A 57,671-nucleotide genomic window follows, 5' to 3' on the forward strand; every position below is an offset into this window, starting at 1 on the left:
GCCAGAATAGATTACTCATGTTATACCCCTGAAACTCAGGGGTTTGAATCACGCAGCCGAGATGACGGCAACCAAATTAATGGGTCCAGAATCTAATCACTTCGTCCGGGGAATGTTGCGAGGAAAATCTGGTGAACCCAGCAATATCCATCACGAGCGCCGTACCAAATGATTTCTGAGGTTTCAGCGGAGCGTTGTCGTCAATGAGCTTCTTTGCGATTTCTTCTGGCAGGTATTTGCCAAGAAGGTCCGAAACGTGTTGTCTCTTTGCGCGTTCCCGACCGCGCTCCAGATCAGCTTCAACTTGCGCAAAGAAGACCGCTCGGCTTCTGAATACAGCAATTGCTAAAATGCACGTCGCAAACAGCAGCATTCCGGTTTCTTCGATGCGATTGCCGCGACCAATAAAGTCAATGGAAAGAAAGAAAGCCTCATAGGTTTGGCGGGTGGCCATCGCAGACATATCTGCCCATGACAGCGTCCGCTCCATTGGTAACGTGACCCAAAAGAATGCCGCCCACCATCCAAGCACGCAAAGGCCCCCAGTCCAGAGCACGAGACGCCAGGAAAGGCTGAGGCAAGCCAATGCGACAATCGGAAAGAGGTAGTATATTCCATAAGCGCGGAACGCGATGATCTGTGGCACGTCGTCGGCCCTGCTGATGGGGACGAGCGCAAAAAGTGAACAGATCGCCAGTGAATCCAGTGCGTAAACGGCATATTTGATCCACGGCCTGTCATAGCTGGTACCAATCAACACGAGATGGGTGACACCAATGGCAGTGAACGCGAACAACGCGAAAGTCGTGACTTGGCGCGTACTGAATTCAGGAAACAACAGTGTTGAACCCAAGTACCAGAAAAATGCTGCAGCGGTGATAGAGGTGCGACAGGCAATCGCCAAGCGTAGTCCGCGCTGCTCGGCCTTTGTGAGTCTTCTTTCGGACTCCAGTGTGAATTTTTGCGCGTCGATTTCGGTCAAATCTGGCTCCGCCGAATAGGAGTTAAGTCAAATACATTCGTCGCAGGTTACAGAGGTTTCTGTTTCCAATGTGAATAATACCAAAGTGTATCGTGACTGACATTCATGCCTTTCTGACCAACGCACGAGAAAACGCAGATGAAGCGCACCCGTTTTGACCCAAACTCCTCTGAGGACCAAAACAACCTAGCAAAAAAGGCCTGACTTGAGACCGCGTTGAGAAACAATAGCCTCTGTGTGGTTGTAACCGGGCTAACCAAGGCAGAACAGCGACGTAACTTTTATGCGGAGAAAAACACTCAGTTTTGCAGGTATTCCCAAGCTTGAGATATGACAACTGACCCTTCACCCACCGCAGAGGCAACGCGCTTGACCGACCCGGCGCGTACATCGCCCACGGCAAAAATGCCGGGACAAGACGTCGCGAAAGTTGATCCGGCATTGGCCTCGTTGCCCGTGACCACAAAGCCGCGTGCGTCCAACTGGCAGCTCTGTGACAGCCATTCGGTATTGGGTGCAGCCCCAACCATCACAAATGCGGCGCTGCAATCGAGTGGCCAGTCTGATCCGTCATGCTCAATGATGACCCTGGACATGGATTTGTCCCCAAGAAGTGTCTTTAGCTGGGACTTGTAGTGGATGGTGATCGCCGGATCCGCCTCTAACCTTGACAGCAGGTAATCGGACATCGATGCAGCCAAGCTGTCTCCTCGCACCAGCACATGGACATGTTTTGCTGATCGCGACAGGTACATCGCTGCTTGCCCCGCAGAGTTTCCGCCCCCAACCACGACGACATCGGTGCCCTTGCAATAGCGCGCTTCCATCTCGGTTGCAGCATAGTAGATGCCCAAACCCTCAAAGTCCTTCAGTCTTTCCAACGGCAGACGCCGGTACTGGACCCCCGTGGCGACTACGACCGAGCGTGCCCTTAGCTTTTGCCCATCATCCAGCGTTACACAAAACACGCCATCGGATTGACGTTGCAATTGTTTGGCCCGTTTTGGGCGAACAAATCGGGTGCCAAACTTCATGGCTTGGACTTCCCCTCGCCATACAAGGTCTGCACCCGAAATGCCTGTTGGAAAGCCCATGTAGTTCTCGATCCGACTGGATGTCCCAGCCTGCCCCCCAACCGCGAGGTCCTCCACAACAATCGCAGACAGCCCTTCCGCACCAGCATAGACCGCAGCCGCGACCCCGGCCGGACCACCTCCAACAATCAAAACATCTATGACCTCTCGACAATCGTAAGACTGTTCGAGCCCGAGCAATCGGGCGACCTTGGCTGGGGTCGGGTTGTCAACCACCAGGCTGTCACCAAAGATAACCGCGGGCTGATGGCCTGTCAGGTGACAGGACTGCGCGACCTCACATGCGGTCTCAGAACCCAAATCCATCGTTTGGAATGGGATCTTGTTTCGGATAGCAAACTCTTCGATTTGACGGATATTGCGATTCAGGTCAGCGCCAATCAGTTTCAGAGAGCTGTCGTTGTCTTCGATTTGACGTCGGCGACGTGCGGAAAAAACAGTGATGATGATATCTGACATTTCCGGAATGCGCGACATAGCGTCCAGCATCTTCTCGCGCGGCACAGAGATAGCGTGCGTGTCCTCTCGCGCCCGCATCGGCAGCGAGTAAACCCCGCCGCTGAGAAACGCGATCTCTCCCAGAAACTGCGTCGGCCCAAGAGACGTCGGTAGATAAGCCTCTCGCGTTTGAGGATCAATTACCTCAACCCGACCGTCGACAATGTAGATAAACTGGTCCATTGGATCACCGACCTCGGCGATCATCTGGCCTGCTTCAAAACTCACTTCGGTGCCCAACGCTTTCAAGGTTTCGACATGGCTCTGGTGCAAAGGCGTTCGCGTCATTTCGCGAAGGTCGGCAGCTAGGCTTTCCATGTGCAGTTCTCCTGATGATCGGCGCTGTTACAAGACCTAGCGGCTATTTCAAGATTTTCACCCATTCATTCGACACTGACGCTTCCGCCACAGACCTGCGGACGTTTTGTATCCTGCTTCCCGCGCACTGAACGTTTCAAGTGCGTCTGTCACTGCACCATTGGCTTACGTCGTGGCTTGTCGCATCGGGAATAGCGTGCGCATGGCAACGTAGAAAACAGGTGTAAAGAACAGCCCGAGCAAAGTTACGCCGGACATGCCAAAAAACACCGCCGTTCCAAGCGCCTGTCGCATCTCAGAACCGGGGCCGACTGCGATCATCAAGGGCACAACGCCGAGAATGAACGCGAATGCAGTCATCAGTATTGGCCGCAAGCGCAGTTGGCTGGCTTCGACGGCGGCATCAATAGCTGACAACCCACGTTCTTCCTGCGCTTGCTTGGCGAACTCCACGATAAGAATGGCATTCTTTGCAGCAAGCCCCACAAGAACAATCAATCCAACCTGCGTCAGGATATTGTTGTCCATACCTCTGAACATAACCCCCAGCATTGCGCCCAGCACTGCGAGAGGAACAATCAAAATAATAACCATCGGAAGCGTCCAGCTTTCGTAGAGCGCCGCGAGAAACAGAAAGGCAAACAGCACCGAAAAGGCGAAAATGTAAGCTGCCGTGTTGCCCTGATTGCGTTCCTGCAGGGCGAGTTCGGTCCACTCGTATTCCAGACCGGGTGGCATGACTGCCTCTGCAAGGGCTTCCATTTCAAGCAATGCCTGCCCCGTCGACACACCGGGCGCTGGCGACCCCTGAACCGGCACAGACACCTGTTGATTGTAGCGCTGAACCAAGGCGGGGCCGGCGGTTTCACGGACGGTAACTAGGGTGCCCAACGGAACCAAGGCTCCTGTTGCGGAACGAACTCGCAGACTTCGAATATCACTTTGGTTCAGACGGAATGGCTCGTCCGCCTGCGCACGCACCTGAAAAAGACGACCGAAAGCATTAAAATCGTTCACATAGGCAGACCCGAGGTTGATTGAGAGAGCTTCGAATATTTCGCCAATCGGGACGTTGAGCATTTGTGCCCGAACGCGATTGATCTCAAGATACAGCTGTGGTGATCCGGACGAAAAGGTCGTGAAAACGCCCTGAACTTTATCCGACTGGCTGGCACTGCCCATCACAGCATAGGCAGATTGCAACACGCGGGACATGTCTGCGCTTTCAAGTTCCTGAAGCTGAAGCTTGAAACCGCCACCAGTGCCAACCCCACGGACCGCCGGAGGTGCAATGGCGATGATAAAGGCTTCGCGCAGGGCCTGCATCCGGCCAAAAAGCTGGCCCACAATGGCACCTGCTGTCAGCCCGTTTTCCTGTCGGCTTTCAAAGCTCTCGAAGGTGGTGAAAATCACACCTTGACTGCTTGCATTGGTAAACGTCGCCCCGGAGAAGCCCGCAAATGCCACGGCGTTTGTGACCCCGGGCGTTTCCAATGCTATCTCAGTCGCTTGCTTGATGATATCGTCGGTCCGGTCCAGTGCTGCACCATCTGGCAGTTGCACCACAACGATGGCGTACCCCTGGTCCATTTCCGGTATGAACCCGGTCGGCACTTTTGTCGTGATCCAGTATGTTCCGCCCATCAATCCGGCAAAGACCAGCAGAACAATGCTGCGGATCCCGGTTGAACCAGACAGTGCGCGCACGGTCCGACCATAAGCGGACGCCATTGCATCAAACCCTCTGTTGAACCCATTGCTGAGCGGGTCTGTGACGAAGGCCAAAGGGTTTCGTGTTGGTGCACTGGAGTTTGGCCTAAGGATCACGGCGGCCATCGCCGGCGAAAGGCTGAGTGAGTTGATAGTCGAAATAATTGTTGCGACGGAAATCGTGACAGCAAATTGCCTGTAGAACTGGCCGGTAATACCGGGCACCAGAGCGGCTGGCACAAAGACAGCAATCAGAACCAGTGTCGTTCCGATGATTGCATTTTGGACTTCATCCATGGTTCGGGCGGACGCATCTTTCGGAGACATGCCGTTTCTGATGTTTCGTTCAACGTTTTCGACCACAACGATGGCATCATCCACGACGATACCAATAGCCAGAATGAGCCCGAAAAGCGTCAGCAAATTCAAAGAGTATCCAAGCGCCAGCATCACAGCAAATGTCCCGATGAGCGATACGGGAATAGCGATCAACGGTATGATGGCCGTTCGCCAGCTCTGAAGAAAAACAACGATCACGACAACAACCAGCAATACCGCTTCGAACAAAGTTCGATAGACCGCGTTCACCGAGGCTTCGATGAATTCTGTAGGGTTGTAGACTACCTGATACTCAAGCCCGGATGGGAAATCCTGTGACAGCTCTTCGACAACGGCTAAGATCTCATCCGCCGACGCCAATGCGTTCGATCCCGGTCGCTGAAAAATACCTAGGGCCACAGCCGGTTTGTTGTTCAGGTACGAGTTGGTCACGTAGGAGCGCGCTCCGATCTCAACCCGCGCCACATCCCTAACTCGTACGACGCGCCCCTCGTCAGTCGACTTAACGATAACGCGACCGAATTGGCGTGGATCTTCCAATCGACCTTGCGTTGTGAGCGTTACCTGAAAGGCGCTGTCGGTGGCATTGGGCGGTGATCCCAAGGAGCCACCCGAAACCTGAACGTTTTGTTCGCGCAGCGCCGCAACGACATCTCCTGACGTCAGCCCAAGTGAGCCAAGCCGGTCCGGGTCCAACCACACGCGCGCCGAAAACTCCCGTTCACCGAAAATAATCAGATCGCCAACACCATCAAGACGCACAAGGCGGTCTCTGACACGCGAACGGGCGTAGTTGGATACATAAAGCTGGTCAAAGGTCTCATCGGGCGAGAGCATATGGATGACCATCATGAGATCGGGTGAAGACTTGTTGGTCGTGACGCCGAGCGCCCTGACCTCCTGCGGAAGGCGCGGTTCAGCGATAGCAACGCGGTTTTGGACAAGAACCTGGGCAGCATCGAGATTGGTGCCCAGTTCAAACGTTATCGTCAGCGACATAGACCCGTCAGCCGTCGAATATGACGACATGTAGAGCATGCCCTCAACACCGTTGATCTCTTGCTCCAACGGGGTCGCGACCGTGGCGGCAATTGTCTCAGCGTCTGCTCCGGGGTAGCTCGCCCTGACCACAATCGATGGCGGCGCGATTTCCGGGTACTGCTCGACGGGCAGTTCGAAATACGCGAGCAACCCAACGATGGTTGTAACAACCGCGACAACGATCGCAAAGATGGGGCGAGTGACAAAGAAACGTCCCATATCAGTTTTCTGCGGCCAGCGGCAGTTCGACCAATTCCGCAGCAACGACGCTGCCCGGACGGGCCCGAACAAGACCTTCTATGACCAGAGTCTCCGAACCGTCCAAACCTTCACGCACGACCCTGTAGCCGTCTATTCTGGGTCCCGGTCGGATTTCCTTTGGTATGACATTGCCTTCAGCATCCACTGTCATCACAAGTCTTCGGTTCTGATCGGAAGCAATCGCCTCATCCGGGATCAGGATGCCTTCATAGGGAAGCGACCCCGGAACGTTGACGCGTCCGAATAGACCGGGTGTCAAAAGCTCATCTGGGTTGCGCAGAACTGCGCGTACGCGCATCGTACCAGTTTCATCATCAATGCGATTTTCTGAGAAATCTAATATTCCGTTCTGAGGCGGTATGCTTCGGTCAGCGACTGTTACTTGAACTTGAAGATTGTCCGCGCCTTCTTGCAGAACAGACCCCCGGGCACGCGCGTCCCGCGCGTATGCCAGAAAATAGCGTTCATCTATGTCGAAATAGAAATAAATCGGGTCGGTCGAGACGATCGATGTCAACAGGGTGTCTTGGGCTATGATCAGGTTTCCTGGATCAATCCGGGCCTGGTCGATACGTCCTGACATTGGCGCTCGGATTTCCGAGTACTCCAGATCAAGCTCGGCCAATTCCAGTGCAGCGCGCGCTTGTTCCAACGCACCCTGCGCCGCAAGAAAAGCTTCGCGACGTTGGTCCACCACGCTCTCCGCGATATTGCCATTTCTGATCAAAGCCTCGGCGCGTTCCAACTGATCAGTCGTGAAGGCACTTGTTGCCTCGGCGATGCTGATCTGTGCCCGAGCTTGTCTCAATGCAGTGCGAAACTGACGCTGGTCAATCGTAAAGAGCAAATCACCCTCTTCGACGAGACTTCCGTCCTTGAAATGCACCTGATCCAGAAAACCTGAAACCCGCGCTCGGACGTCAACGTCAGCCGCGGCGCCAAAGCGACCGACAAATTCATCATCTTCAACTATGGACTTCACAATCGGTTTTGCCACCGTCACGGGTGGAGGACTCTGCTGAGCCACAAGAGCGCTGGAGAGGGCGATCAACAGAATATTGGCGATGTGGAAAACCCTGATGATCATTTTCATGCCCCCGCGATTGAAGATGCCCTAAGGTCAAATCTGCCACCAAACACTTTAGAGCGTTCTAGCACAAAGGGTCTAGTTCATTTGATGTCAGTGATCATTCTGCTCGATTTCTGGACCACATGCAGCGAAATACGACTAATTTGTTTGCAATAAGTGAAGTTTAGGTTCGGCCCAGAGGAGACATCCAGAGCACCACTCGGATGCCCCATCGTCAGCTCGTATAGCGGACATTTGCCGCGTGCCTGCGGGATTTCGAGTTCGTCTTTGGCTTAAGTATTCGAACTGCGATTGGGAGACCTGAAGCGAGTTCGCCTGAACCATCACAGCAACCGGGTAAGTTTTGCGAGCGGGTCACATTTGGGCCTCGGTGCCGCGAATACTCCGTGCCAACAGCAGTCTCTTCGCCCATCTCTTCTCCATGAAGGTTCGCGAGTACAGCCAAAAAATATTACGACCACCCGTTTGCGGAATAAACTCGCGGGAATCAAGACAATCAACATGATCCGCTAGGGGCAGATTGGACCTTCGACAAGAAGATTCCGTCAATTTGCAGAGCACGATTGCTATATCCACCCGCTCATAGCGATAGCCTGGAAACGTACCAAAGTTTGCGATACCGCCCATCTTCCGTTTACATTGTCGGCAAAAAGGCCGTGCAGGTCACTCTGGAGGACGCCCAACAATACACTTACATGGAAGGAGGCCATCATGGCACATAGCGTCGAATCCCTCATGGACTTGAGTCAGGAGGAACTGGACGAATTGTTCTCCAGCGTGGCGGCCGGGGATATTCCCGACGGCGAGGCTGAAGGGACTGCCATCGTGGCTCCGGGCACCAGGTTCACACCACTGATCTCGCGCTTCATCAACAGCTTTGCCTGGCAGGGCAAAGTTTTTGACCAGCAGAAAGGCGTACTACGCAACCGAATCCTACCGTTCGGGCTCAATGCGATTTTGGCCAAAGTCTACAAGGACACAAGCTGGCTTGATGGAAAGGAGTGCATCGTATTGGACTACTCCGATACGTCGCTGCTCGCGCAATGGATTCGCGACGAAATACGTGCCGTTGGTCCCGGTCTCTATCTGGGTAAAGTCTATTGGGACGACAATCGATTGATCGATTTTGCGCTGGACTTCAATGCCGATACGTCATCGCCCTAAATGTGGTAGACTCGTCCCGCCATGACGCAGCAAAACACATTTCTGATTTTGGCCCCTGTCGATGAAGGGCGGATTGATGATTTGCGCGCGCTGCTGTCCGAAATGGCCGTCAAACCCGGGCTTGCGGACCCGAGGAACCCGATTGTGCCCTTTGCAGAGTTTGACCGTCTGCATGTCGCACGGTTCTTTCTTACTCAGGTCGACACATGGCGCGACATCGAAGCCTACAATGTGGAACCGCGCCCATTTCCACCGCATCTGGCCTTTTTGGGTGATGTGGACGGAGATCGGGACAGCTTTCTGGACGAGTTGGCAGATCAGGCGGGTGAAGGATTGCGGCGGATCTTTTCACATTGCGAGGGTTTCCACGGAGACACGGACCTGTGCGATTGGATGGTCCAACACAACGTGGTTGAGGCCGCTAACTACGTGAACATGCGTGGCCGCACCGTTCAGCAGGTTAACGAAGAAGCGGCACTTGCCCGAGCACTGAATACGGAATTGCGCGCGCTGGTAGACGCGCATGGTACGGATGATGCCATTCTGCTGCACGAGCGTTTGCAGGAATTCGTCTCGACCGAACAGCGGGCAGGGCGTCTCCGCCTGACGCCTCCGCAGCCAGCGCCATTGTTACAGGTTGCCGCCGATTGGATCGAAAAGATCTCGGTGCCCATGGTGCTGCTGGTTATTTCGCCCGTTGTTTTGCTGGCGTCGCCGTTGTTGCTGTGGTGGTTGCGTCGGCTTGAACGGTCGGACCCCGAAATCCTGCCGCGCCCAGGCGACGCACATATTGCTGAAATGGGGACCTTTGACGATCACGATGTCACCAACCCGTTTACTGCGGTTGGCGATCTAAAACCCGGTGGTTTTCGGCGCGCGATCACGACGGTTGCGCTGTATCTTCTGAATTACGCTGCCAAACATATCTTTCCGCGCGGCTACCTGACCCGCGTGCAGACAATCCATTTCGCGCGGTGGGTCTATTTCGACAACAAACGCCGGGTGATGTTCTGCAGCAATTACGATGGGGCATTGGAAAGCTACATGGACGATTTCGTCAACAAGGTCGCCTGGGGGCTCAACCTCGTGTTTTCAAATGGCGTTGGGTATCCAAGTACACGGTTTCTGATCAAAGATGGGGCCGAGCAAGAGAGCAAGTTCAAAAGGTTCCTGCGCAACCGTCAGCAAGCCACGCTGGTGTGGTACAAGGCGTATCCTGGTCTGACGGCAATCGACCTCGACAGGCACTCACAGATACGCGCTGGGCTTGAGCGGCGCCCGCTCGGGCTGCGAGCATTGCGAAAATGGCTGGCAAAAATATGAAAGAAAACGGGGATATCCCGGTCACACGGCCCGACTTTTCCGACATGCAGGGCCTGGTCCGTTTTGGTCATGGCAAACTGACCGAAGCCGAGTTTCTACTGCTGACAGTCTTGGACGTGCAGGTTGCGCAGGATTGGCTGGCAACCGCGCCGATCACGTCAGCCGAGTGGATGGACACCCCCCCGGAGACTGCACTGCAAGTTGCCTTCACAGCCAGCGGATTGCAGGCGCTTGGGCTACCGGATGCGGTTCTTTCTCAGTTTTCGCAACCGTTCCTGGCGGGGATGGCAGGTGAAGCAAGCCGCACCCGACGGCTTGGCGACACCGGCGGGAATGCACCGGAAAACTGGGTCTGGGATGGCAGTGAGGTCCACGTTCTGTTGATGCTCTATGCGCGCGAGGGTGGGCTGGGTTCCTTGAAATCAACTCTGATGGATGGCGTTTTCAAAGATGCGTTTGACATCGCCCAGGCACTGCCGACACGCCTAAATGACGGCATTGAACCCTTCGGATTTGCTGACGGTATCAGCGAACCAAAAGTGGATTGGGATCACCAAAGCCCGCCGCCAAAGCACGGCCGCGAGAAATACGCCAACCTGATCGCACCGGGTGAGATCGTTTTGGGCCATGTCAATGAATACAAGGAAGTCTCACCTGCGCCTCAGATCAATGCTGACGACGGGGATCGCGACTTCGGGCGCAACGGTAGCTATCTGATCCTGCGCCAACTGGAGCAGGACGTGGCGGGGTTCTGGCAGTATATGGATACGGCAGCAAACGGGGACGCGGCGCGGCGCGAGGCGTTGGCGACCGCCATGGTGGGCCGAGCGCGGGACGGCACGCCTTTGATTAGGGGGCGGCGTGAGATTGAAGGCGGGCGAAAGGGGAACAATTTCACCTATGAGGATGACGTCGATGGCGTCGTCTGCCCGGTCGGCGCTCATATCCGGCGGGCCAACCCGCGAACCGGTGACCAACCACCTGGCGTTGATAGTCGATGGGCCTGGCTTACCAGCACTCTCGGGTTCCGGCGGAGACGTGATGGCCTGCCGGGTCGGCACGATCTTGTCGCCTCGACGCGTTTTCACCGTCTTGCCCGTCGTGGACGTGCTTATGGCCCGCCGCTGTCTCCCGAACAAGCGCTGTCGGGCATGCCTGACACCCAAGAAGCAAGGGGGCTGCATTTCATCTGCCTCTGCGCCGACATTACGCGTCAGTTCGAGTTCGTTCAGAACGCATGGATGTCTTCCCCGACGTTCGATGGTCTGCATGGCGAGGCGGACCCCATCGTCGGCAGCCGCGAAACTGTCGGTGGTGTGCCATCAGACAGTTTCAGTATTCAAAGCGCGACCGGCATTGCAGAGCGGCTCGAAGGCCTGCCCCAATTCGTGACCGTCAAGGGCGGCGGCTATTTCTTCTTGCCCAGCTTGCGCGCAATACGCTTTCTCGCAGAGCAGAAAGACTAGGAGATATTCATGCGCGCCATCCTTCTTGTCATTCGCCGTTTCTTGCACTCCCTGCTTCAGATCGGGCTACACTTTGAACGCAGGCTCGAGCCGTTTTTCCGCCCGCAACTCAACCGCCTCTTGCGCGACCGCGCGGCACGATTCCTTCAGCGCCTCAAGAACCGCGCGCGTCCAAACCTCGGGCTTGGTGTGGCTGAGGAGAAAATATTCGATTGGGAAGAAGAGGCGCTGCAGACGATCATCGACGAGATGCGCGAGCAGATGAACCTGCATTTCCAACCCGGTGCCTACGAACGCGGCGGGAATACAAAAACCCATGGGCTGGTGCGCGCGACCTTTACTGTGAAGTCCGATTTGCCCGAACACCTGCGCAAAGGCGTGTTCGCAGATGAACGAAGCTATCCGGCCTATATTCGCTTTGCCGGGCCCGGCCCCGACGTGCCCGAAGATATCCGCGATGTCGGGTTTGGTTCCATGTCAGTCAAACTGATGGACGTACCCGGCCCGAAGCTGATGGAAGAAGAGAAATTCACGCAGGACTGGCCCGCTGTCGTCACGCCAACATTTGTCACACCAGACGTGCGCGAGAATGCCAAGCTGCAGTATTGGAGCACCATAGACGAGCCGATCTGGTATTTTCTGAACCCCAAGGATACGCACCTGATCGACTTTCTCATGCAGGGTCTGTGGAACGAAACACAGTACAATCCGTTGGGCCAACGCTATTTTAGCTGTGTGCCGTATCTGCTGGGTGAAGGGCAGGCCATGCTCTACTCCTACAGGCCTTTAACGGATGTGCCGATGGATATTCCCGGTGTCCCCTTCGGACGCGTGCCCCCGAACTATCTACGAGACAACATGGCACGCGCGCTACGCGCGGGTCCTGCCGAGTTCGAGATGCTGGTTCAGATTCAGACCGACCCGCATCTGATGCCCGTGGAGGATGCCTCGGTGCTGTGGCCCGAAGACAATTCGCCTTGGATACCGGTCGCGCGCATCCATATCCCTCAGCAGGATTTCGACACGCCTGCCCAGATGTCTTTTGCCCGAAACCTGCGAATCAACCCCTGGCATTCCTTGCCCGAACACCGCCCACTGGGCAACCAAAGCCGTGCGCGGCGGCGAATGTACCAAGAACTAGCGGCGTTTCGCCAGAAAATGAATAAAGCTGACCACGTCGAACCCGATGGGACAGAGACGTTCGAATGACAATACCACCGATCTGTTGCGAGTTTTGGGAACGGCAAGATGCAGCGTTTCCCCTCAGGATCAAACACCTAAGGTGATGCGAACCGCTCAAACATTTCCGGCAGCAGCGTATTGCGGTAAAGGCCTTTAAAGTCTGACGGACGGATGGCAGCTGGCTGGCCCGCACGGGCGAGCATGCGGAAAAATGACTCCCATTGCTTGGTGGTGAGATCATCCAAAGCGTTCTTTTCCTCCAACAGCGCCATGAACTCTTCCTCGGGGATCAGACCGTCGTCATGCTTGGCAGCCATGTCAGTCAGTGCCCCCATATAGTCCGTCAACAGGTCTTCATCGATCATGCCGTTTTCGTCGTAGACCATAGTGCGTTTGCCCGGTCGGCGTTTCGCCATCTCTTTCAGCGGAATGCCGCGACCCAGCAAGAGGTTTTTTAACCCACCAAATTTGAAGGTCGACCCGAGGGTCAGAAACAGCGCTCGGGATCCGCTCGTTTCAAACGTTTGCCAGCCTTTCAGGTTCTCCGGCAGTCCGGCACGCGAGATGTCGTCGCCCAGGTTGAAAGGAAGGATATGCTTTTCCATATCCGTCAGCTTGAGCTGCACGCCTTCGCGCTTTTCGTCCTTGCGATAGCCTCTCAGCTGATTCACTTCTTTCTGCGTTAAAATCCACTCGCTCACAAAGCCGGGATGATCAGGCGATTGGGTGCCGGGCCAAGGGAGTTTTTTCTCGCCCAGAATAGCCTTTGCCGCTGCAATCAAATCGGCACGGGTGACGTCATCGGGATCTTTGGTCAACATATCGCGGGCAAAGACCCGGCCCTTACCTTCCAAGTCGGCAAACACGACACCATCCGTTATGTCGACGATATAAACCGTGCTACCATGGGCTACGCGGATCAGTTGGTTAGGCACATTGTCTTTGAAATGCGCGTCCTTCCACGGATCACCGAGACCCATGTCGCGAATATGCTGCTCGCCCCACGTGATAATGCCAGTGGATTCCAGCGGATGCTCGTCCGGCGCCTCAGTTGCCGAGGTGCCGGCATATTCGTAGGTGTTGACCGTCTTTCGGTTCTCTAGCCAATCGCGCAGCTCTGGGCAGTGCAGGTAGAGCATCTTTTCCTTGTCAACCGCTTCCACCAGATTGATGGCCGTCCACCCAACTTCGTCCGGGCGCCATTTCTCGGTGAGGTAGGGGTTTTTGCGGATGCGGCTGGTGGCCTCCTGCACAAAGGTTTGAAAGCCTTCATTGGTAATGGCCAGACCCTCAGGCCTATGCTCATTCAAGGTCAGCCCGATGATCGCATCCAGTGTTTCAATGCCTTCGGGGTAGAGTTCTTGGAGCTTCGCAATCGTGGCTTTGGATGCCTCGCTTGATGGATCAAGGAACAGGTGCTCCCACTTCTCGCTTGGCGGGATGTTGTGGGCCCGCTGATAATCTGTCCAGAAGGGCGTGCCACGTTCGCGGTCTTTGCGGATTTCCTGCTCCAACATGTTCATGACACCTTCTTCGGTCGCCATGTTCCGGAAGAAATCGGCCGTATTGCCCGCAACGGGCGCGCCAAGTCGGGTGTTCATCATATAGTAATAGACCGCGCCTAGACCCTCGGTCTTGAGGAATTGATGACCATCAAGCTCGCGCAAGTTCATCATGTTCACTTCGCGCGTGCCGTCTTTGGCGGTCTCTCCGATGGACGGGCATTTCAGCTGATCGACCCAGATTTGGTGGCCAAAGCGATAGGCCTTGCTAAAGAAGTTCCCTTTGATCTCAGGCTTGATCTTCTCAACCTTCCCAGCAGCAATGCCGTGAGCCACTGGATCCGTGCCTTGCTCAGGCCGGTAAATCTTCTTGTCGAAATGCGGCAGCTTGCGTTCCGCGCGGCCGAACAGATTGGCGTTCAGCCCGTTGACCACGGCTTCATTGGCAAACAGAGTGTGCGTCCAGGTACCAGTGTGGATTTTCACATAAGTCATGGTGACCACGCGCCGCGCGATCTGGAAAATCTGATTGTCTGACCAGTCCGGATAACGCTCTTTCAGGACCTCCGCGACCCAATTGTGATGGCGCGCATAGAGCGTATGTTCGGCCTCCAACGGGGCCGTCATATTGCGCCCAAAGCCGGTAACAATCTGTTTTTGCAGCGGGCCATCTTCGCTGACAGGCACGTCTTTCAGCGGGAGAAATCCGCCGGTGCCATCTTCTTCGGTGTCTTCCAGATAAAGCTTACCGCCGGGCACTGGCGTGCCGTCTGGGTATGAGCGCACTTCTGCCAGCGTTTCGATATCGCTGCCGTAAATGTGGCTCATGTCCCACCAGACCGTGGTGCCATGCATGCCTTCGCCATCTTCGCGCAATGCATGCGGGGCATCTGACCGGCTCCAATCATACTTCACACCAAGCGCGGCCCATTCACTGTCCGGGTCGATGGGAATCGCGTGTTTCAACGCATTGTCGGGCGCGGTTTGGGCCACGTCATGGACCAGCTGCTGAAGGTGGGCGGCGGCATGAAAGCTGGCCGTCTTTGCTTCGATGGTTGTGCCATTGCGATAGCCAAAAACCTTTGCAACATCCGCTTCGCTTGGCAGTTTCGGATTATGGGATTGGTCTTGCGGACGATAGCCTTTTTCAAGCCCGTGGTCGACAAACTCCTGGCCCACACGGCCTTCGCCCGGCCCAAATTGTGTATCAAGATACGCGCCATCGGGGGAAAAACCGGAATCCGCCCATTTCGGTATGTCGCCTTTGGGCAGCTGACCGACGATGTCGCCGCGTTCTCCGTCAGGGTCGCGCTCACCCTTTTCCATCTGCGTGCGCGCATCGCCCAAAGCCGCGAGCCGCAGAATGCCAAGCTTGCGCTGCGTCCAACGGCCTGCATTGCCAGGCGTCGCGCCGGAATTCGCCCAGGCTCCAACGGGACCAAGCGCCAAAGAAACCATAGAATCCTTGAAGTTTCGTGCCCTGTCCAGCAGCGATTTTTCGGGGATATGATCTCCTGGACGTTTGAAATCTGTACACAACACCCACGCATCTTTGTGGCCCTCATACGCCTTGGCCGGGTCGCTCTTTAGATATTCTTCCGTCAGTTCGTTGGGTCGAAGGATACCTGCGCCGTTTTGCCCATCCACTCGGTTCTTGTCGATCTGCCGGGTCCAGAATACCGCAAACTTATGGCTTGGGTCTTTCTGAGCAGCCTTCTCGAACCAATCCGCTGCCGAGAGGAAGTCTCCCACATTGCGGAGAGCGTGCGCGCCGAGGGCATAGTCCTCCGCAGTCGCAAGGCCCTCTTCGTGGCGTTCGACGTATAGCTTTATTGCCGTCGAAAAATTACCTGCATTTATGTTTTCCAGCGGATCATCAGAGACAAGATCAACCCGCTGGTTGTGCTTTGCAGAGACAGGACACCCGGAAACGACATTCATTTCAACCTCCAACAAAACCTTGGGTTGAGGTGCGGCACGATACCCAAAACCCTGAACGAGAAATAGAAACGTGAAACCTGCCAGCCTAAATTGGCTGATTGGTTAGGACCTATTCTAAATTACCCTGCTACTCAGGGCGACTATTTTTTTTACATGACCGGGAAGCCTTATATCTCGACACCCAAGGGCTCTGTTGCGTAAGTCCTACCCGACGCGCGTCGGCACCGTTTCCCATTTACGGTTTTTTTGGTTAGCGTTAGGTCCACAACGAAGCGCCGATGCTCAGATCTCATGTGGCTTGAGCGGCGGTATTCCAGGGGTCAAAGGCCTTGAGTGGGTGATATCGGTCGTTGAGGCTGAGCGGCGACGAGTGAGTGTGCTGAGGCAATTGCAGATGGCTGGGCGGGCCGCCACGAACCTCTGCAACTGCCCTGGAGACCGACGGCCTCGAAACGTCCGTTCGCGCCTTCGAAATGGGGCGCGGCTGTTTTCGGCTCGGTTGTTGGTGCTCTTGTGTGACCAATGATCTAACCCGGGCGAGAACTCACGCTTGAAAGCATCATACGAGCGCAGTTTGCCCTAGATTGTCCTTTTTTGGGAATGAAACCAAAGCGCTCTATCAGGCGGTGCAACAGCCGTCCCCCGTTCACCCTTGAAAACCCGTGCATTTGTCGTTTCAGTGGGTTGCCTGAAGTAGGTTTGATAAAAAACAGCGGGCGTGTTCATTGTTGTTATCAGACGCGCAGATTTGCTATACATGAGCGGTTTGCCGCGTATCTGACGAGACGTGAACCAAGTTTTCGGCGGAAGGCCGCGTGTCCCTGTGGTTGTGGTTTTCCTGTCTACTCGCGCCGGATATTTGTGGGCGAGACGATTCATATCCGTGAACAATATCTGGTACAGGGCATGACGTTGCATCTTGCACGATCCGGTCTCGTTGGCATTTCGCTATTGATAACCTCTGGTGTAGCGGCAGAGGAAGATGGCTCGTTTTTTGATCCGTTTGACGAGCTGGTGAAAAGCCGCTGGTTTGTCTCAAGTGGTTGGGCGAATGGCGATCATCAGAGCTGCCTTTGGCACAAGGACCGAGTGAAGGTTGAGGATGGGAAACTGCTGTTGTCCTTAACTGATCATGCAAAGAAAGACCGTCAGTTTAGTTGCGGTGAAATCCAGACACATGCGCGCCTCGGATACGGAACCTTTGAGGCGCGCATGAAAGTGCCATATGCACGCGGTATGAACGCAAATATGTTCACCTTCATTGGCCCGCCGCAGGACCGGCCACACAATGAAATCGACTTTGAGTTTATTGCGCCGAATAATCCGGTACTCCAGACGAATGTCCACTTTCGGGGCGACAGCGAAAACACAGAGTTGATCGCACGACCTGATGATAACGCATTCCATGACTATGCTTTTGTTTGGGAGCCTGGGCGCGTTCGTTGGTTCATTGACGGAGAACTTATCCGAGACCTTCGCGGTGATGCTTTACCGAATGAGCCGCAAAAGATGTATCTCAGCCTGTGGTCGACGGGTACACTTGTGAGTTGGATGGGAAAGTTCGATGCCGCTTCTACGCCGCAGGAACTGGAGGTCGAATGGGCCGCTTATACCAAGCTTGGGCAAGGCTGCGCCTTTGCACAATCACTGTTGTGCCGGGATGGTATGGATGTGCCCTGAGCCCGCCTTTGTTCGTTTTAAATGTGAGCCCAAGGTGCTCTCAGCTGAGGTAGCTTGTTCATTTTTTGGGCAAGTTACGGCGATGTTGGCGCTGGCTCTACGGGCTTTTGTTGTTTTGTGCGCCTCAATGCGGCACCTGAGCCTACGCCATACCCTTGGGTTGCAAATTGCACAGCGCATTTTCACCTCCTGGGATCAACTGGAATTGGCTAAGACCGTATGAACGTCAGACTGGCCTCAATCATCGACCCTGAACGGAACACAGCTTATGTCGTACCGGCCATCGTGGCGTCGATGGTCACCTTTGCCTATTCGGTGAGTTTCGGACCTTTGGTGATCCTCGCCTTCTACGGGTGCTGGATTCTGCCCTTTGCACTTGCCCCGCGCATCTTGTTGGCGCGTCCGGGGCCGGTGGTCCTACTGCTTTTGGTTCCGTTTTTCTTTGCCTTGTCCGTATTGTGGAGCGATGCGCCGTCGACCACTCTGCGTGCTTCAATCCAATATGGTATTACCTTCTTTGCAGGTCTTGTCGCTGCGCGGATCACCTCTGTCGCCAATCTGGCGCTTGGGGGGACCATCGGTAGCCTGCTGATCCTGACATATTCGGCGATGAATGGCGGCTACTCTTATGACTATATTGATGGGAGTTATGCTTTTAACGGCGCCTTTTCATCGAAAAACCAGCTGGGGTATTTCGCCACGCTCGCCATAGTTTTCTCGCTTTCGTTGATCTGGGTTTTTCGGACGCGTGGCGCACTGATACCTGTCTCTGCTGTCACCGGCTTAATGGGGATCGTCATGCTGTGGATGTCGGATTCAGCAACATCGCTGCTATCCGCCTTTGCTGCTTTTTCCGCGATCCTGTTTGTTGGCTTTGTCCTGTTGCTTGCGCCCTGGCTGCGGCGAGCCGCGGTTTTTCTGGCTGTGACCGGAGGTGCTGCGATGGCGGTGGCATCTTATCGTTTGGGGGCATTCGACGCCGTGCTTGCGGCCTTTGGCAAGGATTCCAGCCTGACGGGTCGCACATATCTTTGGAGCAAAGCATTTGAATTTGGCGCTAATCAGCCGGTTCTGGGCCTTGGTTATAATGCCTTCTGGACGCGTGGACGCCCCGAGGCCGAGGTGCTCTGGCAAGAGTTCTACATCACTGGTCGAACCGGGTTCCATTTCCACAACCTGTTGATTGAAACCTATGTGGGCACCGGGGTGGTTGGGCTGGGCCTTGTGGTTGGGCTTTGTCTTTTGCTGATCCTGATGCCGCTTCGCGCCGCTCTCGGCCGGGGTGGCGTAGGATCTCTGATGCTGATCTCGGGACTGTCAGTGCTGTTTGTTGTCCGGTCGGTCGCCGAGGTCGATTTTGTTACGCCCCACACGGTCGGAACCTTTCTGGTCGCCTTCGCGCTTCTGCGGCTGTTCGATCACAATCGCAACGTCCGCCACGCAACGCGCCTTGCCATGCCAACGCGACGCCCCCGACACGCAACGGAGATCCTGATATGACCGGCCCGGTACAGGAACGGCGCATCCATTGGACCAAGGACAACGCCCATCTTCTTGCCGGTTATCGGGACGAACCGCGTGTCGATTTCGGAGCGATGATACGTGCAGTTCGGCGACAAATGCTGTTGGTTGCGGCTTTTGCGATGACTGGTATCGCCATTGCCGTGATGATGATCCTTGGATCGGTGCCAAAATACACAGCCGTAGAAACAGTGCTGCTGGATGAAGAACGTGCCGAGTTGCTAAACGAGGTATCGCCCCTGCCCAATGCCGTCCGGTCGGATACGGCAGTACAAAGCGAGATGGAAATCATCAGATCCGGAGCTCTGGCCTATCAGGTGGTCGATTTGCTGCAACTGGACAAAGATACCGATTTTCTGTCGCCGCCGGTTGGATTGACCGAAAAAATCAGCAGGACGATTTCTTCCGTAACACGCCCGTTGGCTCGACTGCTGACACCGGAACCGCCCGCCCGCGCGAACGAGAATACTTCGGTAGCGGGCGAAGCTGGCCCGGATGACAACGCAATACCCGACTTTGATCTGGAATTGACGGATCGGGATCGTGCGGTTCGGATTCTACGTGATCGGCTGTCGGTTTCACGATCGGGACGCAGCCTGGTGATTGAAATTGCGTTTGCGGATTTTGATCCTACGCGGGCTGCGCAGATCGCGCGCGGCTATGGCTCAGCCTATGAGAGCTTTCAGCTTTTGACGACAAACGAGGTGGCGGCCAAGGCAGAAGAATGGTTGCGCGAACGATTGGAAGAGCTCGAGCAAAAGAGCATCGATGCCGCATCGGCTTTGCAGGAGTTCCGGACCGAAAACGACTTGGTGCAAGTGCGCGGCGATCTGCTGACCGAGCAGCAGCAATCTGAACTTGCCAGCGAGTTGATGACAGCCGCAGCAGCGGCGGCAGAGGCAGAAGCTTACCTTGAAAGCATGGAGTCGCTGAGCGCCCAGGCGGTTGATGGTGATCAGATCATCGCAGTTCCTTTGGTCGAAGGACTCGCGGCCGGGATCAGCGAGGAACTGCGGCGTGACTATCTGAATGCTCGCCAGAGGCGGCAAGAAATTATCAGCCAATTTGGGGCGGATCATCCGCAGGTACAGCAACTCAATGGCAGTATTCAAGTATTGGAGAATGCCCTGAAGATCGAGTTGCAGCAGGCGACTGAGGCCGCGCGCGTTGCCTACAATATTGCACGTGGCCGAGAGCAGTCGTTGCGGACCGATCTGGCCGCGATAACAGGAACAACGGATTGGAACGTGGCCCTGAGGGGCCGGTTGCAACAGCTCGAGGCGATCTCGGAAACCTATGCTCAGGTCTATCGCGACTATCTGGCGCGGCTAGAAGTCACTATGCAGCAACAGGACTTTCCTATCGCGTCGGTTAAAATCATATCTCCGGCAGAAATTCCGCAGGCGCCATCCAGCCCGCAGAAGAAGGCAATGCTGTTTGCGGGGCTATTTCTGGGTGGTCTGCTGGGAGCGTCGATAGGGGCCACTCGCGAATTGATGCCGAAACCCGTGCGCACCGTCTCAACCCTGCGAGAGGAGGTCGGAGTAAACTGCGCAGGCTTGTTGCCCGGTCCCAAAAGCCGCAACGACGCGGGCACTGAGCGGGCTCAGACCCTTACAATGGAGCGTCTGGCCGGGACTTGCGAAACCATTCTGCAGAAATCAACAGGCGCTTTGATCGCAATCGCACCGCTTTCATCTGGTCTGAAGGCCGAGGCCGATTTGCCGCTGGACCTTGCTGAACGGCTGTCCTGCGATGGGTCGCGGAAGGTATTGGTGATTTATCAGGATGCGCTTGCGCAAACGCTACGCGTAAGTAAATCAGCAGCTGTTGAAATCGCCAGCTTGCAACAAGTGCTGGAGACTGTATTAGGGAGCGGCCAGACACTACCGCAAGGTGCTGACCTAATGATGTTGGCCAGTGAATTGCGCGGCAAATTCAGCTTTGTTCTGTTCGCGCTCAGGCCTCTGAGCCAAGCCACCGCTTCCGATATTCTTGCGGAAGCGTGCGATGCCACGCTGCTTCGCATCCAGTGGGGTAAGACGTTGCCCAGCTTTATCTCTGACGCGTTAATGGATCATCCCCGTTTCAAGGAGGCCTTGATCACAACGGTTCTGGAAGAGGCCAACCTGGCGCAGGCCCGGCGCTATATCGGCCCCGGCAGCTATGAGGAGCTTCAGATCAATGCTTAGAAACCGGCATTTCCGCATCATTGTTTGGCTCGTTTCATATGCTATGGCGCTGAATGCGACGCACCAGAGTGTGGCTGTCGCGCAATCACAACCCGAGCCTCGGGTGGGCACAGAAACCATTGGTCCGCAGCAAACGCTTGAAATACGGATCGGGCGATGGGACCCGGTGAACGAGGTTTTTGCATCCTGGGACGCGGTTGGTGGCTCATATCCTGTCAGCACTACCGGCGCGGTGACTCTGCCGCTGATCGGGAGCGTACAGGCGGCAGGCATGACGCCCGATGATTTGGGCGCCGATGTTTCGCAGCGAATACAGGATCGGATGGGCTTGCGTAGCGATGTACAGACGATTGTTACGATCACCGAATTTGCGCCGATCTATGTTTTGGGTGATGTGCGGACACCGGGTGCTTACCCACATGTGCCGGGCATGACAGTCCTGCAGGCACTGAGCCTGTCGGGCGGGATCAACACACCGACCTCCGCGTTGGTGCGCGGAGAACGCAATGCGCTGAGTGCCCTTGGCACCTACCGCGTCATGGAGCTTGAAAAGATGCGGCGGCTGGCCCGGCTGGCCCGGCTGGAGGCTGAGGAAAGTGGCACCGAAATCCAGACCCCGCCCGAGCTCCAGTCCTCACCGTTGGGGATCGAACTGCTTGACCAAGAGCGCCGGATCATGGTGTCGCAGAACTCGGCCTTCGCGTCGAATTTGGCCCAGATCGACGAGCTAGAGGCCTTGCTGCTCGACCGGATTAATAGTTTGAAACAACAGGCCGATCTGCGTGAGCGGCAATTGCAGCTACTGAATGAAGAGCTTGAAAACGCAAACAGCCTCGTCGAGCGCGGCTTGTCCACCGTTGTACGAGGAAGCAATCTGCAACGCGCGGTTACAGATCAACAGGTCCGGCTTCTCGAAGTCGAAACCGCGCGGTTGAACGCGGAACAACGGCTGAATGAGACGCGCCGCGACAGGCTGGACCTGACCAACGCGCGTGACCGCGAACGTGTTCAAGGATTGCAGGATCAGCGCGCTGCCATTGCTGAATTGGGTGTGAAAATGGAGACAGAAGCCGCGTTGTTTTCCGAAGCGGCACGCACGGGCAACGGGCTGGTCGAGCTTTCGGACCTCGTAACACCCAGATTGCAGATCACCAGAACGGGTCCCGAAGGCACGACCACTTTCGCGGCAAATCGAGACGACAAGATTGAAGGTGGAGATGTTCTGGAAGTCGTTCTCTCAACATCTGCGCCAAACGATATGATACCCGTACGCCGCCTGGCACCCAATGCGTTCAATAACACATTGCCTTTTGACCCGCCTCAGGCCATTCCGGGGGAAGCGGCTGGCGAGGTACCTCCTTCCTGACAGCGGTGCGTCCCGTCCAGCGGGATGGGGCGGGACAGAATATCCAACAATGTATCAATTTGACGCTCCGGTCTCATCTCGGGCCTTGCGGCATGATCGAGCGCGGCCTGTGACGCTGCCGAATAGATCTGTTCGTCGTTCCAGAGCATACGTACAGCTTTTGCCCATTCCTCAACCGGGGCATTACGTTTCAGCAACACCCCCCCCGGCCCAACAGCCTCGGGCAGTCCTCCAATCCGGGACGCTATGACCGGGATGCCGCTGATCTGAGGCTCGGCGGCGATACGGCCAAATGCCTCTTCCCATTGGCTGGGGGCAAGCACAATGCGGGCATCTTTGTAAATTGTGCGCATGTCGTTTGTGGATGGTCGCAACGTGACGTTGGGCAGGCGGGCAAGGCTGGTTTGCAGGTGCGCCTCTTGTTCAGGTGTCAAACCCCAGCCACGTACAAAGACAAATGGAATTTCAGGGCAGGCTTCGGCCACCTGCAGCGCGATATCGACGCCTTTGTTTGGATGCGGGTTGATAAAGGTCACATTGCTGCGGGAAGAGATCACGCGGTATTTCTCGGATTCGATCATCGGATAAATCACATCGGCATGAATGCCTTCTGTTTCGGCAAATCGCTGCGCGGTGAAGTTAGAGTTCGCGATGTATCCCGTTTTGGTCAGGTCGCTCGGTGATCCGCCCAGATCCTCATCTTCAACATTCCGCAGATAGATAAACGTGCGTGTTGCGTCCCGGTTGATCGACTGGGCGAGTTGTACCGGCAACCGAGATTGGAAGATCGCCACATCGGCCCCAAAATCAGTTACAACACGGTCCACGACCTCTTGAGCAAACCACGCGCGGAACACAGGATAACCAAGCCCAGTGTCGCGTACATAACCGCGCCGATGCAACTTGAGCTGCGCTCGGCTGCGCAGACCCAGCCAGCCTTCGCCTGTTAGACCTGCTAGAACTCCAACAGTGTGCCCGCGTGCGCGCAGGCGTTTGACAAGCTCGTGCGTACTTGTCTGCGCTCCGCCATACATCTGCGGCAGATACGGATGAGCACTTCCAAAAAGAATGCGCATGGACAGGTTTACCTCATTTTCGATCTTCAGCGGCGGAGCTTATGGCGTGCGGTTACGGGTCGATCAGATGCATATCTTGACAAGAACTTCACCGGCACGCTGATGGTGAATCGGATCCGATGATTTCGGTAGGCGGAAACGAACGGATCACAAGGCACCAGAGTCACCTCGTTAGTATTCAGCTCGGGAACGATTCGTTCTGAGCATGGGTTCGATCCAGCTTTCATGAATTTACTGCTTTGTGCTTGTTTTGAGCACTCTCGCATAGCGTGAGTCAGATTCGGGCATCCCGACTGTATCGGAATACAAAAGTTCTGTAGATGCCTCGAATTCAGGCAGCTCGCACAGGCGAAGTCAAAATATACTCGGCAATCGTATCTATATGTGCGGATTCCACGTTAACGACCCGTTATCCATAGGCAATGCTTCGCTCGCACGGATAATCGAGTTTGCAATTGCAGCAATTGTCATACCCTTCTTATCTACAGATGCGAGAAGGAACTTTGTAATGAGGACACTCTGGTAGAGATCACTTTCGCCTGCATCGGGTGATGCGTGTTGGCGATCGTCTTTTCAATTTAAGGGGGCATCGGCGCTGATTTGCAGCGTTACGCAACTGGGAAATGAGGATGTGATGTGATGAAACCATTAGAGACAGAACCGGCTCCTGCTGAGAGTATTATGGTGTCAGCGCTAGGCCCGGCGCAGGCGATATGGATCCGTCCGAAGCCAGATAACGCGCCTGTTGGCGGGTTGGCAAAACGCGCACTCGACGTAACGGTTGCATTGATCATGCTGGTCGTGTTCTCGCCGCTGATGCTTGGACTGGCTTTGCTGGTATTCACAACCTCGCCAGGTCCTATCCTGTATCATCATCGTCGCGTGGGGTATCGCAAACGGTCATTTGGCTGCCTAAAGTTTCGGACAATGGTGGTGAATAGCGACGAGGTCCTTCAACAACATCTAGAAAACAGCCCGGAGGCGCGGCTGGAGTGGGAGCAGACCCAGAAGTTGCGTGATGACCCGCGTGTCACGTCGGTCGGTCATGTTTTGCGTAAGCTCAGTCTCGATGAGCTGCCGCAGTTGATCAACGTGCTGCGTGGTGAGATGAGCCTTGTTGGTCCCCGCCCGGTTTTGTTTGATGAACTGCGCCGCTATGGCCCTTCGAGCCGCCACTATCTGCGAGCGCGCCCGGGCATTACAGGTTTGTGGCAGGTTAGTGGTCGCAACAATACGACCTACAAACGCCGCGTTGCCTATGACCGTGCTTATGTCACCAATGTGAACACCGCGACGGACATCGCCATCCTTGTGCAAACTCTACCAGCAGCGCTGCGGTCGGATGAAACCGCGTAATCCTCGCGGGTTAATGTACCGGTGCTCCGCTGTTCTGTGCGTTGTCTGAAACCACCGGGGCAGCGCGCGCATGAAAGCAGAACCCTCAACCCTGATTGCCGATGGCCCTGCGGAGGCCGGGGTGGCCAGGCCACTGGTTTCGGTAATCATGTCGAATTACAACGGTTCCGCCTATCTAGCTGCGGCGGTGCTTTCGGTTCTGAATCAATCTTATTCCACTCTGGAGCTTATTGTTGTTGATGACGCCTCAAGTGACGAAAGTGTGGCGGTATTGCAAATACTGGCAGCCTCAGACAGTCGGCTTACAATCATTGCATTATCGAACAATTTAGGGCCTGCAGGAGCCAGAAACCGTGCGTTGGAGGCCGCAAATGGCGATTGGATTGCCATCATGGATGCGGATGATGTGATCCATCCCAAGCGGATTGCTCGCCTGCTGTGCGCCGCTTCGCAGCTAAACGCCAATATGATCGCCGATGATCTGCTGAGCTTTGGATCGGCGAATGTTGCAGGTCAGACCTTGCTTGGAAAAGCTGCGACGGATGCCGCTAAACGCATCACCGCCGTCGATTTGGTCAAAAGTGACACAGCCAGTTTAGGGCTGGCATCGCTTGGTTATCTTAAACCAATGATCCACCGCGATGCCTTGCGTGCGCTGCGCTACGACGAAACGCTTCGGATCGGAGAGGACTTTGATCTATATTGCCGCCTGCTGATCGGCGGCGCCACGTTCTGGGTAACACCCGAGCCAACCTATCTCTATCGACGGCATTCGGGGTCTTTGTCACACCGTCTGTCCGTGCCTGCGCTAGAGAACTTGATTGCAGCTCACGACTCGGCAGCGACGCTGTCGAAATCGGTGGGCGATGAAGGCTTGTACGCAGCGCTGGCAACTCGGCGACAACGTCTTGTACGCACCTTACACTATCAGCATCTGGTGGTTGCGATTACAACGCGCGATACACTAAGCGCGTGCCGCCAACTGCTGCGGCGCCCCAAGCTTGTGATGGATCTGGTGGCCAGCCTGGCAGACCGTTGGAACCGCCGCCGACACGCCGCGTCGGATCGACACATCTCGGAACCTAGAACCGTTGTGCTTGCCTTGTCCGAGCAGATTTCGTCTGCTGAAGCACCTGAGGATGCGGTAAGCGTTCCGGTCGAAGCTTGGTCTCCATCTAGCGAGTCAAACCGATATGCAATGGCGTGCCGCCTGACAGAACTGGCCGCAAAAGGCCCGGTCCACATTATCGCAATAGGTTTGGAAGGTTTGGATGGGTTGGGCTACGTGCCTGACTGGAACTCAGCGCGGATAATTCTTACCGCAGAAGAAGCGAAGGCCGCTAGCATTCCCTCAAACGCGATGCTGGAGATCTTAGAGTCCCGGGATGGGAACAGCTCTGTCAGGGCTCAATAGCAACCGCGCACCGGTCTCGGGGGCAGCCTCATCTGCCATTTTACTGAGCCCAAGTTTATCTCGTGCGATTTGGTGTATGACGGGCCAGGCCCTGTCGCGCGCATCCAGAAGATATTGGATTGCAGCGGCCGAACCCTGTGTGCGACGCAGGTTAAGAAAGACCCTGTGATCATGTTTTTGACGAACATCTTTTAGATGCGCCCGCATCGCGTTGGTCAGGTCGGGTGCGTGAGGTCCCATAAGCAAATGCGCCTCCAACGCTTTCTGGAACTGCTCCAGCTCTTGAGCGCCATGCTGTGCGCTCAACGAATTTGACCGCACAACTGCGGCATATCCCGGCCTGTGCGTTAGCTTCATTCGCGCGCCGGCGAGCAACATTCTTACGTAAAGATCATAGTCTTCGCCCAGCCTGAGCGCTGGATCATAGCGCAAGTTATGTTTGACTAGAAACGCGCGCGAAAGAATGGGTTTCAAAAACCCCAGCTCTCCGCGCGATACACCGGGCCTGCGTAAGTTGCCGAGCACAAAATCGACGGTTCCAAGTGAAGAAAACTCGGACGCGATTTCCGACCAATCCTGAGTTGTTGCCGCTTCCAGTTGTGCCGGCGCGACAAACGCTATGTTGTCAGCGATCACCTCGCAGTTTGTTTCTGACGACAACCGCCTTAACCGCCCTGGCAAGAACTGGTCGTCCGAATCCAGAACAGCCACGAAATCGGAAATGGCGACCTCTAAGGCTCGATTGCGTGCGGCCGCAGGTCCTTGGTTTTTGTCCTGACAGATGAGCTGAACACGCGGGTCTCGTTGAGCTTCGAAAGCGGCGATGGCTACGGTTTCGTCTTGCGAGGCATCATCCACCACGATCACTTCCGCCGTTTCCGGCTCGGCAAGTGCAGATTGGATCGCCCGTGACAGCGTGTCTTGCGCGTTGTAGGCGGCGATTAGGACAGCAACGCTGGGGCGCATCGAGACTGGACCGGTTTGAGCAAAGTCGAAAGGCACCGAGGACGGGTACTTTGATGTAAAAATCGTATGCGATCTGCCGTTTGCGTCCAAGCGCCATTTAAGTCTGCGCTGGCGTCTCGGCAGTCGACCGCTTGCATTGCTATAGTTTTGAGCGTTTACCTACAAAGAGCGATTTTGGTATCACGCGTCAGTCTCTTGAGGCACTTGTGCCGTTGGGGCGGATGGCGTTTTGCCTTCTTTGTCCTGACGTTTGCGCTTCTGGTTTGCCGCTAGAAAAGCAACAACCGCTACATATGCCAGCTGCAAAACAACCGCTACGGCAATGACAAATAGGATGAGCTTTCCGGTGCTGAAGCCAGCGGCCATACCAATCGCTGCCGCCACAGCAACAGAGAAAAAGAAACCCGCTATGAAGATCGGCAATCGCATCGTTTTCACCAGCAAAACGGACGCAGATTGAGGTTCAATTCGCCCATTGTTCGACAAAGCCTACAGCAAAAGTCCGCGACCCTGCTACAGTGTTTTGCTCAGGATCGTCGCTTGTTGCCTGACATTGCATTCTATTCTGGACGTCAATTGAGCAAAATCGAGGAAATTTCTAGATACCTGTCCACGGGATTCCTGGCGGGAATCCAGGTCAGATTCTAGTTACGCGACCCTTGCTAGAGGATGATCCGTATATCGCGATTTCGCGAAAGCCGATCAGTGACGCAATTGTGCCCATGTGCAACGCACCCCGCAGGAGGTTGGCGTTGCGCTGAGCAGCAACCGGGATAGTTACAAGCGCCAGACCCATACAATATGCCACTTTTGCAAAAGCGAGCGGCAGCATGGCAAATCGCCCGTGGGTTCCGTTATCTTGAAGCAGGAGGTTCCCATGGGTTTGTCCCATCCGAAACCGGCGCTTCAGCAGCCATGAAATTGTTGCCCGCTCAGGGGTCACCGGTTCGTCCAACCACGCAGTTGGTGCAAACATGACTTGCGCGCCGTCCTGCATCGCCGCCCTGAAAAAGGCCGTATCCTCGCCGCCAGATATTCCACGATCAAGATCGAAACGGCGTCCTGTCAGCGCATCACTCGCCAGATTCATGATCACATTACAACTGTGTCCGGCGATGGGTCGCCCGTCTGCGTCTGTTTCAGGTCGTGTGTCATGGATACTGAGATGCTGCATCCAACGCGGCGCATCAGTGGGATAGATAGCCCTTACCGGTCCGATAACGACATCGGCATTCGCGTCTGCCAGCCGGGTGATAAGCTTGTCGAGCCAATCGGAGGGTGCGATCTCGTCATCATCAATGAATGCTAAGACGCTTAATTCGCGACGCTCGGCCTCTTCCAATGCTGCGTTTCGGGCAATCGAGATGTTACCGGAGGGGGCGAAGCGATAGATCACGTTGTGCTGTGACCCAGAGGCGAAGCTCTCGACCATGTCACGCGCCGTGGGAGTATCGTCATTGTCGACAACAATGATTGATAGGCGGGTTCCGCATGGCAGTACCTGGCCTTCCAATGAACGCAAAGTCCCGAGCAGTTCCGGTCGCCGATGAGTGCAGACCCCGACGGCGACATGGTCGATTGAGAGTGGTGCAGTCTCTGGGGGGTGAGCCAGCGCGAGGCTAGAGTGTGATGTGGCTGGGCGCAGAAGAATCTGCCGCCAGAACCCGAGAGACCATCCCAGATGCATCGTGGCAGCAATTGGCGCTGTACCAAGCGCATTTGGATCGCTGCGACCGACCGCCAGCGAGGTGCCACCAATCAGACAGGCAAGCAACCACAGGGCGGCCGGGAGGGCGAAGACTACCTCAAACGGGGCCAGAGCTGCCAAAGCAATCGCAGGGGCAACAGATATCATGACAAGTTGCCGAAGCCGCGGCCTCAACTGGTGCTTCAGAACCGTACGTGCTCGCCCTCGACCGAAATTGAGATATTGCCGGAAAAGTGACACAAGAGATGGGCGCGGAAAATAGGTTAACTTCGTGCGGGATGTCAGCCAGATGCGATACCCTGCCTGCGTCAGCCGCAAGTCCAGTTCCGCATCTTCATTATGCGAAAAGCTCTCATCATATCCACCCACTGACCGGAACGCATCCAGCCGCATCAGGGCGTGATGCCCGTGATCGACAAACCGTCCCGTTCCGGCGAGGCGATGGGCCGATCCACCATTGCCCAGCCGAGTGTTCTGGGTGAGTGCGATGATGCGCTGCATTGGGGTCGTGCCAACCGCGTTCATGGAAACAACGACGCTTGCCACGCTGTTTTTTTGGGCCTCATCCATCAGAATATCAATGAAATTGTCGGGATAACTGGAATGCGCATCCAGGCGCAGCAGCCAATCCATATCATCCCCGAACCGGGCGCAGGCGGCGTTGATCCCTGCGCTCTGGATACGGGAGGGATTGTCCAAAAGCCGAATGTCGAATTGCGGCAAAGCGGCGATCCGGTCGCGGACGATCTCTTGCGTGCCATCTGTTGATCCACCATCGGCAATCACAAGACGCACCAGAGCGCCGCGTCGCAGCCTGCGTTGCAGAAAACCCGTCAATCCATTGATGACAGCTGCGATATGCGCGGCTTCGTTCAGTGTCGGCACAACGATCAGAACCGCGTCCTGTGATGTATCAACATGTTGCTCGGCTTTTTGGCCTGCTATTGCGTCTACAAGGTCGCGGGCCTCTTGATCGGTTGTCCTCCAACTGCTGAGGGGTGCGGTGTGTTGGGCATGGCGTAGATGCTCGAGGGTTTCAGACGACAGTTTATCCATCATATTGATGACGGCATCGTTATCCGCTTGATCCAGGATCAGCCCCAGTTCCAGTTCGTTCAGACGTCGCGCAGTTTCGGTCCCGGCGAGGGCAATTGGCGGGACTTGATTGATCCCGCTTTCATAGAGGCGGTTTGGCAGAAGCCAGTCGGAGTTGCTTCCGGTATCATATCGGTCGATCAACCATGCAAGATCGACTCCGCTATAGATGCGCGCCAGATCGTCCGGATACATATAGGGTCCTTCGAACTGCAGGTCCGGGTTGGCCTCTACGATCCGGTGAAAATCAGGGAGAGCGTCAAGGGCTGGGCGTCCGCGCAAAATGACCTGATAGCGGCCCGGCCGCGCCCGTGTCAGCGCATCGAGACTGTGCAGCGAGAAAGGGCACCTGAGTATCCCGAACCAGCCGATGCGCAACGGCGCGTCCTTACATTGGTGCTCGCTGGGCTTGGGTATTGGGGAAGCAGCATTGACCACTTTGTTTTCAACTAGAAAGACCGGTGCTTGGCACTGCTCATAGGCCTCGAAATGGGCGCGTAGGAAGGCCGGAGACGATATGAATAGGCCATCGATTCCCCGGCACAGGCGGCGCTCGATCCAGCGCATTGCTCGTGCAGGTTTCGACGGGCCAACCATCAGCCGGTGAATATCGAGAACCTCATAGACAAGCGAAACGGGCCGACCCTTCGAAAGGTTACGACGCAACGGGACGGCCAATGCCAGCATCTCAAGGTTGCGGCACAAAATAGTGTCGGGATGCGGGATGTCCGAAAACGATGCCTTCAAGCGCATGCGTTGTTGCAGCACAGACAGCACGCGTTGCAGCATTCTGGCGTTGTAGGTTTGTCCCAGAATCAGAGCATTTTCCGGCAAAGTACCGGTGCGGCGACGAAACCCGGCAACCGTGACCTGCGCACCGCCCAGACGCAGCATGTCAACCCGACGCCAGATCGCGGCGTCATCCAGATCATGGGCCAGATAAAGGATACGCCTCTGTCCGTCGGAGCTCCTGCAACATGCAGAAAAATTATCATGATACTTGTGGCTCTGAGTCGTCATCGGTCGATCATCCCACCACGGATGCAGCTATGGGTTGTAGCTAGGCGCGCGCTTCGGCGATTGTCAAAGCCGGAGTCAACGGCAGGCGAAACAGAGCCGATGTCCGGGTTGAAATGAGCAGGAAACCGTCGATGTGCGGAATCTTACGGCAATAGTCGAATGCTGTGCCGGCTTAGGGCGCAGATGTCCGCTTTAAATCTTTCGCGTGGGAAATAAGCGGGTTTGCCACTTTGTCGGGCACCCGTATGGCGGGAATTTGCTAAAAAGGATGCTGCAACTGCAAAGGATGGGCGAGTCACATCCGGCTGTGCTTAGGTCGCCCCAACGCACGATGTCGGATTGTCGGAAAGAACCTCGCAATGGCTCAACATGGACTTCATGAGGCAGTCGAAACTGTTGCTCATGACAGTTACAAAGGTACCGTTCTGCAGGGCAGCTTTTACACCGGGCTCAGCCAGGGTGTGACAGTCGGCTGTCAGATCGCTTCGGTCCTCATTCTGTCGCGCCTGCTGATGCCTGCCGACTTTGGCCGTATCGCGATGATTGGTCCGGTTGTCGCCTTCTTGTCGATGTTCAAGGAAATGGGTCTGCTGCAAGCCGTTATTCAGAAAAAGTCGCTGACATACGGTCAGCTCAATTCGCTGTTCTGGATCAATATGGGCGTGAGCGCTGTCCTGACGATTTTCCTGATCTTGATGGCACCGTTGATCGCACAATTCTACAATGAACCAGACCTGATCTGGCTGATCCGAGCGATGGCGCTTGGCATGATGCTGACCGCCATTGGGGCGCAGCATTTTGCGCTGCTGAACCGCCGAATGATGTTTGGGCGGATCGCGATAAACAGCGGAATGGTTGCGCTGGCCACCCTTGCAACATCGATCCTGTGGGCTCTTGGTTCGCCCTCACCCTGGGCTCTGGTCGCTGGTACTTTAGTGGGCGGGTTTGTCGGGTCTATGATGGTCTGGGTCTGGGTGGACTGGCGTCCCGCAAAACCCGGCCTTGCGCCGGGGACCGCCGACCTGTTGGGGTTTGGCGCCGGGATCACCGGCTTCAAGCTGGCGAATTTTCTGTCGCGCAATCTGGATAGTATTCTGATCGGTCGGGTCTGGGGCAGCGCGGCGCTTGGGTTTTATGACCGCGCCTACAAGCTGATACTGTTTCCGCTGAACCGGGTGGCTCAGCCTCTGTCGCAGGTCATGGTGCCTGTCCTTTCGCGTATGCAGGATGAGCCTGAGCGCTATGCCCGTGCATTTTTTCGTGTCTTTGGGTTGATGCAGCTCGCGATCCTGCCCGGCGTCGCCGCGATGACCGGTATGGCAGAGACGGCGGTTCCCTTTCTTTTAGGCGCGCAATGGGCCGACAGCGCGCCAATTTTTGCGGCTTTGGGAATCGCCGCCCTGGCTCAACCGCTCGCTAATCCAACGGGCTGGCTGTTTGTCAGTCAGGGGCGTACGACCGAGATGGCATTTTGGGGCCTCGCGTCAGCCGTGGTGACCTGCGGGTCCTTTCTGTGGGGTGTGCAATACGGTGTGAGGGAAGTTGCAGTGGCTTATGCCGCCGTCACGGTCCTGAAGCTGTTTCCGCTTTGGGCTCTTGTCAGCCGAAAAGGACCAATTGGTCGAGACAGCTTGGGCAAGCATATCTTGCCGGTTTTTTGCGCCGGGCTTGCCGCCTATGCAGTCGTTTGGGGCAGCCACCACGCGCTGCCCGATACTGCGTCGCTGAAACTGCTGATGGGGACTACGCTGAGCTATTTGGTTTTTGTGGTTGTTTTGACATTCAGCTCCTACGGGCGCGAGATTCTGGTCGAGGTGAAGCAGCTGCTCATCCAGGCGGCAAGAACCCTCCGTCGGCCCAGATCGGGAAAGCACGCCTGATGCGAATAGGAACTCCATATCTCGTCGAACAGCGTGCCACTCACCGTTGGATGGCGGGGGAACTGCGTTGACTTATCTAGAACAGATCGGAACCCGGATCAGCTGGCAGGTCGCGCCCGGTCGGATGATTGCGCGGTCTCATCCCAAACCTGATCCAAACCTTGATGACGTCTATATGAAACGCGGGCTGATTCTGATTCATATTCCCAAGAACGCGGGCACCTCGGTCGAGGACGTTATCTATGGCTATCACGTTCGTCACCGCACATGGCGCGAGGTTCAGGCGCTTTGTCCGCGCGCCTGGCAATCTCTTCCCAAGATCGCGATATTACGTGATCCGGTGGATCGGTTCCGGTCGGCATTCGATTATCTCAAATCTGGCGGACGGAACGAGCAAGACAGACGATTTGGCGCACGTATGATCGGGGATCGCTCAATTGACGCGTTCCTGAACCGGTTCTGCAATAACCCAGCGTTTCGGGCTACCTCCATGCGGTATTATCACTTCCGCCCCCAAAACGACTTCATCTCTGACGGTGATGTCGTCAAGGTAGATCATTTGATCCCGTTTCACAGGATAGCGCAGGGGCTGGAGAAATTTGCCGGTGTGGCCCCTAGTGCCCTTAAACATGCCAATAAAACAATCGGGCAGCGCTCGGAGCTGCCGCAATCGGCGGCCGATCATCTGCGCAGTATTTATGCGCAGGACGCCGCCCTGTTCACACAAACCTGCCAAATGTGGAAGGCGGTATCATGCCAAGAATCTTGCACATGAGTTTTCCTCAGACGTCATTGAGCCCGCTGTTTTCATACGAATTTGGAAGGTTTTGACGATGCGAATTCTGTTTGCCGGCGGGAATAGCTGGTTGCCCGAAGCCAGCGGCGGAACCCAGAACAGCACCGATCACCTGATCAGACAGAGTATAGCACAGGGCCACGATTGTGCAGTTTATTGCGGCTTTTCCGGGCGCGGGGTCTTTGGTTTTCGAATGCGCGTGCAACGTAAGATGACAGGCCGACCGTTCAGTATCGACCAAAGGCAAGGTTATGAGGTGATGCGTACGTGGGAGCCGACCGATCCGCATCGGATCGCCGCAGCTGCCCGGCATTTCCGGCCCGATGTCGTTGTGATCCAGACACGCCATTCGGCCCATCTGGGGCATGAGTTCGCAAAGATGGGCCTGCCCGTTGTGCTTTATCTACGAAATGTAGAATTCAATGAGAATGATGGCGATGTCAGCGCCATTCCGGGTGCTAGTTTCATCGCTAATTCTAACTTTACGGCCGGAGCATATCGCGACGCTTATGGTATCGACTGCACAGTTATCACCCCGACCATAAACTTTGAAGAATACAGCTGCGATTCGACAAAAGAGTTTGCGACACTGATCAACATCCACCCCAAAAAAGGATATGAGGTGGCTCGCGACATGGCGCGCGCATGTCCCGATATTCCTTTCTTGTTTGTCGAGGCCTGGACCTTGTGGGACGGGCTTTTCAAACAGATCATGGCTGAGATCGCCGAGTTACCGAATGTAACTTACATGAGCCGAACCTCGGATATGTCGAGGGTCTACGGCCGCACAAAGGTCCTGTTGGCCCCAAGCCAGTGGGAAGAAGCCTGGGGCCGCGTCGCGTCCGAGGCCCATTGTAGTGGTATCCCTGTTGTCGGCTCGGACAGTGGTGGGCTGGGTCAGGCTATTGGACCTGGCGGTATTGTCCTGCCCCATGATGCACCGACCGAAGACTGGGTCGCCGCGCTGCGCAAACTCTGGTTCGATGACATCGCTTATGCCGATCTGTCCGAAAAAGCGTTGGCCTACGCTCAACGGCCCGAGCTGAACTTCCATCGCCAGCATGACACTTTTATTTCGGTGCTCAAGCGCGCAGTGTCTGAGCAAGATGCCAGCGTTCCAGCCTGATATGCGGACTTCGATCACCCAAGGAAGCGGGCTATGAAGATCTGCTTTTGTGTCTCAAGCTTTCCGGTTCTGTCGCAAACCTTTGTGACCTCGCAGGTGCTTCACGCCGTGCGGCAAGGGCACGAGGTGATTGTCGCGCGCAAGACGGTCGGCACGGACGTTGCTCTTTCAGAGGAACAGGAAAGCTTGCTTGGCAATGTGAAGACAATCATCTGGCCACGCGAACAGCCACGTATCTTTAAGGTTCTACCCAGTTCATGGTCTCGTCGGATCGCCGCACAGCTGGACCGAGCTGCGTGGCGACGTCAGATCGATGCCGATGTTGTTGTTGCGCATTTCGGGTTTCGGGGGAGGGCGGTCGCTCGGGCACAACGTGGCTGGAAACATCGCCCCCCGCTTGTGACCGTTTTCCATGGTCGCGATGTCAGCGTTGAATACCGGCGTGATGCTTTGGCGGGCTATCGTGACCTTCTTGCCGAAGGAGATCTGCACGTCACCGTAAATGAGCAGTTTGCCCGGCAACTTGTGGAATGCGGCGCACCGTCAGATCATGTTGAAACCCGGCATCTCGGTATCCCGATCTCGGAATACGAATTTTCCTCTCCATCGTTCGGAACAACACTACGGTTTTTCAGCGTGTGTCGGCTGGTTGAGAAAAAGGGGCTAGAAACAGCGATCAGGGCGCTGACCCTGCTGCGTCAGAGGCACCCTGAACTGGATTGGCGTTATGACATAGGCGGGGATGGTCCCCTAATGGATCGACTGCGCGATCAGGTGGAGAACGCAAAGCTCGGGGATCGCATAGAATTTCTGGGATCGTTGCCGCACAAGGATGCGCTGTATCAGATAGCGGGTGCGGATGTTTTGTTTGTGCCAAGCCTGACGGCCAGGGATGGTGATCAGGAAGGCATCCCGGTCACATTGATGGAAGCAATGGCATTGGGTACACCGGTTTGCACCACGAACCATTCCGGCATTCCCGAGCTTGTGACCCACGGTGAGACCGGGATGCTGGCGGATGAGCGCGATGCAGAAGGGTTCTACAAAAACATCGTCCTTCTGGCTCAAAACCCCGATCTGGCCAAAGCCCTTGCCAAGGCAGCACGGAAAAAGGTGGAGAGCGAGTTCAACGAGGACCAGCAGAACATCCAGTTCCTGGATCGCTGTCAGGCCTTGCTGAAACAAGCGCCGACAATTGGACCCAGAAGCACCCGCACCCCCATCAAGCTGTCTTAACGCCTGAACGAATGGCCATTTTGGAGTCGATGACTTTGGAAACACCGGATTTCATTATCGGAGGGGCGCCGAAATGTGGAACGACCTCATTGCATCAGGTGCTGGATCAGCACCCTGGTGTTTGGATGGCGAAAAACGAATTGTACTTTTTTGATGCCGATGATCCGGTTGCGCATCGCGATTTCTTTCAGATGGACGGTGAGGATCTGGTCTGGCGTGATCCGAAGGCTCCGGCTTTGCGCGATTGGTATCACAGCCGTTTCTCAGAAGCCTCCGAAGGCTGTCTTATAGGCGAGGACACGACCACATATCTGATGTCTGATGTTGCTGCCTTTCGTATCGGGGCGGCAGACCCCGCGGTAAAGGTTATTTTCATGCTGCGCGATCCGGTTGAACGCGCGTTTTCCCAATATTGGCATTTGGTCCGCAGTGGGCGTACTTGCCTGTCATTCGAAAAAGCGTTGAGCGAAGAACCTTCGATCATACTGGGATCAACCTACGCACCCGCGTTGCGCCAGTTTTTTTCAGCTCTGGGAAAGGATCGCGTTCATGTGGTTCTGTTCGAGGAGTTCAAAACCAATCAGCAAGCGGCCATGGACGGCGTCGCTAACTTTCTCGGTATTCCAAATATATCACTCGATGAAGTTGAGACCTGGCACAACAGGACAAAGTACCCAGCCCGAACAAAAACATTGCTGCATCTGAATCGCGTGGGCAAGTTTCTGGTTCGGTACCGTTACGCCCGACACTTCGGTGACGACGGCAGGTTTTTGTTTCGAGTTGCGAATAAAGCGTACTGGCACTGGTTTCGCTTTGTGGCAAAACGGGTGCTGACTGAAGACAACCCACCATCTTCGATGCGCCCTAAAACGCGCGCGTATCTTTGCCATCATCTTTCAGATCGAAACGCCGGTCTCTCGGAACTTCTCGACGTGAATTTGGCCAATCATTGGCCGGGATTCTTTCAATGACTCGGATTGGATCAAGGGTAGGCAAAAGCCGACAATTGTTCTTCGATGATCGATTTCAATGGAGATGTTTACTGTTGTCCTAATCCTGCTTGCAAAGGCAAACTTAACCGGTGTGACAACACCACCCATCAATCCCTAGCGGCTTATGATCCGAAGTAGGTGCTAAAAATCTCTGTTGCGAATGGCATCTGTGGGTGGCTCCTCCATTGCAAGATTTCAGGTGCCGATCATGCTTGGGTAATTGCAAACTAATGTTCAGACATCGGCAAGCGGATGAAAACAAGCAACCTGAGCACCGCTTCCGACGTCTTCCAACTTGGGTACATGAGATCGGCAGCGATCGGTTGCGCAAGGGCACCGCGCAGCGAAGGCGCATCCGGGCGGCGGGTTAAGCGGGTTCGGGAGTTCTGTCCCTTTCGCCTCCGGCGCAGTCAATGCACGACCGACCACCGGCGCGCTGTCGGCGAGCAGTTTTGTGTAGGGATGCCGGGGGTTGGCGAATACGACCTTGGCCGGACCAAGTTCCACAACCGATCCGAAGTAAAGCACCGCGATCCGGTCGCTGACCGCTTCGACAACCGCAAGGTCATGGCTGATGAACAGGTAGGTCAGATCGAACTCTTTCTTCAGATCAGCGAGCAGGTTTAAAACCTGTGCCTGCACCGAAACATCAAGCGCGGAAACCGGTTCATCGAGGATAAGAATCCGAGCATTTGCAGCCAGGGCACGCGCGATCCCGATCCGCTGGGCCTGTCCGCCCGAGAACTCGTGTGGGTAGCGTTCGAGAAACTCCTCGCGCAGGTTCACGCTTGCGAAGATCTCCGCGATCCGCTTATCACGTTCGGGTTTTGCCATGCTGTGAAGCTGTCTGAGCGGCGCTTCCATGATCTGGCGGATCGTTTTTCGAGGGTTGAGCGAGGAAATCGGATCCTGGAACACGTATTGTATGCGTTTACCAAAATCCGCCGGGTCCGCATTGTCGAGTGCTGCGCCTTCTATCTGTATCGTACCCGTGGTCGGTGGCAGGAGGCCAACGAGCATCCGCGCCAGCGTAGACTTTCCGCAGCCGGACTCGCCCACAATGCCTAGGGTTTCGTTTTTTTTGACCGAAAGTGTAATGGGGTGCACCGCCTTCACGGAGCCGGACGCCGCACCAAAAAGGCTCCGCCCCATGGGGAAGTTTTTTGACAGGTTTTCGAGCGTCAGTGCATTGCTCATTCCGCGGCCTCCTTGCGCGGTGTTTCGGGAAACAGGCACCGAACGGCGCGCGTGCCGTCGCGTTCCAACGGTATGTCGCGATTGCGGCAGGCATCCTGTGCCTTGTTGCAGCGGTCAGCAAAGGCGCAGCCGGCAGGTAGGTTGTCGACCATAGGCGGCAGGCCCGGAATGGCTTCGAGCCGCCGTTTCCCTTCGCCGAGTTCGGGAACGCAAGCCATCAGACGCGCGGTGTAGGGGTGGCGGGGGTTGTCGAGAATATCGGTGGTTTGGCCCTCCTCGACGATGTGGCCCGCGTACATGACAGCGACATGGTCGCAAAGTTGCGCCACCACCCCAAAGTCATGTGTTATGAAAACGATCGCTAGGCCACGCGACTTTCTGAGGTCGTCGAGAAGAGCGAGGATTTGCGCCTGAACCGTCACATCGAGCGCGGTTGTCGGTTCGTCGGCGATGATAACATCGGGATCATTGGCCAGCGCCATGGCGATTCCGACACGCTGTCTCATGCCGCCGGACATTTCGTGCGGGTAATCGTTGATCCGCATCTCAGCGTTCGGGATACGCACCGCCTCGAGCAATTCAATTGCCTTCGCGCGGCCTTCCTCTTTGCCGATTTGTCGATGCGAACGGATCGCTTCTGCAAGCTGTTCTCCGACACGGTACAGCGGATGAAGCGTGGCGAGCGGGTCTTGGAAAATGTAGGCAACTTTGCGTCCGCGCATATCGCGGAGTTGCTTGTAGGGCGCGCCAACAAGGTCTTCGCCCTCATACCGGACTGCGCCGCCCGTAATAACGCCTGGCGGCGAAGCGACGAGGCCCATGATAGAAAGCGCGGTGACGGACTTGCCCGACCCGGACTCGCCTATGATACCGAGGCATTCACCCTTTTCGACATGCAGCGAGACGCCGCCGACGGCGCGATAGACGCGATCCTTGACATGGAACTGCGTTTGCAGCTCCTGAACTTCGAGCAATCCCTTACCTTCGGACGCAGGCGCAGGTGTATCGCGCTTTACCATCGTCGCTGCCATTGGCCGTGACAGCGCGCCGGATTTCAGGCGCGGGTCGAGCGCGTCACGGACGCCGTCACCAAGAAGGTTGATCGACATCACGATGATCAGGATCATGATCCCAGGCACAATCGACGTATGCGGGTTCGTAATCAGCGCCGAGCGCGCTTCGCCTAGCATGGAGCCAAGATCGGCCTGCGGTGGCTGCGACCCAAGGCCGAGGAATGACAGGCCCGCCGTCTCCAGGATCATCCAGCCAATGGTTGTCGACATCGCGATGATGACGACCGGAATAACGTTGGGAAGAACTTCGGTCAGAATGATCCGGGTATTCGACATACCCGATAGCCGCGCAGCGTCGACGAATTCCTTGTGCACGATGCCGACGGTGATGCCGCGAATGTTACGGGCAAAGAACGGCACGTTCACCGCAGCAACGGCAATCAGCGCGTTGAACAGTCCCGGTCCGAGGGCCGCGACGATGGCGAGCGCGAGGAGGATATAGGGAAACGCCATCAGCATATCGACGCCGCGCATGATGATATTGTCTGTTCGGCCGCCATAGAAACCTGCGGCAATTCCGATAGCTGCTCCGACGGTCGCGGCGATGATTGCCGCGGCGAACGCAACTGCAAGTGAAAGCTGCGTGCCCCAGAGCAGCCGTGACAGGAGATCGCGTCCGAGGTGGTCGGTACCCAGGATCGCGCCCTCCGAGAACGGCGGTTTAAAACGGTTGCCAGTGTCCGTTACATCCGGGTCGGCCAACGGCAGTAGCGGTGTCAATAGAACCAGCAGGATAACCAGCGACAGCACGATCCCACCCCCCAGAGCAAGCCGGTTCCGCGCGAGCAGTTTGAGAAACGCCATCATGTCTTGATCCTCGGATCAAGCAGGCTTTGCGCGACATCGACAGCGATGTTGAAAAGCACGTAGCAGGCTGCCACGAGGACCACCCCGCCCTGAACCAGCAGGATGTCGCGTTTGAGGATGGCATCGACCAGCATCCGACCTATTCCCGGCCACTGGAAAACGATTTCAATATATACGGCGCCCGACAGGACAAAACCCGCTTGAATGCCCAGCACCGGGATTATCGACACCATCGCGGCCTTGAGCGCATGACGCCAGATAACGCCGCCTTCGGCCACGCCTTTGGCACGCGCAGTGCGGATGAAGTCCTGCCGCAAGACCTCCAACATTGCTGACCGGGCCAGACGGGCAATAACGCCGGTGGCAACGACTGCAAGTGCGATGGCGGGAAGCGTCAGGTGCGAAAGGAGGGCTGCGAAATCTCGGTCACCATAGATTGGCCACATGCCCGACACCGGGAACCATCTGAGGTTCACGGCGAAGAACAGGATCATCATCATACCAAGGAAAAACGACGGGATAGAGATGCCCAAAAGCACCAAGAAGGTAATCCCCTTGTCGGCCCAGCCATACTGATTGGCCGCCGAAATGACGCCTGCGGCGACCCCGAAGATCGAGCAAAGCACAAATGCGGTTCCGGCGAGGACCAGCGTCGCGTTAAACCGCTCCATCACCTCATCGATGACCGGCCTGTTGAGCGCAAACGAGGTGCCAAAGTCGCCGGTCAGCATGTTGCCGAGCCAGATGAAATACTGTTGCACCAGAGGCTTATCCAGGCCGAGATCGCGGTTGAGCTTTTCGACGTTTTCGGGCGTGGCATAGCTTCCCAAGATGGCCGTCGCCGGATCACCCGGGATCAACGCCATGATGAGAAAGACGATGATCGTGATACCAAACAGAACTGGGATCGCTGAAAGCAGCCGTTTCAGAATGTAGCCCGTCATCACTCGCCCCGTGCGCTTGTCTGAGAAATGCGGAGAGGCAAGCCCGAAGACCCGCCCCCCTCAGGGAAGATCAGTTTTTCACAATGTCGTCGAGAAGAAGGAAGAACGACGGCTGAAGCGCGAAATCTTCGACTCGATCGTTTGTGACAGCATTCTGTTTCCAGTTCGCGACAAAGACCCAAGGCGCGTCTTCCTGAACGATGGTTTGCATCTCTTTGTAGAGTGCCGCGCGCTCGTCCTGATCGGTCGCAACGCGGGCCGCTTCAAGCAATTCGTCGACCTTCGGGTTGGAATAGTAGCCCGAGTTGAACCCGCCTTCGTCCGGCCAGGCCAATGTGCGGAGCGCCAGGAATGGTAGCGTATCCGGGTCGTTCGTCATCCAAGCCATCTGTGCCATGTCAGCTTTGCCTTCGAGGCCGGGGTTCACGTTCCCGAGGAAGGTATTCCACTCGTAGGTCTCGATCTTCACATCGAATCCCACAGCCTCTAAGTCGGCCTGCATCGCGGTGCCCATGGCCACCGGGTCCAGCATACCCGAACCGCCTTCGGTTACGTAGAAAGTCAGCTCTGCCCCTTCGACACCGGCTTCGGCGATAAGTTCGCGCGCCTTGTCGGGGTCATAGGGGTACGGCTCCAGATCGGGGTTGTAAGCCCATGCAAATGCAGGCGGTGTAGGACCGGCCGCAACATCAGCCGTACCTTCGAGCACGTCGTTCACGATAGCTTCTTTGTTGATCGCGTAATTCGCGGCCTGACGCACGCGGACGTCGGCAAATGGCCCTTCTTTCGCGTTCAGGATCAGGAACCAGACGTGCGGTCCGGCCTGTTCGTGAACGGTGTATTGATCCCCTTCGAACTGGCTCAGCGCAATCGGCGGAACCTCAACCATCAGGTCAATGCCGCCTGCCAGCATCTCTGCGGTCCGCGTATTGGCATCCGTGATCGGGCGGAAGACGACTGCTTGAAGCGAGGGTGCGCCGTCCCAATAATCGGGGTTGCCTTCGATCACCACCGCCTCGTTGGCGCGCCATTCGGCGAAGGTGAATGAACCTGTTCCCGAAGGATTGCGCCCAAAGTCGGCGCCGTGCTGTTCCACGGCAGCAGGCGAAACGATCAAACCCGTTGGGTAGGCGAGGTTCGACAGGAATGGCGCGTACGGAGCGTTCAGTTTGAATATCACCGTAAGGTCGTCGACCACCTCGACGTTTTTGACAGCAGAAAAGAAGAACGCCAGCGGGAACGGGCCGGTGTCGTGATACGGGTGGTTTTCGTCCAGCATACGGTCGAAGTTGAACTTAACCGCTTCAGCGTTGAATGGGCTGCCGTCATGAAAGGTCACGCTCTCGCGCAGGATGAAGGTGTATTCCGTACCGTCTTCGGAAATCGTCCAATCCTTCGCTAGCGCCGGTTCAACTTCCAGCGTGCCATCCTTGTAGCGGACAAGCCCGTCATAGACATTCATCAGTATCCGGAAATCGTTGACCGCGGTGACCGCCGCCGGATCAAGCGCCTTTGGTTCCGCGATCTGCCCGACAATAAGGACGCCGGGCGGCGTTTGAGCCGTGGCACCGCTGACCGCTCCGAGGGTCAGCGCTATCGCCGCACCCGAAGCCAGCAGTGTCCGCCGTGTGAAAGAAAAGAGCGACATTGGCTTTACCTCCGCTGTGATGTTCTTGGAGTATTTTTCATGATAAATTGCATCAGGCCAAATTTTCATGATAAATTCAAGCCCACCTGCAAGGAGGTGCCCAAGTGACGATCTCAATCCTCGCTTTTGACAAAGAAACAGGCAGTTACGGGGGCGCAGCGACCACGGGAAGCCTTTGTGTTGGGGGTTGGGTGCTGCGCGGAGACGCCGAATCAGGCCTCTCGGCATCGCAAGGGTCATTGCCGTCAACGATGTGGGGGACAGATACCCTTGTCGCTATGCGGGCCGGGAAAAGCGCCAGGGATGCCGTCTTGGGTGTCGTAAACGCAGATGCGGGACGGGCGCAGAGGCAACTTGCGGCTCTTGATCCGAAGGGTGAAGTCTTTGCATTCACAGGGCGAGACAGCATCCCTTCGGCAGGAAGCCGTTCCGGATCGAACGTCATTGTTGCCGGAAACCTTCTAAAGAACCAGGACGTGATCGACGCCTGTTTCGACGGTTTCCACGTCGCCAAAGGCTCTTTTGCCGAACGGCTTTTAGCCGCGCTAGAGGCCGCTTCGCGCGAAGGGGGTGACAGTCGGGGGGTGCTGTCCGCCGCTTTGCTGATCGTTAACCGCAGCGCGGCCCCGCTGACACTGCGTGTCGACAAGTCCGCCACACCGCTTTCTGACCTGCGCGCCCTTCATCAGGCCGCAACGTCCGGCCCATACGCGGACTGGGCTATGCTCGTCCCAACACTTGACGACCCTGAACGCGCCGAGCCTTACCTTGAAAAGGCGGACCAGCCGGTCTGATCCGCTATAAACTCAGCCAGTCGCGTGCCAACCTTCGAATTGCCGTAACGATCCAAACCGGGTGACCAGACGGCAATCGATGCCCGCCCAGGCGCGACAATTAGGATTCCACCACCTACGCCGCTTTTGCCCGGCAGACCGACGCGAAACGCGAATTCCCCCGAACCATCGTAGTGGCCGCACGTCATCATGAGCGCGCAAATCCGGCGCGCACGTTTATCTGAAATAAGCCCGGCGGCATCTGGGAACTGCGCCAGAACCGAACCCGCGCGGGCAAGTTGTACACAACTCATCTCGATCGCACACTGGTGACAGTAAGTGCCAAAGACCCGCTCGGGCGTATTTGTCAGATTTCCATGCGATTTCAGGTAGTGAGCGAGCGCGAGGTTCCGATGCCCTGAGGCCTTTTCCGACTCCGCAACACGCTTGTTGATGTGAATGTCGTCGTCCTGGGCCGCTGCGCGCACAAAACGAACAAGCTCGGCGAGGGCATCTTTAGGCTCTCGGCCACCAATCATGGCGTCCGTAGTGACAAGCGCTCCTGCGTTGATAAACGGGTTGCGCGGACGCCCCTCCTCTCGTTCCAGCAACACCACGCTGTCAAAAGCTGTGCCAGAGGGCTCACGCCCGACGCGCAACCAAAGATCATCGCCGACCCGGCCCAGAACCGAGGCCAGGGCAAAAACCTTCGAGACACTCTGGATAGAGAACGGCGTTTCGGCTTGCCCTGCTCGTACGACCATACCATCAGGCAGAGCCATCGCGACCCCAACCTGATCCGGCGGGATTGAGGCCAATTCGGGGATGTAGGTCGCAATCTGCCCCCAATCAGCCGTTTCGATTGCTTCTGCGACCCCATGCTCGGCAATCTGTTGCAAATTCGCGATCGTGGCGGACATCACTCGGCGATGAACCGCTTCATGACGACGGCCTCCTGATCCTCCATCAGGCGGCGGGCGAGTTTCATATGCTCCAGCACAATGTCCCTCGCACGGTCAGGGTCGTCCTCGCGCAACGCCTCGATCAGCGCAATCTGGTGGTCACGCCCTTCGCGCCAGAGCTTGTGGTTTGGTTTGGAATAAAGGCGCTTGTAGACCGTCAGCTGCGTCAGAATCTCTGCAAGAAATCCGATCATGAACCCCAGGATTGGGTTCTCGGCATATTCCGCCAGCTTGGCATGGAACAGAAGTGAGTCGACATGCTGAGCGCGCTCTTCTTCGGCTGATTCCGCAGGGGTAACATAGCGCATCGTAATTTCGCGAAGCTCTTGGAGCTGATGCGCTGACAACCGCCCGGCGAGTGAAGCGGCGTTCTCTGGTTCAAGTGCCACACGCACTTGATAGATGTCGTCGATCGAGACGTTCTTGAAATAGAAAAAATTGGCAAGCAGCGCGTGCGCGCGCTCTGTCGTCACTTCGCCGACAAAACTGCCGCCACCAGGGCCCGTCTTCGTGGCAACAAGACCTTGAGCCTGTAGCAGCCGCATGGCCTCGCGGATCGTCCCTTTGGACATCTGAAACCGCTCGATGAGTTCAGGCTCGCTGGGCAAGCGATCTCCAGGTTGAAGTCCCTGCTCGACCACCCACGACTTTATTTCATCGGCGACCTGAATGGGGCGCGATCTTTTCCGTTTCGTCTGTGTCTTCTGCGAAGCCAAGGCGCTCCTCACGTTTTTGGTAGCGTCACGGCGCGTTCGCCGTTAAACCATGGAATCAATTTATCATGATAAATTCAAGGAAAATATCATGGATGGTGACATCGCCGCCCAACGTCTTTCGGCCATTTCCAAACATAGCGCAACAGAGGAAGGCGTTACGCGCCTGCCCTGGACGCCCGAGCATAAGGCCGCACTGGAGGAGATAAAGAGTTGGATGGAGGATGCCGGGCTGTCCACCGAACTGGACGCCGCAGGTACACTCGTCGGGCGGTCACCAAATGAGACAGGCAAGCCGGTCATCCTAATGGGCTCGCATCAGGACAGTGTTCCAAACGGCGGTCAATTTGACGGGATCATGGGGATCGCGCTCGCCTGTCTTGCAGCAAAACGCTTCTATGGCCTATGGGACGCGCTTCCCGTCGGCATCGAAGTCCTTGCCTTTGCCGACGAAGAAGGCGTTCGGTTTCCGACTGCTCTGATCGGTCCGCGGGCGCTAGCCGGTACTCTGGACCCCACTGTATTCGAAATGACCGACCGTCAAGGCACCAAGATGGGTGACGCCATGCGCACCTTTGGAGCGAACCCGAAGGAGGCGTTGACGATTAAACGCTGTCCTAAGTCAATTGCGGGGTATCTCGAAGCGCATATCGAGCAAGGCCCGGTTCTAGAAAACGCAAACGTCCCAATCGGGGTTGTGACGGCCATATGCGGCATTTCCCGCTATAACATCATGGTCACTGGCGAAACCGGTCACGCGGGAACTGTCCCGACGGCGGACCGACGTGACGCGCTTGTCGGATCTGCCCACCTGATCAGCGAAATCAATGCACGAGCAACGGCACAGACAAATCTCAGGGCAACCGTCGGCACGCTGTCGATTAGCCCTGGTGCGGTGAATGCGGTGCCAGGCGTTGTCGAGTTCACACTCGAAGTGCGCGCCGACGAAGACGCGCGCCGCAAGCCTCCAGTTTTCGATCACCCGTACGTACGAACAGCGCGCTGTCCCCTGCGACAATCATCTCATGACGGCGCTATCCGACGCAGCAGAGGATGCGGGCCATGCTACCCTGCTTTTGATGTCAGGTGCCACCCACGATGCGTCTGCCATGGCCGATATCTGTCCGGTTGCAATGATCTTCGTCCCCTGCCGTGCGGGTGTAAGCCATCGTCCGGAAGAATACGTTGACGCGGCAAGTATGTGTAAAGCTATCGATGTTCTGGAACAGGCAATTAAACGGATCTCGAGCCGATACGACGCGTGACGCAACCACTGAGCTAAAACATCTCGAAGAGTTATGCGGCCCATTGCGGATGAGGTGGGTGGCTCCTGCTCCACCGGCATCGAATGTGCCAAAGTGCAGTTGTGATTGACTGCTAGGAAAGGAGCCACCCAATGACAGTAAAGACCGTCGGCCTGGATCTGGCCAAGGATGTTTTTTAAGTTCTCGGCATTTCAGAGAACGGCCGAGTGATTTTCAACAAAGCCATCAAGCGAGCGCAACTGCTCCGCTTCTTTGAGACGCTTCCGCCCTGTGTCGTCGGCATGGAGGCATGCGGTTCGTCCCATCACTGGGGCCGCCAGCTGCGCAAATTGGGGCACGACGTGAAGCTTATGCCGGCCGGATACGTCAAACCCTACGTGAAGCGCGGCAAGAACGACGCCGTTGATGCTGAGGCAATCTGTGAAGCGGTCCGTCGACCAACCATGCGATTTGTCGAGATCAAGACGGAAGAGCAGCAAGCCATTCTCTCAATCCACCGGACTCGAGATCTGGCCGTCCGGCAGCGTACCCAACTGGCTAACATGATCCGCAGCTTGCTGCGCGAGTTTGGGCACATTTTGCCCATTGGGATCGAAGCAGTGACGGCTTTTGCAATGCGTCACCATGATGGCGACCATCCAGAGATGCCGGAGATCGCCAACGGGATGCTTGGCATACAGTGCTATCAGTTCATTGGGCTGAACGCGCGCATTGACGGCTATTCGAAGATGATCGAACAACATGTCCTGCTGAATGCTGACGCACGCCGATTAACGCGCATGCCTGGCATCGGGCCGATCACGGCGTCAGCGATCATCGCAACGATCGGTGATGCAAAACAGTTCCGGACCGGACGCGATCTGGCGGCGTGGTTGGGACTGACCCCGCTCAACAAATCCAGCGGTGGCAAGGAACGTCTGTGCAAGATCACCAAGCAAGGTGATCGCTACATTCGCAAGCTGTTGGTCGTAGGCATGACATCGCGCGCTGTGATGGCGAAACGTTCGCCAGAGAAGGTCGATCTGTGGACAGCGAGAATTATCGCAGACAAACCATTCCGATTGGCAACAACCGCCATGGCCAACAAGGCCGCTCGAGCCATCTGGGCGATGCTCACGAAGAAACGGGAATACCGGCAGCCTGCGTTCTAACCGCGCCGACTACCCAGGAGATGCAAGACGTTGAAGTGATGATGCGGAATTAAGTCAACCAAGAGCAAGGATACTCCGGGAATGGCAGCGACCCTCAGAGGTCGATAAGCCGATTGGAACCTCGCTCGCGGAATTCATCAAGGCCAGTGGCGACAATGCCGCCACGCAAACAGGCCGGACAGACGAAGGTACTGACAAAATACCCGCAAATATCAACAAAAAACTCTTGCAATGCAGAAGCCACCCACAGAGGACATTCGCTCGACTTAGTCTTTGCTGCGGTGCGACATATCGGACCGGATTTTCGCTGCAGGCGCAAAGGCGCAGCCCGGCTCAGATACAAGGTTGGCTTGTGGCTAACAGTACCGACGCTTACTCTTGCACGGAGGCGTCGGGCTTAAACATCGTTTGAAAGATATTGCAGCTGAGTAAAATCACGGAAACGCGTCTACATCTTTTGTCAGATTGAGCCCCATTCTAGCCCGAACTTGCCTAAGTACTTTCTCAACCGATCTGCATCATTCTGTGTTTTGCGCTTGCCGCGCGAAACAGAAAACAGTGCACGCCCGGCTGCACTCAGGCTAGAGGAACGGTGACAGACCCGGATGACTTCGGCCAGTTGAACCAGGTCAAACGGATCAACATCAGACACAGCATCGCCCATCACATCTGCAACCAGCTTGAAATCATCATTGGACTGAGCCGATTTCCAATCAGTTTCAAGCGCTTCGATTTCGGTTGCGACCATCGCACGTGTAATTCGTCCACGCGGCGCAAGCGTACACAGCCGTCGGATCGAACCCGAGAAGTCTCGGAAGTTGCCTGGCCACCCAGTTGCCGGATCTTTGGCGAAGTCCAGATATTTCTCGCGGGCATCGGAGTGGAAACCGACATGAGTGCCCAAGTCCCGCTCGCAGCGATCCAGCTCGTGCAGCAGATTGGCCTCTATGTCTTCGGTGCGATTGCGCAGCGCAGGCAAGGTGAAACTCCACGTGTTCAACCGGGCCAGAAGATCCGGTCGAAACTGCCCGGACGCCGTCAAACTGCGCAGATCGCGGTTGGCACCGGCGATCAGGTGAAACCGGCTTGAGATTTCGTGGTCAGATCCCAACGGATAGAACCGCCCAGTGTCAATCGCGTGCAGGAGAACCGACTGCATATTGGGGTTCAACTCGTCTACATCATCTAGAAACAGAACACCGCCATCGGCTTCGCGTAGCAGCCCGCTGCGCTCAGTGCCCGCTGCGCCAAGGTAGGAACGGCGCTGGCCGAATAACATTGCCATGGCGTCAGGCCCGTTCAATGTCGCGCAGTTTACGTGGACCAAACGACCTTTGACGCGGCGTCGATCAAGTTTAAGGCCATGAATGCGTTCCGCTAGTTCGGTTTTGCCGGTTCCGGTTTCACCAAGCAGCAGGATCGGTTCGTCAGAATTGCTCGCGACCAGCTCAATTCGGTCGATCAGCGCGTTGTAGCGCGCGTTGCGCGTTTCGATCCCGCCCTTTAACTGATCGCTGTATTCGCGCGACAGTTGATCGAACCGCTGTTGCAGCGCGTTGTAGCGGCTGAGGTCCAGGTCAATGATGTCGAACTTGGGGGTTTTGTCCTCTGGTCCGGGCGGACCGGTCTGGATCAGCCGCGCAGGGATGTGCCTGCTTTCGGTCAGAAGGAACCAACAAATCTGGGCCACATGTGTGCCTGTGGTCAGGTGGACGTGGTATTGCTCGCGATCTTCGTCGAACCCATAGATGCGTGCAAAGTCGAACAGCTTGCCATACACCTCCTGAAAGTCCCAAGGGTCGGTCAGGTCCATTCGGTGCAACAGTACCTCGGTCTGGGGCGATAGCTCTTCGATTTCGCGTTTAACCTGATGGGCAAGGCGATTGAATTTGTGGTCGTGCAGCAGCTCAAGCCGGTCGACATTGAAATGGTCATGGATGGTCAGGCTGGGCGTCGGCTTCCAGCGCCGTTTCTTGCCCATATCCAGCTGTGTACCGAGGAATCCAATAACGACGTTTTTCATATCTTATCTATTTTTATATTTTCCGATCTTTTTGTATCGTACAGCTCGGCGCGAATTTCTTCAACGGGCGATAGAATTTAAATGAATCAATAGCTTAACTCAGTTGTAAGTTTTTCTCTGACCGCAAGCTGAACCATGGCAAAACATCCTCACAAAACAACGAGGACAAGACAATGGCGAACAAATCCGTGTTTGCATCGATCAAAGGCCGGCTGCTGCCAAAGGCAACTGCACAGAACGCCCACGGGGCGCTGGCCTACGCCTATTCCGATGCCCATGCTCTGGCACAAGTCGCCGTGACTGGCACCTTCGGGGGCATGTTCTATCAATCGCCGCAAGAGGAACTGGAATACGTTCTGGATGTGGCCGAAGCGGTCGAGCCGAAGTTTCTGGCGCAGGCTGCGATCTATGCCCGCCAGTCGGGATACATGAAGGATATGCCTGCGGTTCTGCTGGCCATTCTGGCCCGGCGTGACCCGGTTCTGTTCCGTGCGGCTTTCGCCCATGTGATCGATAACGGCAAGATGCTGCGCACCTTCGTGCAGGTTATCCGGTCGGGTCAGACGGGGCGGAAATCTCTGGGCTCTGCGCCAAAAGCCTTGGTGCAGGCCTGGTTGAACACCGCGTCTGACCGGGCGCTGCTGAACGCCAATATCGGGAATGACCCGTCTTTGGCAGACGTGATCAAGATGGTGCACCCGAAACCGGCCTCGGCCGAGCGGGAGGCGCTGTTTGCCTGGATCGTCGGGCGGCCGTGCAATCTGGCACGGCTGCCACGGGCCCTGCAGGACTGGATCGCGTTTCGCGAGACCGGCAAGGGCGCGATGCCAGATGTGCCGTTTCAGATGCTGACGCAGCTGGACCTGTCGGCCGAGCACTGGGCGCGGATCGCGCGCAAGGGCTCGTGGCAGATGGTGCGGCAGAACCTGAACACGTTCCACCGTCACGGGGTTTTCAACGTGACCCGGAACGTGGATCACGTGGCCGCCTTGCTGCGCGACCCGCAGGCCATCGCCAAGGCACGGGTGTTTCCGTACCAGCTGATGGTGGCGGCGCAGAACGTGTCCGGCGATATGCCGCGTCCGATCGTGGATGCGCTGCATGATGCGATGGAGATCGCGGTGCAGAATGTCCCGAAAGTTGCGGGGCAGGTGGTTGTGTGCCCGGACGTGTCCGGCTCGATGAACTGGTCGGTGACCGGGTACCGCGCGGGGGCAACCTCGGCCGTGCGTCACGTGGATGTGGCAGCGCTGGTGGCTGCGTCTTTCCAATGCGTGAACCGCGGGTGTCAGGTGTTGCCGTTCGACTTCGACGTGCGTGATGTCCGTCTGGAGCCGCGCGACACGATCCTGACCAATGCCGAGCGTCTGGCAGCGCTGGCCGGGGGTGGCACGAACTGTTCCGCACCGCTGGCCTGGCTGAACAAACGCGGCCGCGCACCGGATCTGGTGGTGTTCGTGTCCGACAACCAATCCTGGGAGGATGCCAGGGGCGGTGGGCAGGGCACAGCGATGTTGAAAGAATGGGAGGTGATCAAGCGTCGCAACCCAAAGGCCAAACTGGTCTGTATTGACATCGCCCCATACGGAACCACACAGGCGCAGACACGTGAAGACGTGTTGAATGTCGGCGGGTTCTCGGATGCGGTCTTTGACCAGATCGCGGCGTTCGCCTCTGGTCGGACCGGCCCGGATCATTGGGTCGGCGAGATCGAGAAGATCGAACTTTGAAAACGGGTCAGGCGGAATGCCTGTGGGACTACAGCTTTGAACTCTGTCAGATGTCTCACAAACATCTTGTCCGCCTGACCCAAACAGACAATTCCCGGCGAATGCTGGTGGAACTACAGGATAGAGCGCTGGTCAGCAGGCCGGAGGTCGCGGGTTCGACTCTCGCCGCGTTATGCGCGTAGCTCAGTGATGATGTTTCACCCTGGTCGTGATTTGCTTGCAAACACGACCGACTTGTCGTCGGGACCCGAATAACGTCAGGCAGAATGCCGGTGGGACTACATCGCTGTAACCGATCCGCGCCCGTCAAAGGGCGCTGTCTCACCACCCCTTGTCTGCCTGACCCGAATTGAAAGGAGCATGTCTCGGCGAATGCCGGTGGAACTACAGATTGTTAATCTCCGTGTCGCGGGTTCAAATCCCGCTCGTCCGAGCCCCTTAGGGAGGGACGGTAGCTCAGTCAGGTAGAGCAGGCGTTTCACCATGGTCGTGCTTTGCACGCAAACACGACCGCCTTGTCGTCGAGACCCGAAACGAAAGGAATACCCCGGCGAATGCCGAAGGAACTACATGGCATACCAGGGACAGGTCGAGCGGGTTCAACTCCCCTCCGTGCCGGCTCCCAGACGGCAAACGCATCTGCCCATTCAGATGCGGGGCGGGCCTCCCAACTGTTTCTTCACCCCTTGTCGCCGGGGCTCCTGGTTAAATGAACAGAGTATGATGATGACAGACACTCAAAAAACGCTCCATTTGGCTGGTAAGGCTGTTGAAATGTGTTTGAACGGCCGCCCAAGTTTGGCACTCCGCCGCTTCAATGCGCACAGAGTTCGGCTTTCCCCGTGGGACGTCGCCCGGATTGATCCGCAATTGCGCCGAGTACATCGAGACGCTGAATTCCAAGGGAGTCGGAAGCCCGGTGTGGTTGCCCGAATCTTGCGCTTGAAACCGCCATTTTTCGAGCAGGAAATTGCAAGAAGTCCACAGACCGCATGGCTATTTGTGCATAGTCACAATGGACGATATCGACAGTCCGCTGTTCAATCGATGATCATCGGAGATGAGGATACCGCAGCGCAAACGGCACTATTGCTGCGTTGCAACGATTGGGTTCCACAAGTGCGCGAAGCAGCGTTTGATCGGTTACGCACCCGTGCGCCCCAATTGTCTCAAACGGCTCTGGCCAGCTTGGCGGTATTTGCTGTTGCGAGAGTCGGAATATGGCAACGCGGAGGTGCCGAAGCTCTGAATACTCTAAGGGAATGTCCTCTTTGGCTTTCCGCTTTGGAAGAAGCTTTGGCAAAACAAACAAATGGCCCTTTGGTGCATGTGCTCAAAAGACAGATCCTTGAAAGCACGTTGGATCATGCCCTGAATCGACTGGCAAGATCCGCGAGGTCGCCGTTTGTCAGATCAGCCGCTATCGAATGCGTTGTGAATGAACAGGTGCGTTGGAAAAGTGGATACGCAAAGCAATGGGTCAACAAGCCTCTGGGTATCAGCAGGCGCGTTCCGATCTTTGAAGAACGGGTTCTGGATATTGATCCGGTAAATTGCGCGGCTGTTGTGCGTTCTGGTGCGCGTGACACCTCTGCGATGGTTCGTAAGAAGGTAGCTGACAAATTCATCAAGGATGGAGGCAAGGAATTCTCTGATGAGGTCAAGCTATTGAGTGAAGATTCTGCGGCATCAGTTCGAAGTCGCATGGAGTTTTTCCATCGCAAGTATCCGAGCAATACGAAGAAAGACAAAGAAAATGACTGAAGAAGCCGAAAACTACCCCGTAACCGGGGACCATCTGAAAGACTGGGGCCATCGCCCCGGCAAGCAGTTCCCGGCTCTGCTGGCGCGCGCGAATGAGATGCGGGCCGAGGGGTTTGGGCTGGTGCGCATCCGGCAGGAGCTGGAGGGCGAGATCTCTCCGATCCCGCCAACGATTGATCCGCGCGCGCCCGCAGAGGTGGCATTTCACGAGAACATCGACGCGGCGCATCCGGATGAGGAAGACAACGTTTCGAAAGTACGCGAGACGATGACGGCGCTGATGCGGACGCCGACGATTGAGGCTGGGGCGATCATGCCCGATGCCTGTCCGGCCGGGCCGGTTGGCACCATCCCGGTGGGTGGGGTGGCCGCCGCGCGGAATGCGATTCATCCGGGGATGCACTCGGCGGACATCTGTTGCTCGGTCATGATCACCGATCTGGGGGATGCGGACCCAAAGCAGGTACTGGATGCGGCGCAATCTGTGACGCATTTTGGGCCGGGCGGGCGACCGCAGGGCAAGCGGTTCACGACCTCATTGAAGCTGTTGGATGCGTTCCGGGAAAACCCGTTTCTGGACAACCCCAAGTCGCTGCGCATGGCGCAGGAACATATGGGCACTCAGGGTGACGGGAACCATTTCCTGTTTGTCGGACGTTCACGCAAAACCGGTCGGACGGCGATTGTGACCCACCATGGCTCGCGTGGGCCGGGCGCGGTGCTGTACAAAAACGGAATGGCTGTGGCTGAAAAGTTCCGCAAACAGCTTTCACCGAAAACACCCAAGCAAAACGCCTGGATCCCGGCGGATACGGAGGAAGGGCGCGACTATTGGGAAGCGCTGCAATTGATCCGCAAATGGACCAAAGCCAACCACAATGCGATCCACCAGGCGACGGTTGAGGCTGCGCGCGTGAGTGATGTGGGTGAGCGGTTCTGGAATGAGCACAACTTCGTCTTCAAGCGTAGTGATCTGTTCTACCACGGCAAAGGCGCGACCCCGGCGTGGGGAGATTATGCGGCGGATGCAACGGGTCTGACGCTGATCCCCCTGAATATGTCCGAACCGGTTCTGGTGGTGCATGGTAAAGACAGGGGTCACGGTCTGGGCTTCAGCCCGCATGGGGCAGGGCGGAACTTTTCACGTTCCGAGCATAAGCGCCGGATGGGATCGGTTACGCCCGATGAGATGCTGAAGGCAGAGACCGAAGGTCTGGATATCCGGTTCTATGCTGGTGGAGTCGACGCATCCGAGCTGCCATCCAGCTATAAAAGCGCGGATCGCGTTGTGGCGCAGATCAAGTCGTATGATCTGGCAGATATCGAAGACTACATCGATCCTTACGGCTGCATCATGGCTGGTGTTGTCCCGCCATTCTGGAAGAACAAAAAGAAAGGTCGCCGGTAACAGCTGGCGACCTTGGCAACTTCCAACTCAACATCCTAATGATGGAAGTTTGATGAATACATGGAATTTGCCAAAAGGACTGAGCGCAGGGGGGAGATCGGCCCTTTCCGGACCTTTGATCTACCTTCAAGATGCTGCGGTCGCAGCCTGCTCACCGGACATTCGCCGTGAGAGCGAAGTCTGATGGAGGTCAAACTCACAGTCTGCGGACAAAGCGAGCTTTCGCTGCATTTGCTCCAATGTCCGGTTTGGTTTCATCGGCCAGGCTGGGATCGCAAATCCTGCAGAAAGTTTGACGCAGTATCCATGCCAGTTTTGATGGTGGAAATGTCGGATGCCGAAAACGCTTTTGCCATCTGTCCGACCACCTTTGTTTGCACTGCTAGCGCCTCCTGCGCGAGACCCTGGCCCTTCGGGGTCAACGATAAACACCACGCGCGTTGGTCTTTTGGAGAAGGGTTCCGCGCGATAAGATCATCGCGCTCAAACCTCGAAATCAACATGCTAATTCCGCTTTTGGCGGAATAGCACCTTTGCGATAGCTGTCTTTGTGTCATCCCGTCAAACCGCAAAAGGTTCATAAGAACTTCATGCTCCAGCAGTGACAGACCCAGCGGAGAGAGGTGGTGCAACAACGTGGCGCTGCATTCATTGTAGGCCCGTACCACCGACAGCCATGCCTCCGTCGCATCTTCCAGTGTGGGCGTGTTGTTCGTTGTTTTGGTGGTGCGGTCGATCATGACACCCTTCTAACCTCATTCTTGTAAAGTTCAAAGTTGATCTATAATGTTCAAGATTGAACCAATTGGGGTGTCGCTATGAATTTGTATCTTAGGCTTTTCTGGACACTATTGCGGGCGTGGTGGCTGCCCAAACTCACCATCACGGAGCCGTTCGAACGCACCTTTCGCGTCCTTCCAAACGACATCGACATCAACTTGCACATGAACAATGGTCGTTATCTGACAGTTGCTGACCTGATGATCGTTGAATATTTCGCACGCACAGGATTCTTGAGGACCCTGCTGAAGAACAAATGGAAACCAGTGTTGGGCGGCTCGATCATCACATATCGGCGGCAACTCAAACTCGGACAGCAATACAAAGTAAGCTACCGCTGGACCGGCAGTGACACTCATTGGAACTACCTGTCCTTTCAATTTACATCGCTGGACGGACGGTTATGCGCTAGTGGCTACTGTAAAGGTGCGGCGGTCTCTCGCGATGGGCTTGTGAATAACGCAGATGCGTTCCAAGCGCTTGGCATCCCGATCCCTGATCATCCCTTGCCTGGCGCGGTTTTGCACTGGAAGGAAAGTGAGGTGAAGCTGCTCGCCTGTACTTCGGGTGACCAGACCTAGCGGTCATTGGTGCGCACCGCAGCATCCAGTACTTTGGGCTCTTTCCCGACCTATGACTCAGCGCGGCATCGGCACGTTTTTGAGCGCTCTGCTAGGTAAGGACGGCCCAGAGCCGACATCCGACACTACCCTTTAATGCTGCAGTCGCAGCCCACATTGCTGACTTTCGCTGCGGGAGCCAAATTTAGCGAGTGGTGGATTGGAACTGGGCGGACAAAGCTGACTTTGGCTGCCGCCCGACAAAAGTCCAAGTTGTTGGCATTGCTCAGCGGTCCAAAAAGTCGGAGACTAAACGTATGAATAAGTCGGGTCTTTCGGCATGTAGAGCGTGAGCGCAGCCTGGCACAACTGCTAGTGATGTATTGGGAATTGTTTCCCAAAGTATTTGAATTTGGCTCCACGTATAGGTCCGATCTCGATCGCCCCAAAGCACAAGTGTTTCCTGCCGAATCCGGCTAAGGTTCTGTTCCCCTGACCAAGCATGCATCGCGTCAAGGCCGGCCTCCAGGGCCGGCAGCTTGGCTTGAGCGGCAATCGCGGCGCAGTGTTCATATCCGGTTGCAGCTTCGCGATCTAAAAACCAAGTTGCTGCGATCCGACGCGCGGTGGCTACCGGGCCGTCTTCTACAGCGCGCTTTTTACTTTGTTCAATGGTTTCGAACCGCCCCGGCAAAACACCAATGGCGCCAGTTGCGTAAAGCACAAAACGGTCAATCCTTTCTTCGTCGAGCAAGTTAATTTCCTGAGTGATCATGCCGCCCATGGAATGACCAAGCAGATGGTATTTCTCCACCCCAAGGCTGCGGAGGTGCCGGACGACCCAATCCGCATAACCGCCAATACTGTCGATTGGCGGCAGATGGGCATTTGCTCCGAACCCGGGCAGGTCGACTGCAATCACATCAACATGCTGCTGCAGTGTATCGCGACACCCATCCCATTGTGCGCTGCCCCCCATGAAACCATGAACAAGGACAAGGGGGGTCACTTTCGCTGACCTTGAACGATCCGATCAAGGATCATCGCGCAAAAGAGAATGGCAAAGCCTGCGAGGATACCCTGGCCTACATTGGCGTATTGCAGCGCCTCGAGAACGTCTTCTCCCAGCCCTTTCGCACCAATAAGCGAGGCCACGACGACCATGGCCAGGGAAAGCATGATTGTCTGGTTGATACCGGCGCGAATGGAGGGGCTGGCAAGCGGCAGATCGACCTTGGTGAGAAGGTACCACTTGTTGGCGCCAAAACTGATCGCGGCTTCACGCACGCTTTCAGGCACACCACGCAGGCCCAAAACGGTAAGGCGTACCACGGGTGTCCCACCGAAGATCATAGTGACAATGACTGCCGCTGGCTTACCAACCCCGAAAAAGGCAATCACAGGCACCATGAAGACAAAAGCAGGCATGGTCTGCATGAAATCCATGATCGGTTGGATGACCGCGTAGAAGCGCGGTCGACGCGCAGAGAACATGCCCAAAGGAATGCCAATCACGATGGAAAGCAACGCCGCAGTGC

General features: G+C 56.2%; 41 protein-coding genes and 1 pseudogene (1 of these 42 running past the window's edge). 23 read left to right on the forward strand and 19 right to left on the reverse strand.

Features of this window, described 5'->3' with window-relative positions; genetic code table 11:
* Positions 1-76 precede the first annotated feature (76 nt).
* The 4 genes from ACR0JE_RS15695 to ACR0JE_RS15710 all read right to left on the reverse strand — a co-directional run bounded on the left by ACR0JE_RS15695 (position 77) and on the right by ACR0JE_RS15710 (position 7,330).
* Positions 77-982: a hypothetical protein gene (locus ACR0JE_RS15695; protein WP_480864822.1), complete on the reverse strand. Its 906-nt coding sequence runs from the start codon at positions 980-982 to the stop codon at positions 77-79.
* A gap of 299 nt (positions 983-1,281) precedes the next feature.
* Positions 1,282-2,892 (reverse strand): FAD-dependent oxidoreductase, encoded by a 1,611-nt coding sequence (locus tag ACR0JE_RS15700; protein ID WP_480544885.1) that lies wholly within the window; start codon positions 2,890-2,892, stop codon positions 1,282-1,284.
* 165 nt (positions 2,893-3,057) lie between these two features.
* Entirely contained in the window at positions 3,058-6,201 is a 3,144-nt protein-coding gene (locus tag ACR0JE_RS15705; RefSeq protein ID WP_480864823.1) for an efflux RND transporter permease subunit, read from the reverse strand.
* A gap of 1 nt (position 6,202) precedes the next feature.
* Positions 6,203-7,330: an efflux RND transporter periplasmic adaptor subunit gene (locus tag ACR0JE_RS15710; RefSeq protein ID WP_480864824.1), complete on the reverse strand. Its 1,128-nt coding sequence runs from the start codon at positions 7,328-7,330 to the stop codon at positions 6,203-6,205.
* 714 nt (positions 7,331-8,044) lie between these two features.
* Between ACR0JE_RS15710 and ACR0JE_RS15715 the strand changes: the two genes are divergently transcribed.
* Genes ACR0JE_RS15715 through ACR0JE_RS15730 form a run of 4 tightly spaced genes read left to right on the forward strand, consistent with a single transcriptional unit; the run spans position 8,045 to position 12,495 of the window.
* On the forward strand, positions 8,045-8,497 hold the full coding sequence (locus tag ACR0JE_RS15715; protein WP_480864825.1) for a hypothetical protein: 453 nt from the start codon (positions 8,045-8,047) through the stop codon (positions 8,495-8,497).
* 21 nt (positions 8,498-8,518) lie between these two features.
* On the forward strand, positions 8,519-9,820 hold the full coding sequence (locus ACR0JE_RS15720; RefSeq protein WP_480864826.1) for a hypothetical protein: 1,302 nt from the start codon (positions 8,519-8,521) through the stop codon (positions 9,818-9,820).
* Complete coding sequence (locus ACR0JE_RS15725) at positions 9,802-11,286, forward strand: Dyp-type peroxidase (protein WP_480864827.1); 1,485 nt, start codon at positions 9,802-9,804, stop codon at positions 11,284-11,286. Before ACR0JE_RS15720 ends, ACR0JE_RS15725 begins: the two co-directional genes overlap by 19 nt.
* Before the next feature lie 9 nt (positions 11,287-11,295).
* The gene (locus ACR0JE_RS15730; RefSeq protein WP_480864828.1) at positions 11,296-12,495 is read left to right on the forward strand and encodes a catalase family protein; all 1,200 of its coding nucleotides are present in this window, start codon (positions 11,296-11,298) and stop codon (positions 12,493-12,495) included.
* 68 nt (positions 12,496-12,563) lie between these two features.
* Here ACR0JE_RS15730 and ACR0JE_RS15735 read toward each other — a convergent pair whose 3' ends face one another.
* Entirely contained in the window at positions 12,564-15,911 is a 3,348-nt protein-coding gene (locus tag ACR0JE_RS15735) for a peroxidase family protein (protein ID WP_480864829.1), read from the reverse strand.
* Between the two features lie 906 nt (positions 15,912-16,817).
* On the opposite strand from ACR0JE_RS15735, the gene ACR0JE_RS15740 reads away from it, so the two are divergent.
* The 4 genes from ACR0JE_RS15740 to ACR0JE_RS15755 all read left to right on the forward strand — a co-directional run bounded on the left by ACR0JE_RS15740 (position 16,818) and on the right by ACR0JE_RS15755 (position 22,670).
* The gene (locus ACR0JE_RS15740; protein WP_480864830.1) at positions 16,818-17,591 is read left to right on the forward strand and encodes a family 16 glycosylhydrolase; all 774 of its coding nucleotides are present in this window, start codon (positions 16,818-16,820) and stop codon (positions 17,589-17,591) included.
* 219 nt (positions 17,592-17,810) lie between these two features.
* Positions 17,811-19,091 (forward strand): O-antigen ligase family protein, encoded by a 1,281-nt coding sequence (locus tag ACR0JE_RS15745; RefSeq protein WP_480864831.1) that lies wholly within the window; start codon positions 17,811-17,813, stop codon positions 19,089-19,091.
* A complete protein-coding gene (locus ACR0JE_RS15750) occupies positions 19,088-21,304 on the forward strand; it encodes a Wzz/FepE/Etk N-terminal domain-containing protein (RefSeq protein ID WP_480864832.1) in 2,217 nt (738 codons plus the stop codon). The genes ACR0JE_RS15745 and ACR0JE_RS15750 overlap by 4 nt, the downstream gene beginning before the upstream one ends.
* Complete coding sequence (locus tag ACR0JE_RS15755; RefSeq protein ID WP_480864833.1) at positions 21,297-22,670, forward strand: polysaccharide biosynthesis/export family protein; 1,374 nt, start codon at positions 21,297-21,299, stop codon at positions 22,668-22,670. Before ACR0JE_RS15750 ends, ACR0JE_RS15755 begins: the two co-directional genes overlap by 8 nt.
* Here the strand turns inward: ACR0JE_RS15755 and ACR0JE_RS15760 are convergent.
* Positions 22,625-23,746 carry a glycosyltransferase gene (locus ACR0JE_RS15760; RefSeq protein ID WP_480864834.1) on the reverse strand — a complete coding sequence of 374 codons (1,122 nt, stop codon included), beginning with the start codon at positions 23,744-23,746 and terminating at the stop codon, positions 22,625-22,627. The genes ACR0JE_RS15755 and ACR0JE_RS15760 overlap by 46 nt on opposite strands.
* 639 nt (positions 23,747-24,385) lie before the next feature.
* Between ACR0JE_RS15760 and ACR0JE_RS15765 the strand changes: the two genes are divergently transcribed.
* Complete coding sequence (locus ACR0JE_RS15765) at positions 24,386-25,102, forward strand: sugar transferase (RefSeq protein WP_480864835.1); 717 nt, start codon at positions 24,386-24,388, stop codon at positions 25,100-25,102.
* 70 nt (positions 25,103-25,172) lie between these two features.
* The gene (locus tag ACR0JE_RS15770; protein ID WP_480864836.1) at positions 25,173-26,516 is read left to right on the forward strand and encodes a glycosyltransferase family 2 protein; all 1,344 of its coding nucleotides are present in this window, start codon (positions 25,173-25,175) and stop codon (positions 26,514-26,516) included.
* On the opposite strand, the gene ACR0JE_RS15775 is transcribed toward ACR0JE_RS15770, so the two are convergent.
* The 3 genes from ACR0JE_RS15775 to ACR0JE_RS15785 all read right to left on the reverse strand — a co-directional run bounded on the left by ACR0JE_RS15775 (position 26,475) and on the right by ACR0JE_RS15785 (position 31,305).
* Complete coding sequence (locus ACR0JE_RS15775) at positions 26,475-27,482, reverse strand: glycosyltransferase family 2 protein (RefSeq protein ID WP_480548245.1); 1,008 nt, start codon at positions 27,480-27,482, stop codon at positions 26,475-26,477. The two genes, ACR0JE_RS15770 and ACR0JE_RS15775, sit on opposite strands and share 42 nt — an antisense overlap.
* A gap of 180 nt (positions 27,483-27,662) precedes the next feature.
* Positions 27,663-27,911 carry a hypothetical protein gene (locus tag ACR0JE_RS15780; protein ID WP_480864837.1) on the reverse strand — a complete coding sequence of 83 codons (249 nt, stop codon included), beginning with the start codon at positions 27,909-27,911 and terminating at the stop codon, positions 27,663-27,665.
* Positions 27,912-28,119: 208 nt separating this feature from the next.
* Positions 28,120-31,305: a glycosyltransferase gene (locus ACR0JE_RS15785; protein WP_480864838.1), complete on the reverse strand. Its 3,186-nt coding sequence runs from the start codon at positions 31,303-31,305 to the stop codon at positions 28,120-28,122.
* Positions 31,306-31,664: 359 nt separating this feature from the next.
* Between ACR0JE_RS15785 and ACR0JE_RS15790 the strand changes: the two genes are divergently transcribed.
* From ACR0JE_RS15790 to ACR0JE_RS15810, 5 genes are all read left to right on the forward strand, one after another.
* Entirely contained in the window at positions 31,665-33,185 is a 1,521-nt protein-coding gene (locus ACR0JE_RS15790; RefSeq protein WP_480548239.1) for a lipopolysaccharide biosynthesis protein, read from the forward strand.
* Positions 33,186-33,252: 67 nt separating this feature from the next.
* Positions 33,253-33,960: a hypothetical protein gene (locus ACR0JE_RS15795; RefSeq protein WP_480864839.1), complete on the forward strand. Its 708-nt coding sequence runs from the start codon at positions 33,253-33,255 to the stop codon at positions 33,958-33,960.
* A 58-nt stretch (positions 33,961-34,018) separates the two neighbouring features.
* The gene (locus ACR0JE_RS15800) at positions 34,019-35,107 is read left to right on the forward strand and encodes a glycosyltransferase (RefSeq protein ID WP_480864840.1); all 1,089 of its coding nucleotides are present in this window, start codon (positions 34,019-34,021) and stop codon (positions 35,105-35,107) included.
* 33 nt (positions 35,108-35,140) lie between these two features.
* Positions 35,141-36,343, forward strand: a complete 1,203-nt coding sequence (locus ACR0JE_RS15805; protein ID WP_480864841.1) for a glycosyltransferase — start codon at positions 35,141-35,143, stop codon at positions 36,341-36,343.
* Positions 36,344-36,372: 29 nt separating this feature from the next.
* Positions 36,373-37,314: a sulfotransferase family protein gene (locus ACR0JE_RS15810; RefSeq protein WP_480864842.1), complete on the forward strand. Its 942-nt coding sequence runs from the start codon at positions 36,373-36,375 to the stop codon at positions 37,312-37,314.
* Positions 37,315-37,569: 255 nt separating this feature from the next.
* Here the strand turns inward: ACR0JE_RS15810 and ACR0JE_RS15815 are convergent, their stop codons facing one another.
* The 4 genes from ACR0JE_RS15815 to ACR0JE_RS15830 all read right to left on the reverse strand — a co-directional run bounded on the left by ACR0JE_RS15815 (position 37,570) and on the right by ACR0JE_RS15830 (position 43,004).
* Positions 37,570-38,532, reverse strand: coding sequence for an ABC transporter ATP-binding protein (locus tag ACR0JE_RS15815; RefSeq protein ID WP_480864843.1), 963 nt, complete (start codon positions 38,530-38,532; stop codon positions 37,570-37,572).
* On the reverse strand, positions 38,529-40,409 hold the full coding sequence (locus ACR0JE_RS15820; RefSeq protein ID WP_480864873.1) for a dipeptide/oligopeptide/nickel ABC transporter permease/ATP-binding protein: 1,881 nt from the start codon (positions 40,407-40,409) through the stop codon (positions 38,529-38,531). The genes ACR0JE_RS15815 and ACR0JE_RS15820 overlap by 4 nt, the downstream gene beginning before the upstream one ends.
* Positions 40,409-41,356: an ABC transporter permease gene (locus tag ACR0JE_RS15825; RefSeq protein WP_480864844.1), complete on the reverse strand. Its 948-nt coding sequence runs from the start codon at positions 41,354-41,356 to the stop codon at positions 40,409-40,411. Before ACR0JE_RS15825 ends, ACR0JE_RS15820 begins: the two co-directional genes overlap by 1 nt.
* 70 nt (positions 41,357-41,426) lie before the next feature.
* Positions 41,427-43,004, reverse strand: coding sequence for an ABC transporter substrate-binding protein (locus ACR0JE_RS15830; protein ID WP_480864845.1), 1,578 nt, complete (start codon positions 43,002-43,004; stop codon positions 41,427-41,429).
* Between the two features lie 104 nt (positions 43,005-43,108).
* Here ACR0JE_RS15830 and ACR0JE_RS15835 point away from each other — a divergent pair, with 104 nt between their 5' ends.
* Entirely contained in the window at positions 43,109-43,798 is a 690-nt protein-coding gene (locus ACR0JE_RS15835; protein ID WP_480864846.1) for a DUF1028 domain-containing protein, read from the forward strand.
* On the opposite strand, the gene ACR0JE_RS15840 is transcribed toward ACR0JE_RS15835, so the two are convergent.
* Together ACR0JE_RS15840 and ACR0JE_RS15845 are read right to left on the reverse strand one after the other, a co-directional pair.
* Complete coding sequence (locus tag ACR0JE_RS15840) at positions 43,768-44,697, reverse strand: glutaminase (RefSeq protein WP_480864847.1); 930 nt, start codon at positions 44,695-44,697, stop codon at positions 43,768-43,770. The genes ACR0JE_RS15835 and ACR0JE_RS15840 overlap by 31 nt on opposite strands.
* The gene (locus ACR0JE_RS15845) at positions 44,697-45,455 is read right to left on the reverse strand and encodes a FadR/GntR family transcriptional regulator (RefSeq protein WP_480864848.1); all 759 of its coding nucleotides are present in this window, start codon (positions 45,453-45,455) and stop codon (positions 44,697-44,699) included. Before ACR0JE_RS15845 ends, ACR0JE_RS15840 begins: the two co-directional genes overlap by 1 nt.
* Positions 45,456-45,543: 88 nt before the next feature.
* Here ACR0JE_RS15845 and ACR0JE_RS15850 point away from each other — a divergent pair.
* From ACR0JE_RS15850 to ACR0JE_RS15860, 3 genes and pseudogenes are all read left to right on the forward strand, one after another.
* A pseudogene (locus ACR0JE_RS15850) lies at positions 45,544-46,356 on the forward strand (hydantoinase/carbamoylase family amidase); the annotation flags it as partial.
* A 121-nt stretch (positions 46,357-46,477) separates the two neighbouring features.
* A complete protein-coding gene (locus ACR0JE_RS15855; RefSeq protein WP_480864849.1) occupies positions 46,478-46,717 on the forward strand; it encodes a M20/M25/M40 family metallo-hydrolase in 240 nt (79 codons plus the stop codon).
* 188 nt (positions 46,718-46,905) lie between these two features.
* Positions 46,906-47,868: an IS110 family RNA-guided transposase gene (locus ACR0JE_RS15860; RefSeq protein ID WP_480864874.1), complete on the forward strand. Its 963-nt coding sequence runs from the start codon at positions 46,906-46,908 to the stop codon at positions 47,866-47,868.
* A gap of 460 nt (positions 47,869-48,328) precedes the next feature.
* On the opposite strand, the gene rtcR is transcribed toward ACR0JE_RS15860, so the two are convergent.
* Positions 48,329-49,891 carry an RNA repair transcriptional activator RtcR gene (gene rtcR / locus ACR0JE_RS15865; RefSeq protein ID WP_480864850.1) on the reverse strand — a complete coding sequence of 521 codons (1,563 nt, stop codon included), beginning with the start codon at positions 49,889-49,891 and terminating at the stop codon, positions 48,329-48,331.
* Positions 49,892-50,064: 173 nt separating this feature from the next.
* Between rtcR and ACR0JE_RS15870 the strand changes: the two genes are divergently transcribed.
* The 3 genes from ACR0JE_RS15870 (at position 50,065) to ACR0JE_RS15880 (ending at position 54,793) form a co-directional block, all read left to right on the forward strand.
* A complete protein-coding gene (locus ACR0JE_RS15870) occupies positions 50,065-51,621 on the forward strand; it encodes an RNA-binding protein (RefSeq protein ID WP_480864851.1) in 1,557 nt (518 codons plus the stop codon).
* A gap of 720 nt (positions 51,622-52,341) precedes the next feature.
* Positions 52,342-53,385 carry a hypothetical protein gene (locus tag ACR0JE_RS15875; RefSeq protein ID WP_480864852.1) on the forward strand — a complete coding sequence of 348 codons (1,044 nt, stop codon included), beginning with the start codon at positions 52,342-52,344 and terminating at the stop codon, positions 53,383-53,385.
* Positions 53,378-54,793 carry an RtcB family protein gene (locus ACR0JE_RS15880; RefSeq protein WP_480864853.1) on the forward strand — a complete coding sequence of 472 codons (1,416 nt, stop codon included), beginning with the start codon at positions 53,378-53,380 and terminating at the stop codon, positions 54,791-54,793. The genes ACR0JE_RS15875 and ACR0JE_RS15880 overlap by 8 nt, the downstream gene beginning before the upstream one ends.
* 254 nt (positions 54,794-55,047) lie before the next feature.
* Here ACR0JE_RS15880 and ACR0JE_RS15885 read toward each other — a convergent pair whose 3' ends face one another.
* The gene (locus ACR0JE_RS15885; protein ID WP_480543347.1) at positions 55,048-55,533 is read right to left on the reverse strand and encodes a MarR family winged helix-turn-helix transcriptional regulator; all 486 of its coding nucleotides are present in this window, start codon (positions 55,531-55,533) and stop codon (positions 55,048-55,050) included.
* 78 nt (positions 55,534-55,611) lie between these two features.
* On the opposite strand from ACR0JE_RS15885, the gene ACR0JE_RS15890 reads away from it, so the two are divergent.
* Positions 55,612-56,154 (forward strand): thioesterase family protein, encoded by a 543-nt coding sequence (locus tag ACR0JE_RS15890; RefSeq protein ID WP_480543345.1) that lies wholly within the window; start codon positions 55,612-55,614, stop codon positions 56,152-56,154.
* 265 nt (positions 56,155-56,419) lie between these two features.
* On the opposite strand, the gene ACR0JE_RS15895 is transcribed toward ACR0JE_RS15890, so the two are convergent.
* Positions 56,420-57,142, reverse strand: a complete 723-nt coding sequence (locus ACR0JE_RS15895) for an alpha/beta fold hydrolase (RefSeq protein ID WP_480864854.1) — start codon at positions 57,140-57,142, stop codon at positions 56,420-56,422.
* Positions 57,139-57,671: the end of an ABC transporter permease subunit gene (locus ACR0JE_RS15900; protein WP_170554926.1), read on the reverse strand. The gene runs 1,012 nt beyond the window's last position; the window shows 533 of its 1,545 coding nt (coding positions 1,013-1,545); its start codon lies beyond the right edge, outside the window; the stop codon is at positions 57,139-57,141. The genes ACR0JE_RS15895 and ACR0JE_RS15900 overlap by 4 nt, the downstream gene beginning before the upstream one ends.

The sequence above is a fragment of the Ruegeria sp. H3 genome (assembly GCF_056533095.1).

Bases quoted from the DNA above. Each gene is read 5' to 3' on its own strand.
- ACR0JE_RS15725 (WP_480864827.1), top strand. From the start codon at position 9,802: ATGGCTGGCAAAAATATGAAAGAAAACGGGGATATCCCGGTCACACGG.
- ACR0JE_RS15705 (WP_480864823.1), bottom strand. From the start codon at position 6,201: ATGGGACGTTTCTTTGTCACTCGCCCCATCTTTGCGATCGTTGTCGCG.
- ACR0JE_RS15855 (WP_480864849.1), top strand. From the start codon at position 46,478: ATGACGGCGCTATCCGACGCAGCAGAGGATGCGGGCCATGCTACCCTG.
- ACR0JE_RS15820 (WP_480864873.1), bottom strand. From the start codon at position 40,409: ATGGCGTTTCTCAAACTGCTCGCGCGGAACCGGCTTGCTCTGGGGGGT.
- ACR0JE_RS15745 (WP_480864831.1), top strand. From the start codon at position 17,811: ATGAACGTCAGACTGGCCTCAATCATCGACCCTGAACGGAACACAGCT.
- ACR0JE_RS15760 (WP_480864834.1), bottom strand. From the start codon at position 23,746: ATGCGCATTCTTTTTGGAAGTGCTCATCCGTATCTGCCGCAGATGTAT.
- ACR0JE_RS15790 (WP_480548239.1), top strand. From the start codon at position 31,665: ATGGCTCAACATGGACTTCATGAGGCAGTCGAAACTGTTGCTCATGAC.
- ACR0JE_RS15825 (WP_480864844.1), bottom strand. From the start codon at position 41,356: ATGACGGGCTACATTCTGAAACGGCTGCTTTCAGCGATCCCAGTTCTG.
- ACR0JE_RS15890 (WP_480543345.1), top strand. From the start codon at position 55,612: ATGAATTTGTATCTTAGGCTTTTCTGGACACTATTGCGGGCGTGGTGG.
- ACR0JE_RS15805 (WP_480864841.1), top strand. From the start codon at position 35,141: ATGAAGATCTGCTTTTGTGTCTCAAGCTTTCCGGTTCTGTCGCAAACC.
- ACR0JE_RS15755 (WP_480864833.1), top strand. From the start codon at position 21,297: ATGCTTAGAAACCGGCATTTCCGCATCATTGTTTGGCTCGTTTCATAT.
- ACR0JE_RS15750 (WP_480864832.1), top strand. From the start codon at position 19,088: ATGACCGGCCCGGTACAGGAACGGCGCATCCATTGGACCAAGGACAAC.
- ACR0JE_RS15785 (WP_480864838.1), bottom strand. From the start codon at position 31,305: ATGACGACTCAGAGCCACAAGTATCATGATAATTTTTCTGCATGTTGC.
- ACR0JE_RS15875 (WP_480864852.1), top strand. From the start codon at position 52,342: ATGATGATGACAGACACTCAAAAAACGCTCCATTTGGCTGGTAAGGCT.
- ACR0JE_RS15740 (WP_480864830.1), top strand. From the start codon at position 16,818: ATGACGTTGCATCTTGCACGATCCGGTCTCGTTGGCATTTCGCTATTG.
- ACR0JE_RS15830 (WP_480864845.1), bottom strand. From the start codon at position 43,004: ATGTCGCTCTTTTCTTTCACACGGCGGACACTGCTGGCTTCGGGTGCG.
- ACR0JE_RS15775 (WP_480548245.1), bottom strand. From the start codon at position 27,482: ATGCGCCCCAGCGTTGCTGTCCTAATCGCCGCCTACAACGCGCAAGAC.
- ACR0JE_RS15700 (WP_480544885.1), bottom strand. From the start codon at position 2,892: ATGGAAAGCCTAGCTGCCGACCTTCGCGAAATGACGCGAACGCCTTTG.
- ACR0JE_RS15885 (WP_480543347.1), bottom strand. From the start codon at position 55,533: ATGATCGACCGCACCACCAAAACAACGAACAACACGCCCACACTGGAA.
- ACR0JE_RS15730 (WP_480864828.1), top strand. From the start codon at position 11,296: ATGCGCGCCATCCTTCTTGTCATTCGCCGTTTCTTGCACTCCCTGCTT.
- ACR0JE_RS15770 (WP_480864836.1), top strand. From the start codon at position 25,173: ATGAAAGCAGAACCCTCAACCCTGATTGCCGATGGCCCTGCGGAGGCC.
- ACR0JE_RS15840 (WP_480864847.1), bottom strand. From the start codon at position 44,697: ATGTCCGCCACGATCGCGAATTTGCAACAGATTGCCGAGCATGGGGTC.
- ACR0JE_RS15780 (WP_480864837.1), bottom strand. From the start codon at position 27,911: ATGCGATTGCCGATCTTCATAGCGGGTTTCTTTTTCTCTGTTGCTGTG.
- ACR0JE_RS15720 (WP_480864826.1), top strand. From the start codon at position 8,519: ATGACGCAGCAAAACACATTTCTGATTTTGGCCCCTGTCGATGAAGGG.
- ACR0JE_RS15870 (WP_480864851.1), top strand. From the start codon at position 50,065: ATGGCGAACAAATCCGTGTTTGCATCGATCAAAGGCCGGCTGCTGCCA.
- rtcR (WP_480864850.1), bottom strand. From the start codon at position 49,891: ATGAAAAACGTCGTTATTGGATTCCTCGGTACACAGCTGGATATGGGC.
- ACR0JE_RS15800 (WP_480864840.1), top strand. From the start codon at position 34,019: ATGCGAATTCTGTTTGCCGGCGGGAATAGCTGGTTGCCCGAAGCCAGC.
- ACR0JE_RS15715 (WP_480864825.1), top strand. From the start codon at position 8,045: ATGGCACATAGCGTCGAATCCCTCATGGACTTGAGTCAGGAGGAACTG.
- ACR0JE_RS15735 (WP_480864829.1), bottom strand. From the start codon at position 15,911: ATGAATGTCGTTTCCGGGTGTCCTGTCTCTGCAAAGCACAACCAGCGG.
- ACR0JE_RS15710 (WP_480864824.1), bottom strand. From the start codon at position 7,330: ATGATCATCAGGGTTTTCCACATCGCCAATATTCTGTTGATCGCCCTC.
- ACR0JE_RS15765 (WP_480864835.1), top strand. From the start codon at position 24,386: ATGAAACCATTAGAGACAGAACCGGCTCCTGCTGAGAGTATTATGGTG.
- ACR0JE_RS15810 (WP_480864842.1), top strand. From the start codon at position 36,373: ATGACTTTGGAAACACCGGATTTCATTATCGGAGGGGCGCCGAAATGT.
- ACR0JE_RS15815 (WP_480864843.1), bottom strand. From the start codon at position 38,532: ATGAGCAATGCACTGACGCTCGAAAACCTGTCAAAAAACTTCCCCATG.
- ACR0JE_RS15880 (WP_480864853.1), top strand. From the start codon at position 53,378: ATGACTGAAGAAGCCGAAAACTACCCCGTAACCGGGGACCATCTGAAA.